General features: G+C 61.1%; 52 protein-coding genes and 2 pseudogenes (1 of these 54 only partly in view). 22 read left to right on the forward strand and 32 right to left on the reverse strand.

Annotated elements, in window-relative coordinates; genetic code table 11:
- Nucleotides 1-52: 52 nt before the first annotated feature.
- Nucleotides 53-928 carry a recombinase family protein gene (locus FJ443_RS29090; protein WP_348641941.1) on the reverse strand — a complete coding sequence of 292 codons (876 nt, stop codon included), beginning with the start codon at nt 926-928 and terminating at the stop codon, nt 53-55.
- 393 nt (nt 929-1,321) lie between these two features.
- Here FJ443_RS29090 and FJ443_RS29095 point away from each other — a divergent pair, with 393 nt between their 5' ends.
- The 4 genes from FJ443_RS29095 to FJ443_RS29110 are packed head-to-tail and all read left to right on the forward strand — an operon-like array spanning nt 1,322 to nt 4,782.
- Nucleotides 1,322-2,617, forward strand: a complete 1,296-nt coding sequence (locus FJ443_RS29095; protein ID WP_140666710.1) for an MFS transporter — start codon at nt 1,322-1,324, stop codon at nt 2,615-2,617.
- Nucleotides 2,618-2,651: 34 nt separating this feature from the next.
- Entirely contained in the window at nt 2,652-3,455 is an 804-nt protein-coding gene (locus tag FJ443_RS29100) for an alpha/beta hydrolase (RefSeq protein WP_140666712.1), read from the forward strand.
- Between the two features lie 21 nt (nt 3,456-3,476).
- Entirely contained in the window at nt 3,477-4,109 is a 633-nt protein-coding gene (locus FJ443_RS29105) for a glutathione S-transferase (RefSeq protein WP_140518049.1), read from the forward strand.
- A 46-nt stretch (nt 4,110-4,155) separates the two neighbouring features.
- Entirely contained in the window at nt 4,156-4,782 is a 627-nt protein-coding gene (locus FJ443_RS29110) for an EthD family reductase (RefSeq protein WP_140518048.1), read from the forward strand.
- A gap of 146 nt (nt 4,783-4,928) precedes the next feature.
- Here the strand turns inward: FJ443_RS29110 and FJ443_RS29115 are convergent, their stop codons facing one another.
- The 12 genes from FJ443_RS29115 to FJ443_RS29170 form a co-directional block, all read right to left on the reverse strand.
- A complete protein-coding gene (locus FJ443_RS29115; RefSeq protein WP_140666714.1) occupies nt 4,929-5,996 on the reverse strand; it encodes an ABC transporter ATP-binding protein in 1,068 nt (355 codons plus the stop codon).
- Nucleotides 5,993-6,805 (reverse strand): ABC transporter permease, encoded by an 813-nt coding sequence (locus tag FJ443_RS29120; RefSeq protein ID WP_140518046.1) that lies wholly within the window; start codon nt 6,803-6,805, stop codon nt 5,993-5,995. Before FJ443_RS29120 ends, FJ443_RS29115 begins: the two co-directional genes overlap by 4 nt.
- Nucleotides 6,798-7,607, reverse strand: a complete 810-nt coding sequence (locus tag FJ443_RS29125; protein WP_140518045.1) for an ABC transporter permease — start codon at nt 7,605-7,607, stop codon at nt 6,798-6,800. Before FJ443_RS29125 ends, FJ443_RS29120 begins: the two co-directional genes overlap by 8 nt.
- 48 nt (nt 7,608-7,655) lie before the next feature.
- Nucleotides 7,656-8,732: an ABC transporter substrate-binding protein gene (locus FJ443_RS29130; protein WP_140666716.1), complete on the reverse strand. Its 1,077-nt coding sequence runs from the start codon at nt 8,730-8,732 to the stop codon at nt 7,656-7,658.
- A 435-nt stretch (nt 8,733-9,167) separates the two neighbouring features.
- The gene (locus tag FJ443_RS29135) at nt 9,168-9,602 is read right to left on the reverse strand and encodes a nuclear transport factor 2 family protein (RefSeq protein ID WP_140666718.1); all 435 of its coding nucleotides are present in this window, start codon (nt 9,600-9,602) and stop codon (nt 9,168-9,170) included.
- Nucleotides 9,589-10,473, reverse strand: coding sequence for an SDR family NAD(P)-dependent oxidoreductase (locus FJ443_RS29140; protein ID WP_140666720.1), 885 nt, complete (start codon nt 10,471-10,473; stop codon nt 9,589-9,591). The genes FJ443_RS29135 and FJ443_RS29140 overlap by 14 nt, the downstream gene beginning before the upstream one ends.
- Nucleotides 10,474-10,536: 63 nt before the next feature.
- Nucleotides 10,537-11,628, reverse strand: a complete 1,092-nt coding sequence (locus tag FJ443_RS29145) for a mandelate racemase/muconate lactonizing enzyme family protein (protein WP_140666722.1) — start codon at nt 11,626-11,628, stop codon at nt 10,537-10,539.
- A 7-nt stretch (nt 11,629-11,635) separates the two neighbouring features.
- Nucleotides 11,636-13,072 (reverse strand): NAD-dependent succinate-semialdehyde dehydrogenase, encoded by a 1,437-nt coding sequence (locus tag FJ443_RS29150; protein WP_140666724.1) that lies wholly within the window; start codon nt 13,070-13,072, stop codon nt 11,636-11,638.
- A gap of 42 nt (nt 13,073-13,114) precedes the next feature.
- The gene (locus tag FJ443_RS29155; protein ID WP_140666727.1) at nt 13,115-13,660 is read right to left on the reverse strand and encodes an isochorismatase family protein; all 546 of its coding nucleotides are present in this window, start codon (nt 13,658-13,660) and stop codon (nt 13,115-13,117) included.
- Between the two features lie 12 nt (nt 13,661-13,672).
- Nucleotides 13,673-15,445 carry a GMC family oxidoreductase N-terminal domain-containing protein gene (locus FJ443_RS29160; RefSeq protein WP_140666729.1) on the reverse strand — a complete coding sequence of 591 codons (1,773 nt, stop codon included), beginning with the start codon at nt 15,443-15,445 and terminating at the stop codon, nt 13,673-13,675.
- Nucleotides 15,445-15,915 (reverse strand): nuclear transport factor 2 family protein, encoded by a 471-nt coding sequence (locus FJ443_RS29165; RefSeq protein WP_140666731.1) that lies wholly within the window; start codon nt 15,913-15,915, stop codon nt 15,445-15,447. The genes FJ443_RS29160 and FJ443_RS29165 overlap by 1 nt, the downstream gene beginning before the upstream one ends.
- A 10-nt stretch (nt 15,916-15,925) precedes the next feature.
- Complete coding sequence (locus tag FJ443_RS29170) at nt 15,926-17,032, reverse strand: fumarylacetoacetate hydrolase family protein (RefSeq protein ID WP_210239637.1); 1,107 nt, start codon at nt 17,030-17,032, stop codon at nt 15,926-15,928.
- A 119-nt stretch (nt 17,033-17,151) separates the two neighbouring features.
- Here FJ443_RS29170 and FJ443_RS29175 point away from each other — a divergent pair, with 119 nt between their 5' ends.
- The 9 genes from FJ443_RS29175 (at nt 17,152) to FJ443_RS29215 (ending at nt 27,856) form a co-directional block, all read left to right on the forward strand.
- Entirely contained in the window at nt 17,152-18,240 is a 1,089-nt protein-coding gene (locus FJ443_RS29175; protein ID WP_140666733.1) for a mandelate racemase/muconate lactonizing enzyme family protein, read from the forward strand.
- Entirely contained in the window at nt 18,225-19,082 is an 858-nt protein-coding gene (locus tag FJ443_RS29180; protein ID WP_140666735.1) for a helix-turn-helix domain-containing protein, read from the forward strand. The genes FJ443_RS29175 and FJ443_RS29180 overlap by 16 nt, the downstream gene beginning before the upstream one ends.
- A 229-nt stretch (nt 19,083-19,311) precedes the next feature.
- Nucleotides 19,312-20,565 carry a sialidase family protein gene (locus FJ443_RS29185; protein ID WP_140666737.1) on the forward strand — a complete coding sequence of 418 codons (1,254 nt, stop codon included), beginning with the start codon at nt 19,312-19,314 and terminating at the stop codon, nt 20,563-20,565.
- Nucleotides 20,566-20,922: 357 nt separating this feature from the next.
- A complete protein-coding gene (locus FJ443_RS29190) occupies nt 20,923-22,122 on the forward strand; it encodes a CoA transferase (protein ID WP_181175162.1) in 1,200 nt (399 codons plus the stop codon).
- 47 nt (nt 22,123-22,169) lie between these two features.
- Entirely contained in the window at nt 22,170-23,813 is a 1,644-nt protein-coding gene (locus FJ443_RS29195) for a thiamine pyrophosphate-binding protein (RefSeq protein ID WP_140666741.1), read from the forward strand.
- Nucleotides 23,814-23,974: 161 nt separating this feature from the next.
- Nucleotides 23,975-24,961, forward strand: coding sequence for a tripartite tricarboxylate transporter substrate binding protein (locus FJ443_RS29200; RefSeq protein ID WP_140666743.1), 987 nt, complete (start codon nt 23,975-23,977; stop codon nt 24,959-24,961).
- Nucleotides 24,962-25,009: 48 nt separating this feature from the next.
- A complete protein-coding gene (locus FJ443_RS29205; RefSeq protein WP_140666745.1) occupies nt 25,010-25,447 on the forward strand; it encodes a tripartite tricarboxylate transporter TctB family protein in 438 nt (145 codons plus the stop codon).
- Nucleotides 25,448-25,451: 4 nt separating this feature from the next.
- The gene (locus FJ443_RS29210; RefSeq protein ID WP_210239639.1) at nt 25,452-26,972 is read left to right on the forward strand and encodes a tripartite tricarboxylate transporter permease; all 1,521 of its coding nucleotides are present in this window, start codon (nt 25,452-25,454) and stop codon (nt 26,970-26,972) included.
- 65 nt (nt 26,973-27,037) lie between these two features.
- A complete protein-coding gene (locus FJ443_RS29215; protein ID WP_140666747.1) occupies nt 27,038-27,856 on the forward strand; it encodes a 3-keto-5-aminohexanoate cleavage protein in 819 nt (272 codons plus the stop codon).
- A gap of 139 nt (nt 27,857-27,995) precedes the next feature.
- On the opposite strand, the gene FJ443_RS31495 is transcribed toward FJ443_RS29215, so the two are convergent.
- The 5 genes and pseudogenes from FJ443_RS31495 to FJ443_RS29235 all read right to left on the reverse strand — a co-directional run bounded on the left by FJ443_RS31495 (nt 27,996) and on the right by FJ443_RS29235 (nt 32,709).
- A complete protein-coding gene (locus FJ443_RS31495) occupies nt 27,996-29,018 on the reverse strand; it encodes a branched-chain amino acid ABC transporter permease (RefSeq protein ID WP_348641942.1) in 1,023 nt (340 codons plus the stop codon).
- Nucleotides 29,019-29,873 (reverse strand): annotated as a pseudogene (locus FJ443_RS31500) (branched-chain amino acid ABC transporter permease); the annotation flags it as partial. It abuts the gene before it with no gap.
- Nucleotides 29,874-29,955: 82 nt separating this feature from the next.
- Complete coding sequence (locus FJ443_RS29225) at nt 29,956-31,164, reverse strand: ABC transporter substrate-binding protein (RefSeq protein WP_181172285.1); 1,209 nt, start codon at nt 31,162-31,164, stop codon at nt 29,956-29,958.
- A 62-nt stretch (nt 31,165-31,226) separates the two neighbouring features.
- Complete coding sequence (locus FJ443_RS29230) at nt 31,227-31,961, reverse strand: ABC transporter ATP-binding protein (RefSeq protein ID WP_140518026.1); 735 nt, start codon at nt 31,959-31,961, stop codon at nt 31,227-31,229.
- Complete coding sequence (locus FJ443_RS29235; protein WP_140518025.1) at nt 31,954-32,709, reverse strand: ABC transporter ATP-binding protein; 756 nt, start codon at nt 32,707-32,709, stop codon at nt 31,954-31,956. The genes FJ443_RS29230 and FJ443_RS29235 overlap by 8 nt, the downstream gene beginning before the upstream one ends.
- 424 nt (nt 32,710-33,133) lie before the next feature.
- On the opposite strand from FJ443_RS29235, the gene FJ443_RS31365 reads away from it, so the two are divergent.
- Nucleotides 33,134-33,427, forward strand: a complete 294-nt coding sequence (locus tag FJ443_RS31365) for a hypothetical protein (RefSeq protein WP_181172284.1) — start codon at nt 33,134-33,136, stop codon at nt 33,425-33,427.
- A 3-nt stretch (nt 33,428-33,430) separates the two neighbouring features.
- Here FJ443_RS31365 and FJ443_RS29245 read toward each other — a convergent pair.
- Both FJ443_RS29245 and FJ443_RS29250 read right to left on the reverse strand, forming a co-directional pair.
- A pseudogene (locus FJ443_RS29245) lies at nt 33,431-34,536 on the reverse strand (IS5 family transposase).
- A 434-nt stretch (nt 34,537-34,970) separates the two neighbouring features.
- On the reverse strand, nt 34,971-35,783 hold the full coding sequence (locus FJ443_RS29250) for a helix-turn-helix transcriptional regulator (RefSeq protein WP_140518024.1): 813 nt from the start codon (nt 35,781-35,783) through the stop codon (nt 34,971-34,973).
- Nucleotides 35,784-35,890: 107 nt separating this feature from the next.
- On the opposite strand from FJ443_RS29250, the gene FJ443_RS29255 reads away from it, so the two are divergent.
- The 7 genes from FJ443_RS29255 to FJ443_RS29285 all read left to right on the forward strand — a co-directional run bounded on the left by FJ443_RS29255 (nt 35,891) and on the right by FJ443_RS29285 (nt 44,798).
- Nucleotides 35,891-37,915, forward strand: coding sequence for a CocE/NonD family hydrolase (locus FJ443_RS29255; RefSeq protein ID WP_140666751.1), 2,025 nt, complete (start codon nt 35,891-35,893; stop codon nt 37,913-37,915).
- 188 nt (nt 37,916-38,103) lie between these two features.
- Nucleotides 38,104-39,678 carry an ABC transporter substrate-binding protein gene (locus FJ443_RS29260; protein ID WP_140666753.1) on the forward strand — a complete coding sequence of 525 codons (1,575 nt, stop codon included), beginning with the start codon at nt 38,104-38,106 and terminating at the stop codon, nt 39,676-39,678.
- A gap of 131 nt (nt 39,679-39,809) precedes the next feature.
- On the forward strand, nt 39,810-40,748 hold the full coding sequence (locus FJ443_RS29265) for an ABC transporter permease (protein ID WP_140666755.1): 939 nt from the start codon (nt 39,810-39,812) through the stop codon (nt 40,746-40,748).
- Nucleotide 40,749: 1 nt separating this feature from the next.
- Nucleotides 40,750-41,643 carry an ABC transporter permease gene (locus FJ443_RS29270; protein WP_224655834.1) on the forward strand — a complete coding sequence of 298 codons (894 nt, stop codon included), beginning with the start codon at nt 40,750-40,752 and terminating at the stop codon, nt 41,641-41,643.
- Nucleotides 41,640-42,659: an ABC transporter ATP-binding protein gene (locus tag FJ443_RS29275; protein ID WP_140522204.1), complete on the forward strand. Its 1,020-nt coding sequence runs from the start codon at nt 41,640-41,642 to the stop codon at nt 42,657-42,659. Before FJ443_RS29270 ends, FJ443_RS29275 begins: the two co-directional genes overlap by 4 nt.
- Nucleotides 42,656-43,672, forward strand: a complete 1,017-nt coding sequence (locus FJ443_RS29280) for an ABC transporter ATP-binding protein (RefSeq protein ID WP_140522206.1) — start codon at nt 42,656-42,658, stop codon at nt 43,670-43,672. Before FJ443_RS29275 ends, FJ443_RS29280 begins: the two co-directional genes overlap by 4 nt.
- Nucleotides 43,662-44,798 carry a succinylglutamate desuccinylase/aspartoacylase family protein gene (locus FJ443_RS29285; protein ID WP_181168601.1) on the forward strand — a complete coding sequence of 379 codons (1,137 nt, stop codon included), beginning with the start codon at nt 43,662-43,664 and terminating at the stop codon, nt 44,796-44,798. Before FJ443_RS29280 ends, FJ443_RS29285 begins: the two co-directional genes overlap by 11 nt.
- 96 nt (nt 44,799-44,894) lie before the next feature.
- Here the strand turns inward: FJ443_RS29285 and FJ443_RS29290 are convergent, their stop codons facing one another.
- The 10 genes from FJ443_RS29290 to FJ443_RS29335 form a co-directional block, all read right to left on the reverse strand.
- Nucleotides 44,895-45,644, reverse strand: coding sequence for an SDR family oxidoreductase (locus tag FJ443_RS29290; protein ID WP_140556170.1), 750 nt, complete (start codon nt 45,642-45,644; stop codon nt 44,895-44,897).
- Between the two features lie 16 nt (nt 45,645-45,660).
- Nucleotides 45,661-46,602: a 3-hydroxyacyl-CoA dehydrogenase gene (locus FJ443_RS29295; RefSeq protein WP_140522211.1), complete on the reverse strand. Its 942-nt coding sequence runs from the start codon at nt 46,600-46,602 to the stop codon at nt 45,661-45,663.
- A complete protein-coding gene (locus FJ443_RS29300; RefSeq protein WP_140666759.1) occupies nt 46,599-47,474 on the reverse strand; it encodes an N-acyl homoserine lactonase family protein in 876 nt (291 codons plus the stop codon). The genes FJ443_RS29295 and FJ443_RS29300 overlap by 4 nt, the downstream gene beginning before the upstream one ends.
- Nucleotides 47,446-48,063, reverse strand: coding sequence for a hypothetical protein (locus tag FJ443_RS29305; RefSeq protein WP_140556173.1), 618 nt, complete (start codon nt 48,061-48,063; stop codon nt 47,446-47,448). The genes FJ443_RS29300 and FJ443_RS29305 overlap by 29 nt, the downstream gene beginning before the upstream one ends.
- Nucleotides 48,056-49,099 carry a LacI family DNA-binding transcriptional regulator gene (locus FJ443_RS29310; RefSeq protein ID WP_140496117.1) on the reverse strand — a complete coding sequence of 348 codons (1,044 nt, stop codon included), beginning with the start codon at nt 49,097-49,099 and terminating at the stop codon, nt 48,056-48,058. The genes FJ443_RS29305 and FJ443_RS29310 overlap by 8 nt, the downstream gene beginning before the upstream one ends.
- Nucleotides 49,100-49,122: 23 nt before the next feature.
- Nucleotides 49,123-50,412 (reverse strand): histidinol dehydrogenase, encoded by a 1,290-nt coding sequence (gene hisD, locus FJ443_RS29315; protein ID WP_140563985.1) that lies wholly within the window; start codon nt 50,410-50,412, stop codon nt 49,123-49,125.
- A gap of 65 nt (nt 50,413-50,477) precedes the next feature.
- Nucleotides 50,478-51,698, reverse strand: coding sequence for a sugar ABC transporter substrate-binding protein (locus FJ443_RS29320; protein ID WP_224618028.1), 1,221 nt, complete (start codon nt 51,696-51,698; stop codon nt 50,478-50,480).
- Between the two features lie 103 nt (nt 51,699-51,801).
- Nucleotides 51,802-52,830: an ABC transporter permease gene (locus tag FJ443_RS29325; protein ID WP_181169642.1), complete on the reverse strand. Its 1,029-nt coding sequence runs from the start codon at nt 52,828-52,830 to the stop codon at nt 51,802-51,804.
- Nucleotides 52,827-53,819, reverse strand: a complete 993-nt coding sequence (locus tag FJ443_RS29330) for an ABC transporter permease (protein WP_140522215.1) — start codon at nt 53,817-53,819, stop codon at nt 52,827-52,829. The genes FJ443_RS29325 and FJ443_RS29330 overlap by 4 nt, the downstream gene beginning before the upstream one ends.
- A complete protein-coding gene (locus FJ443_RS29335; protein ID WP_140556178.1) occupies nt 53,816-55,351 on the reverse strand; it encodes a sugar ABC transporter ATP-binding protein in 1,536 nt (511 codons plus the stop codon). Before FJ443_RS29335 ends, FJ443_RS29330 begins: the two co-directional genes overlap by 4 nt.
- A gap of 641 nt (nt 55,352-55,992) precedes the next feature.
- Here FJ443_RS29335 and FJ443_RS29345 point away from each other — a divergent pair.
- A complete protein-coding gene (locus tag FJ443_RS29345) occupies nt 55,993-56,430 on the forward strand; it encodes a GFA family protein (RefSeq protein WP_140556180.1) in 438 nt (145 codons plus the stop codon).
- 28 nt (nt 56,431-56,458) lie between these two features.
- Here FJ443_RS29345 and FJ443_RS29350 read toward each other — a convergent pair whose 3' ends face one another.
- A complete protein-coding gene (locus tag FJ443_RS29350) occupies nt 56,459-56,713 on the reverse strand; it encodes a cytochrome C oxidase subunit IV family protein (protein ID WP_140522223.1) in 255 nt (84 codons plus the stop codon).
- 5 nt (nt 56,714-56,718) lie between these two features.
- Nucleotides 56,719-57,318, reverse strand: partial view of a cytochrome c oxidase subunit 3 gene (locus FJ443_RS29355; RefSeq protein WP_140666761.1) — the 3' portion only. 42 nt of this gene lie beyond the right edge of the window; only the last 600 of its 642 coding nucleotides appear in the window; the start codon falls outside the window, past its right edge — the gene reads right to left on this strand; the stop codon is at nt 56,719-56,721.

Consider the following 57,318-nt stretch of genomic DNA (forward strand, 5'->3'; position numbering starts at 1 on the left):
TCGCTACGGCGCGACTAACGGCGCGCTCGCGAGCGGCTTCGTAACCGCCGAGCTACACCACCTGTGGGGACACGACCTGGATGAGCGGGCCACGGTCATCTGGAGCTGTCGCGTGGTCAGCCAACGCATTTGAAAGACCATCGACGGTTTTGACATACCGCTGCAAGGTGGCCGGGTGGAGAGCCACAGTTGATGGTGGCTCATCGAGGCCGCAGACTTGCCCCTCGATCAGAGAACGCTGTGTTTTGAGTTCTGCGATCCGGTGCTTGGCATCCTCTTCAGCAATTACGCTTCTGATCACAAGATCGATCATGCGCTGAAGTTCGCCTTCTACCCGATCGCGCTTACCTTCCAGCGATGTGCGCATCGAATTCGCCTGTGCCGCCAAATCTCGGCGCTCTTGGTTGTATTTGCGGATGTATGCCTCGATCAGGTCCGGCGCTTTCAACTGCTCGCGCATGCCGTCGAGGACCGCCCTCTCGATCTCGGGCAGGTAAATAATGCGCCGGTTGGAACAGCTCCCGCTTTCACGAACTGCCGAGCACCTGATACGCGTTTTGCCCGTCTTATCACGATCGTGAACCGACATGCCCGATCCGCAGATGCCGCAGCGAAGCAGACCGGACAACAGGTGCGTCGGGCGACGCTTGATATGAGTGGATGCATTCACCCTCGCGGCTTTGAGTGCCTGTGCCTTCTGCCAAACTTCGTCATCGACAATCCGCAAATGCGGAACTTCTTTCGTCTGCCACTGGTCCTTCGGATTTGGCCTGGAGACGCGCTTGCCAGTATCGGGGTTTTTCACCATTCGGATCTTGTTCCAAATAATTCGACCAACGTAGAGTTCGTTAAAGAGCAGACCCACCCCGCGTTGGGCATTTCCATTGATGGTGGAGCCGTTCCAGCGTGTTCCTCGTGGCGGCGCTATCCCATCGCGTTGAGATCACCAGCTAGGTCTCGTGGGGTTCGACCGGCAGAGTAGGCATCAAAAATCCTTGCCGCAGTGCCGGTATTCAAAACGTTGCAACAGAACCAGATTTCGAACTGTTCGGCGATTGAGGGACGTGGATTAAAGCAAACCGCGCTTGCCGTTTGCGGCGACAGGGATCGCTTATGCTCGCGCCCTTTCATCCATTGAAATTACCGGCAAGATTTATTGTCCGCTCAAGACAGCCGTGCAAGCATTCGCCCCGGCACTTCAAACAAGCTGGCCGTGCTTCAGGGCAGAAGCCCAACGCTGCGATCGTGGCGGTGGCATGGCTTGACTCCGCGAAGATCACGTAGCCGGCGGGATGAACGGTTGCGACACCGAGAGGAAGGCATGGAACAGGAACAAGCCACGATGGCGCGTGTGACGTGGCGCCTGGTTCCGCTGCTGAGCGCAGCTTATCTCATCGCATATCTCGATCGCGTCAATGTCAGTTTCGCCGCGATAAGAATGAACGCTGACCTCGGCCTCTCGGCAGCGGCCTATGGTTTCGGCGCCGGGATATTCTTCATCACCTACACCCTGTTCGAGGTGCCTTCTAACATCATACTGGAAAAGGTGGGCGCGAGGCGCTGGATCGCGCGGATCATGCTGACCTGGGGCCTGGTCTCGGGCGCCATGGCATTCGTGACCGGCGAGACCAGTTTCTACATCCTGCGGGCTTTGCTCGGCATTGCCGAAGCCGGCTTTTTCCCGGGGGTCGTCTTCTATCTGTCTCTCTGGTTCCCTGCCGGATATCGTGGGCGCATCTCCAGCTATTTCATGGTAGCCATTCCGCTCTCGACAGTGATTGGAGCCCCTCTCTCTGGGATAATTCTTGGAATGGACGGCATGCTCGGATTTACCGGCTGGCAATGGCTGTTCATCATCGAAGCGGTGCCCGCGATCGTGCTGTCGGTGATTGTCTTCTGGTATCTGACCGACAGGCCCGCGGAAGCGGGATGGCTTGAACCGGACCAGCGCAACTGGCTGCAGGCCCGCATGGATGCCGAGAACAAGGAGGACGCGGGCGGCCACCACAGCATCGCCGCGGCTCTCAAAAGCCCCAGGGTCCTGGCCCTCGGTCTCGTGTGCTTCGGAGCAGTCATCACGAATTACGGCGTCAGCTTTTTTCTGCCGCAGATCATATCCGGCTTCGGCCTGTCCGCCTTTGCGACCGGCTTCGTCGCAGCCCTGCCCTATGTCGTGGGCGCCGTTGGCATGATCTGGTGGGGACGGCGTTCGGATACTCGCGGCGAGCGTAAGATACACACTGCGATCGCCATCGCGGTGGCCGTCATCAGCCTGATCGTTTCCACTATGCTGTCGGATCCCGTTCTAAAGATCACCGCCATATCGATCGCCGGCTTCGGCATGTTTGCCTATCTCGGCCCGTTCTGGGCCATACCGAACACCTTCCTGCGCGGACCGGCCCTCGCCGCGGGCATAGCGGCCATCAATTCCATCGCTAACGTAGCCGGGTTCACCGGGCCTTACATCGTAGGCTACGTCAAGACGCTGACCGGGAGTTTCGAAGGCGGGCTGCTGGCTTTGGCCGGGCTCGGCTGCGTCGCGATCGTCATCCTGCTCTGCCTTCCGATCGAGCGTACCGCGCCGCTCGCACGGACAAAGCCGCATCCCGCGGAATAGTGATTATGGGGCTTCACAGCCTGGGAGGACGGAAATGGACTATATCGAGGTCAATGGCACATCGCTGCGCTACGACCTGCATGGCGCGAGCGGCCCCATCCTGGTGATGATCCATGAGATGGGAGGCATGATCGAGAACTGGGATATGGTCGCGCCACGGTTTGCGCAGAGGTTCAGGGTTCTCCGCTACGATACGCGTGGCTGCGGCCTGTCGGCGAAGGTAGGCGGCGAACTGTCGGTCGAATTGCTGAGCGACGATCTCCTGGCGCTCCTCGATGCGCTCGGCTTGAGGGAGCCGGTGGCGCTCGCGGCATGCGCCCTGGGCGCGGCGACGGCCTTCGCGTTCGCCGCGCGTTTTCCGGAACGGACGTCGGCAGTCGTCGTGATGAGTCCGGCGATCGACATGAAGCCGGAAGATCGGCCCAGCCGGCGCGCCATGCTCCAGAACGTATTGCGTGACGGGATGCAATCCATCGTCGACGGTGCGATGGCAAGCGGATACCCGCCAGTGTTGCGCGAGCGCGATCCCGAACGATTCCGCGCCTTCCGGGCGCGCTGGCTCGGCAATGACCCTCACAGCTTCGTCGCTCACTACGAATTGTTGATCGACATGGACATCGCCCACTACGTCGAGGCCGTGCGATGCCCGGCACTTGGTATCGGCGGCACGCTAGATGTGTTCCGCTCCCCCCAATATGTGCGCAACGTCATGCGTTCCATCCCGGACGTCGAGTTCGTCACCATCGAGACGAGCCATCACCAGACGGTCGAGACACCTGAGGAAATCGCCGACGCGATCGACGGCTTCTTAAAGCGTCGCGTGTTGAGCCAAGCCTAGCCCGATCGAAGGATGCGACCGATGAAACTCTATTATTCCCACCGCTCTCCATATGTGCGTCTTGTCATGGTTGCGATCCATTGGGCGGGTCTGGCTCAGCGCATCAAATTGATGAACACGGTCGTCGACATCTACCGACCGTTGCCGGATCTGATGCGGGATAACCCGCTGACCAAGATTCCGACACTGGTTCTCGACGATGGCAGCGCGATCTATGATTCACGTGTCATCTGCGAATATCTCGACGGCTGCCATCAAGGGCCGCGTCTCTTTCCCGAGCAAGGAAAGGCGCGCGTGGAGGCGTTGCGCCGCTTGGCGCTGGGCCACGGCACGATCGACTTGCTTCTGGCCTGGTTCACGGAGCGGAACCGGCCGGGCGCCTTGAAGTCACCTGAATTCGTCGCCGCGCTGGAGACCAAACATCAAAACGTCCTGGACCGGATGAACGACGAAGTACCCGACCTGATCGCGACGCCGTTCTCGATCGGCCACGCAGCCATCGGCACGGCCCTGTCCTACTCGAATTTTCGTTTTGGCACGCTCGACTGGCGCACGGGGCGTCAGGCACTGGCCGATTGGCACGATGAGTTCCTGAAAGTACCGGCGGTGGCGGCGGACCCGTTCTTCGACGACCTGGCGGCGGCTGCCAGTTAACTGAAATCCACCGCAAGCCGTTGAGAAATCTTCCGAAAACCTCGAAATGATTATATCCACCAGCTTGATCCGCCGCCGGGAGGACATTTCGCCCGCCGCATTTAAAAGCCATTGGCTCGATCCTCATGGGCCATTGACGGCGAAATTGCCCGGCGCGCGCAAATACGACCAGAACCATGTAGTTGCCGACGCGCCCGGAACGAATGACGTGGCACGCCGGCTCCGCGTCGATGGATTTCCCGTGCTTGCCTTCGACAGCCCGGAAAGCCGTCGCTTGTCGCATGGCTCGCCCGAAATGGCGGCTTGCAACAAGGATTCCCTTTTTTTCATCGGCGCCGTCGCACGGGTGATCAGCGACGATGGTGGGGCGCAGGCGCCGGCCGGACCCGAAACCGCGATCAAGCAGCTTCTTCTGGTCCCGGGGGACAGGGGAGTCTTCGCCCTGCCGGACGTCATCGCCGAGCTCGATGGCGTCCTTGGCTCGATCTCGCATACTATCCTCGAGCAGGGAGCGGCCCCCAGTAGTGCCGTCCCATTCATCGGCTTCGGGGTGAGCGCCCTGGCGGAGCTATGGGTTCGCGACGATAGGTCAGTCGTCGCGAATGCGGCCCGGCTCGAACAGGAAGCTCCCGAAGTCGCGACCTTCGCCGTTCAGGTGCACAGGTTCTTCTGAATACAGTCCCAGTTTCGTGGGGCGGAAACATCAGGGCGGGTAGCGGCCGCGCTCGCCGCGAGCTCTCCATAGATAGTCTTACCTTGCCGAAAAATTGTGCGACGGGCATTGCTCGTCGCACAATATGTGCCGGAGATTCCGGTCGATCACTCCAGCACCATCACGTCGCTTGGCTTGACGCTGAGCGTGATAGGCCGGCCACGCTCCATCGCACGGAAATCCCTGGTCGTCAGTCGCCGCACATTGACCGTCTCGGCATCGCCCAGGCGAACCTGGATATCGACGACACCACCCGTAAGGGTAACATCTTCCACCGCACCGGTAACGGTATTCGGCCCCTGTTCGCCATCCGTTGCGAGGGCGAAGGATTCCGGGCGGATCATGATCTTGGCCGTGGGCGCGGACAAGGACGTCGCAACGCCCGCTATCTGGAAGCCGCTCCGGGTAGACAGCTTCGCCTCTGTTCCACTGGAGACGACAGAAACGTCGAGAATGTTGGATTCTCCGAGGAAATCGGCGGCGAAGACGGTCCGCGGCCTGAAATACAGATCATCAGGGGTCCCGATCTGCTCCACCTGGCCCCCGTTCATCAGACAGATGCGGTCGGACAGGACCAACGCCTCGCTCTGGTCATGCGTGACATAGAGCAGAGTGACGCCCAGTGTCCGGTGGATGCGCTTAACTTCGAGCTGCAACTGATCGCGAAGCTTCTTGTCGAGCGCGCCGAGCGGCTCGTCCATCAGGATCAGATCCGGATTGTAGACGAGGCACCTGGCAATGGCGATGCGCTGCTGCTGACCACCGGACAGTTCCTTCGGCTTGCGCGCGCCGTAGCCGCCCAACCGGATCACATCGAGAACTTCGTCCACCTTTTTCCTTATTTCCGTCTCGGAGCATTTCCTCACCCTGAGAGGAAAGGCGATATTCTCGAACACGGTCATATGCGGCATCAGCGCATAGTTCTGGAACACCATGCCAAGTTCGCGCTGGTTGGGCCGCAATCCGGTGACGTTGCGCCCTCCTATCCAGATCGTCCCCGCTGAAGCGGCGATCGATCCCGATATCAGGTTGAGGATTGTGGTCTTGCCGGAACCGCTCGGTCCGAGCAGCGTCAGGAATTCACCCTTGGCAATCTCCAGGGACGTGGGAGACAGCGCCCGCACGGCGCCATAGTCTTTCCCGACGGCGTCCAGCCGGACCATCGCTTCCGTCATCGGTCATTCCTTTGCAGCAAGGACATCGCGACGCACGCGCCGAACGACAGGACAGTCAGCAGACTCGAAATCGCCGCGAGAACCGGAGAAATCTCCCAATGGATGCTGCTGTACATCTTCACCGGCAGCGTTTCCGATTGAACGCTCGAGATGAAGTAGGAAATAACGACCTCATCGAACGACAGAAGGAAGGCGAACAGGCCTGCCACGACAAGCGAAGGCACGACCAGCGGCAGCACGACTTTCCAGATGATGCGCAGTCTGCCCGCTCCCATCGTTTGCGCGGCCAGTTCAAGGTTGCGGTCCACGTAGCGAAGGCCGGTGAAGGCGGTGACTATGACGAAGGGAACCGTAACCACGGTATGGGCCGCGACAAGTCCGAAAGTGGTGCCGACCAAGCCGAGCTGTGACAGGTAGAGATACATCGCGAGCGCAATGGCGATGTGGGGCATGAACATCGGGCTGAGCAGCAGGATCGTCAGCGGTCCCTTGCCTGTGAAATCGGCCCTGGTGATCCCGTACGCGGCGGAAAATCCCAATACTAGCGACGCGGCCATGGTCGCCAGGCCTACCTTCACGCTTTGCGCGGTGACAGCCATCCAGGTCGATTCCTGGAAATACTGCCGGTAGAGTTCGAGCGAATACGAACGGGGCGGGAATACGAGTTCGCTTCCTGTGCCGAACGACATCGGAATGACGATCAGGCTCGGCAGGACGAGAAACACGTAGCCGAAAATGGCCGCCGCGATTCCGATACGTGGAAGGAAGCGTTCCGCGAGTGATGCGGCGCCGGGAAGTCGTTCAGCCATGATTTCCCAGCCCCCCGCCCCTGATACGCGAAATGAGAGCGCTCAATGCCGCCGTCATGACGATCAGCATCACCGTAAGGGCGGCAGCCAAGCCCCAGTCCAGCGTCTGCCGGATATGCATCTCCACCAGATTGGCCAGCATCATGTCTTTCGGCCCGCCAAGCAGCGCCGGCGTCACAAACATCCCCAGCGACAGGACGACACAGATGAGACAGCCGGCGCCGACGCCCGGCAGGCTGAGCGGCAGCGTGATGCTGCGAAATATCTTCAGCCGGCCCGCTCCCATCACTTCGGCCGCTCTTCGTAAATCCGGATTCTGGGCCATCAGGCTGGTCAGTATGGCGAAGATCATGAAGGGCAGCAGGTAGTGAGCCATACCTATGATAACCCCCGGTCGGTTGAAGAGCAGCTTCAATCCGGTCTCGGGGCCGAACAGGGCGCGGGCAATGGTATTGATGACGCCGTCCTGCCCTAGCAGCACGGTGAAGGCGAAGCTCTTGACGAGAATGCTGGTCCAGAACGGCAGCAGGACCAACGTCATCAGCATTGTACGTCGCCGCGGCGGCTGCTTGTAGAGATGATAGGCCACCGGGTAGGCGATCAGAAGCGTCACGATCGTCGACAGGCCGCTGATCTCAAGGGTCGAACGCAGAACTCGCACGTAGAGCAGCGATGTGAACAGTTCCTGGTAGTTCGACCCGGTCAGGACCGGATCGAACAGACTGGCCAGAACGACCATCCCGAGCGGCAGCAGGAAGAAAACGACAAAGAATGCCGCGATGGGAAGGACAAATATGATCATTCGGCCGCACTCACGCGAACGCCGTCACCGACCGGGTGGATGTGAACGTCACGTCAAGCGCCACTCGAGAAAGCGACGGCTCGTCTCGACGTAATTCTGGGCCCACCAGTCGACATCCACGAACATGACTTCTGGATCGTCGAATTTCGGCTGATTGGCTTGAACCTCCGCCTTCATGAGCGGAACCGCGCCCGGATGTATAGGAGTGGAACCGGTCTGATTGCAGAATTCGGCTTGCAGGTCGGGCCGCAGGAAATGCCCCATAAGCTGCATGGCGATGTCGCGCTTCTTTGTCCCCTTGGGGATTACGTGCGTTCCCGGCGTCAGGAAGTTCGGCCCGTAGGCAAAATCGACCGAAGACCCCTGCTTCTGCGCGGCCTCGATGCGTGAACTGTAGGTGAATACGAAATCCACCTCATTGTTCTGCAGGAGTGACAAGGTCTGGGGCGTTTCCGCGATCCAGTGCGCAACGCTCTGCTTGATCTTGTCGAGCGACGCGAACGCGCGATCGACATCGATGGGATAGACATCCCGCGGAGCGATGCCATCTGCTATCAAGGCCATCTCCAAATTGTCTTCGGGCCGCGAGCGCAGTCCCCGCCTGCCGGGAAAACGTTCGATGTCCCAGAATTCCGCCCAACCGGTCGGATGCTTGCCGGCGGGGAATTTCTCGGGATTGAAGCCTATGCCGCCCCGGGAAAAATAATAGGTGTTGAAGAATTTGGACTGGCCCCGCTCAAGCGGCCCGTTCTTGTGGACAACCGCATAATCAATCTCCTCCAGCAGCCCATCATTGCCAGCTGCCGACGCTTGCGGCCCGATAAGATTGACAAGGTCCCATTCGATATTTCCGGTCTGCACCTGCGCCTTCAACTTGGCCAGGTCTGCGCCGGGATTGGAGATGATCTCGATGCCGGTTTCCTTGGTGAACGATTCGATGAATACCTTGTTGATTACGTCCTGCGTCGAACCGCCATATCCGATATAGACAAGAGATTCAGCGGCCCGAGAGCGGGTCGTCAGTAGACTTGGCGCGGCCAAACCGATGCCCACCGCTGCCGAGTTTCTCAAAAACTGTCGGCGCGTCACGGTTTTGTGGATCGAATTCTTGGATATCATCGACATTACACCCCCTCCCGATGGTGAAAGTGCGCCAAGGCGCTCTTCAGTCTGATGTGAAAATCATACCAAGCAGCGGCCTTTGCCTGCGCGCTTGAATCCGCCGAATTCCGGACAATGAAATTGGCCTGCATTCAACCAGATTTGGAAATAGCCCACCGGCCCCGGCGCGGCGTCCTTGCCCCGGTTCAGAAAAGATCACGTCGCTCACTTTGCACGGATATGAATTCGGCCATCGCCTGGGCCGGCCGGATGTCTAGGACCGAGTGAGGGAGTTTCGGATCTGGCGCGATTTGCACGGCGCCGATGCGCTCCAGCGCATCTTCGGGCACAAACGTGCTCGCCATTGCTCTATGGCTACGCGCCGACGGCAGGCGCAAGACAGGCACGGCTCAAATGGCCTCGCGACTTCTGCGCATCCGGGCGACTGACCAATTGAGGTCAGCGCTTGTTCAGCAGCCCCATGTCGCCTGCAATGTCGTGGACGAGGAATTTCCTGCTGAACAGCCATTGGCCGCCGACTTCCTTGAAGCTGTCTTTGTAGGTGCCGCCCATCACCGGGATCAGTCCAGCTTCCGATTCCCTGACGATGAGGTAATCGGAAACGGCGGATGCTTCCTTGCCCGCCACCTCGATCGCGGTGTTGCAGATGTAGTGCTTGCGCTGGGGACCGTTTCCCTTCGTTGGAACGACCGTCGCCAGGAAGGCTTCGATCTCGCCTCGCCCCGTCGCGGCGCCATAATCGGTTTCCCATAAGCCATCCTCGGCGAACAGGGAGGCGACTCCAGCGAAATTGCAGGCATCGAGGTTATGGCAGTATTTCGCCATCGCTTCGCGGATGGCATCCTTTGCCAGCAGGACGTCAAGTGTGTTCATTTGCAACTCCGGGATCGACCGTGCCACGAGAGGACGCGTCGCAGCTGTTGTCACTGAAATCTTCCGTCAGGGGGTTGGCCTTTGCCAGTTGCGATCGCAGGAGCGACAGCTTCTCGTCGATCCGCTCGATGGCATCCGCGCCGAGGATAAGGTGCAAGGGCGGATCCGCCTCGCTCGCCAGGTTCCATACGGCCGCTGCCACGGCGCGTACATCGCTGCCCCTGCGGGCGGCATTGCGCCCAAGTTCGTCCGTGCGGGCGCCGGCGGTCGCCTGATAGGCCTCCATCCGGACATCCGCCCGCCAAATCGAAGGACCGTTGAAACCGGTGCGCATTCCGCCCGGCGCGACCATCGACACCCTGATGCCCATGCCGGCGACCTCCTTGCGGAGTGCTTCTGTTAAGCCTTCCAGCGCAAACTTGGTGGCGCAATACGCTCCAGTTCCGGGATTTGAGACAAATCCGGCCACAGAGCCAATGTTGATGATGAACCCACTGCCGCGCTCGCGCATCGAAGGCAGCACTTCGCGTATCAGCGTGGCGACTCCGAAGAAATTGACGTCGAACAGGGCGCGCAGGCTCGTGTCTGACGTCTCCTCGATCGCGCCGTGAATTCCCTGCCCCGCATTGTTCACCAATATGTCGATGCGGCCCGCCCATTGTTCCACCTTGCGAACGGCTGCACGAATGCTTTCGGGCTTGCTGACATCAAGCGCCACAGGCAATGCCGTGTCTGGAAATTCAGCAAATACCGGGTCTGCCGGGGACATTTCGCGTCCCGTCAGCGCCACCCGGTCTCCACCAGCGAGCGCGGCACGGGCAATGGCTGAGCCAAGCCCCTTGCTGGCCCCCGTTACGAGCCAAATACGCATGTTTCCTCCGCATACTCGAACCTGACGGGAAAGAACAAGCTCACGCACATATCCGTCGCGACCTTACAAACGATATCGGTTGACAGCGGTGACATCGATGTCCAGACCGAGCCCGGGCGCTTCTCCCAGGTGCAGATATCCATCTCGCGGCCAGGGGACTTCCCGGAACATGGCGATGGACCATGGCATGTATTCCACCGTCCGGCCGTTTGGAATCGCGGCGACGAGATGAAGTTGCACCTCGGGCGCGAGGTGGCTCACGACCGGCTTGCCGTGAACCTGCGCGAGTTCCGCGATGGCGAGCCACGGCGTTATTCCCCCTGCGCGGAACGGATCGATCATCACGTAATCCGGCGGCGCGACATTCAAGAGTTGGTCGAAGCCATTGAGCCGATAGATGAATTCGCCGGTCGCGACCGGGACGGGCTGACCGCCGTTCACCGCCACCTGCCCGCGCAGGTCGCCATGGGCGATCGGATCCTCGAGCCAGCAAAGGTTGAATTCAGCCATCGCACGGCCCATTTCGATCGCCTGCTGGACAGTCCAGCGCTGGTTGACGTCGCACATCAGTTCGACATCCTCGCCGAGCGCCTCTCGAACCCGACGAATTCGATCCACCTCCCTGTCCCGATCGTAAGCGCCAGGCAGGGCAAGCTGCATCTTGACCTGCCGGTGGCCGTCGTCGGTCAGGCGACGGCATGCCCGCAGGACTATGTCGAGATCGAAATCCCGCATCATGGCTCCGCTGGCATAGGCCGGCACCGGTGTGCCCTTCGCCCCAAGCAATCGCCATAGCGGCTGTCCCGCCACCTTGCCCTTGATATCCCACAAAGCGATATCGAGAGCCGCCTGGGCAAGCGTGAAAATACCCGCTGGGCCAGAGCCGCCCGCGAGGGCGCTGATCTTTTCGAATAGTGGCGCAGGATCAAGCGGGTCATGCCCGAGGCACATTTCCGCCATGTCCTCCACGGCCACTTTCAATGCGCGAGAAAGGCCCGCGCCAAGGAAGGTGAAACCGATACCCTCCACGCCTTCGTCGGTACGCAGCAGAAGCAGCACCGTGGGCCTGCTCGCGTTCGGTCTGGATGGTCCGCCCGCGAGAGGCTCATCGACCGGTAGGCCGAGCAGCAGAACCTCGAAGCCTGTGATCACCATCGGGTGGTCAGTCCACCAAAGAGTGGGTAACGAATTTGGAAACCATATATGGCTCCATCGCTTCCGAGCCGCCCTCGGACCCGTAGCCGCTGTCCTTCACGCCGCCGAACGGCGTCTCCGGAAGACCTAGGCCATGATGGTTGATCGAAACCATCCCGCTCTCCACCGCATCGCTCACCATGGCTGCCGTGCGTGCGGAACGCGTGTAGGCATAGGCGGCCAGCCCATAGGGAAGCCTGTTCGCCTCTTCGACCATGCTGTCGAAATCGGCGAAGCGCTGCAGCGTCATGATCGGACCAAAGGGCTCCTCGTTCATGATCCTTGCCGGCTGCGGAACGTCCTCCAGGATTGTCGGCTCGAAGAAATTTCCCTGGTTGCCGATTCGGCGGCCGCCTGTGGCGACGGAAGCATTACGGTCCGTGGCATCCTGCACGAAAGCCTCCATCGCCTGCACGCGCCGGGGATTGGCCAGAGGCCCCATGTCCGTGCCGGGGTCGGAGCCATTGCCGGTCTTCAACCGGGCCGCTCGCTCGACGAGCTTGGACTTGAACTCACCGTAGACCTTGTCCTGGATCAGGATGCGCGCGGGGGAGGTGCAGACCTGGCCGGCATTCCGGAACTTGAACGCCGTGAGCAGGTCGGCGGCACGCTCGAGATTGGCGTCCTCGAACACGAGCGTGGGCGAATGTCCGCCCAGTTCCATCGTGGCGCGTTTCATGTGCGCACCGGCCATGGCGGCGAGTTGCTTGCCGACGACGGTCGATCCCGTGAAGGAAATCTTACGGATGGCTGGATGAGGGATGAGAAACGACGATATTTCGCTCGGCACGCCATAGACCAGATTGAGGACGCCGGCGGGAATCCCCGCGTCATGCAGGGCGCCGACGATCCGGGCAAGCGCCTCGGGGGCTTCTTCCGGTCCCTTCAGGATCACGGAACAGCCGCTGGCAAGCGCTGCGCCGATCTTGCGGGCAGCCTGTGCGAGAGGAAAGTTCCACGGGCTGAACGATGCCACCGGACCGACCGGCTCGCGCGTGACGGACAGCCTTACATCCGGAGCCCGAGACGGAATGATCCTGCCATAGACCCTGCGCCCCTCCTCTGCGAACCATTCGAAGATGTCGGCGGAAGATTCCACCTCCTGCCTTGCCTGTGCGAGGGGCTTGCCCTGCTCTCGGGTCAGAAGAGGCGCTATGACGGCGCTTCGCTCACGGATCAGCGCCGATGCCTTTCGAAGAAGGCCGCTGCGTTCGACGGCCGATTTCGCCCGCCACAGCCGGAAGCCTCTGTCGGCGGCGCTGCAAGCTTCTTCGAGATCCTTGGAGGTCGCCACGGCCACCGCTCCCGCCGTGGCCCCGGTTGCCGGATCCCAGAAATCGGTAGTCTCGCGCGTCGCGCCGTCGCGCCACATGCCGTCGATATAAAGTTGAACCGTTTCACCCATAATCTGTCAGTCCTTGGTTTGCGGCGCAGCGCTTCCCCAGCACTACTGGATCAGTTTGCTGAGGAGCTTGAATTGGGGCGCGGCGGCCGTCTTCATCATCTCGAACACGACCATTTCGGCCGTGACAATCGCTATACCCGCAGCATTCATTCTGTCGCGGGCGATCTCCTTGCTGGAATCGGCGCGTGAGCCGATGGCGTCCACCGCAACGAACACCTCGAAGCCTCGACGTTTGAGTTCCAGCGCGGTCTGGAGAACGCAGATGTGAGCTTCCAGGCCGCACAGGATCGCCTGCTTCCGCCCCAAACCCTCGATATGCGCCATGAGGCCCAGGTCGCGGGCACAGGAGAATTCCACCTTGGCAAAGATGGCATCGTCACCGACAAGCTCCGCGAGAGCCGGAACCGTCTTTCCAAGCCCTCTGGGATACTGCTCCGAAACGACCGCGGGAACCTCCATTTCGCTTGCAGCCTTCAAGAGCACGGCGCAGTTGCGTTCCACCGCGACATTGTTTGCAACCGCCGGAAGCAGCCGCTCCTGGACGTCAATGACCAGCAGGAATGCGGTCGTGGCTTCCACAAGCATCATCGTTTCCTCATATCAGGCGGCCGAAGCTTCGCCATGAACCGTATTGGCGGCGCGTTCCTTCTTGATCAGATCCGCCATGCGTTCGGCGACCATGATCGTCGGTATATTCGTGTTGGCGCGGGGAATGGACGGCATCACAGATGCATCACATACGCGCAGCCTTCCAACGCCGTAGACACGGCCACCGTTGTCCGTCACTGCCAGCGGATCGTCCTGCCTGCCCATCCGGCAGGTACCCACCGGATGCCAGACCCCCGTCACGCATTCGGTCAAATAGTTGTCGAGGACCGTGTCGTCGGAAAGGATTTCCGCAAGCGTTGCCCCCTCGGTCACGAATTTCCTGACAAGCCACGGCCGCATGGCCGGAAGGGCGTCAAGCATCGAGGCAAAGATCTGCATCACCGCCTGGTTGCGCATACCGGGCACGGAGAAGTGCCGGACCCGATCGGAATAATTGGCGGGGAAAGCTATGCTGGAAATGCCCGAGACGGTTTCGGATTGTGCCAGCGCCGCCACGAAGCGGAATGCCTTTCTCAACCTTTGCATGTCGCGATCATCAGAAAGCATCCTGAAATCAACGATCGGCTCAGCGTCGACGCTGCCGCTGGCCAATCGCACGCTTCCCTGGGAATAGGATTTGTTGACCCACACATAGAGCGTGCCGATCCGATATCCCATCGCGTGCCAGCCGGAGCGGGCAATTATGGCGAGGCTCATATCGCCGTCGGGACAATCCTCCAGCCCAGACGAGTATCTGAGATGGGCTTGGGTATGATGGCGAAAGGGATTGTGCATGCGGGCGGAGCGGTCGAGCAGGCACGACACCGAGATGACCGGGTGCTCAATCAGGTTGCGCCCGACGCCACGACGATCGGCGATGCCCTTCAAGCCCAGCGCAGCAACTTCGCTCGCCGGCCCGATGCCGCTACGCAAAAGCATTGCGGGGCTGTGTATGGTTCCGCAACTCAACACGGTTTCGCGCGCGGCAACGGTGTGATGCCGGCCTTGGCCGTCCCGCAGGACGGCGCCCGTGGCTTCCTTGCCGTCGAACACGATCCGTTCGACCATCGTCTCCGTCAGCACCGACAAATTGGATCGCGCACGCACGCTTGGCGTCAGATACGCATAGGCGCAGGAAACGCGCTGCCCGTTTTCATCGACTGAAGTCGCCACCGGCATGTAGCCATCGCGCCAGGCGCCGTTCTGGTCGTCGACCAGCCCGTAGCCTTGCCGGCCGAGTTCGCCCGTCACCGCCCGGACGAAGCCTGTCCAGTCATCCGTGGGAAAGCGGCTGATCGCCACCGGGCCATCGGCACCGTGCAGGTCGTCGTGGAAATTCAGGTCGCGTTCGAGCTTGCGGAAATAGGGCAGAACGGACTCCCAATCCCATCCGCCCGCCCCGAGGCGCTCCCATTCATCATAGTCGGATGGCGCGCCCCTGTTGGCGCAGAGACCGTTGATCGTCGAGCCGCCACCCAAAAGCCGCGACTGCTCGTAGCGGGCGATGCGCCCGGCTTCGGGATCGTTTCGCCGGCCGCCGCCCAGGCGCGCCTTCAATCCGGGCCATGTGTAGTCCGGATTGAAATATGCTTTGCCCGGATAGTTGGAAAGCACGTCGTCGGACGCGGTCTCACGGGTCACGTTCTTGCCGGCCTCCACCAGCACGACCGAGACGTTCGGATCCTCGGAGAGCCGGGAAGCCAAGGTACAACCGGCAGAACCGCCACCGATGATCAGGTAGTCGCAAGTTTCGCCGGGCGCGGCGGGATGGCTGCGAGGGGACATCAGCGTTTCTCCTGCCCGGCACCCAAGGCGAGTGGAGACGACGCGCCCTCGCGCACGAAAATCCAGGTTATAATGCGCTCCTTGAAACGCCAGCGCCCGTCGTCCCCGCACTCGTAAATGTCGTCGTAGTCGGCCACGACCATCGGGTCGGCGGGATGTGGCGGCAGGCCGTCTTTGGCAAAGAGCGTCAGGACGCATGATCCACTCACGCGGCCATCATCGAGAGGCGTCAAGCGCAGATTGCTAAAGATGTGTCTCGCCGTGCGCGGCCCATTGTCCTTGCGGAGACTGTAGCTGTTGCGGATTGCCTCTCTGCCGACGCTGCGGCCTCCCGTCGAACGGCCATAGACGCCATCGACGGTAAACAGGTCCGCGACCCGTTCGGACTGATCGTGGTCGATCAGGTAGGCGAACTCCGCGTTCAGGGCCTCGATTTCGAGCCGCAGCAAGAGCAGGTTGCGAAAGTCCATGGCAGTCATTCTAGCCGATCGCTATTACGGTGTTAGAGAGAGTCCCGATTTTTTCGATGGAGACGGAAACCGGCCCCCCCAGTGTGCGCAGATCGACATTCTGCACAGCCCTACCGGTTCCGTTCGCGCGCTGTAGCGCGGTTCCCATTGAGACGATGTCACCCGGCACCATCGTCATGTAGCCGGAGATGAACTCCAGGACTTCGGGGATTTTGTGGGTAAGATTGCGGGTGCTGTCTTCCGTGACGAGCTCGCCCTTATGGTCGCATCTAACCGAAAGCGCATGCGGATCAGGCACCTGGGTTCGCAAGACGATCCAAGGCCCCATGGGGGAGAACGTGTCGCTACATTTGTAGCGTCCCGAATAGGATACGAAGGTGTCGACATATTCGATCACCGTATCGTCGTCCTTGCGCGGATGGATCGCACGATAGTGAAACGTATCCTCGGCCCGCATGGTGGGAGATGTGATGTCGTTGTGGATTGTATAGCCGAAGACATAATCCATTGCCTCGGCGGCGCGAATGTCCTTTGCCGTCTTGCCAATAACCAGCGCCAGTTCCGGCTCGGGGTGGACACGTCCGTAATGCTCCTTGACCAGAATCGATTCGCCGTGCCCTACCAAAGCGTTCGCGCCTTTCACGAAGATCGCCGGATGGTTCGGACCCGAGAGGATCCGCTCCGAATTGGCGCTGTTGTTGAGCGCGAGGCAACAGATTTTTGACGGCCTGCGGACTGGCGGGTGCCACTGAATGGCCTCCGGAGCTATCGCCGGTATCGCATTGGGATTGGCCGAGAAGGCGTCGTGGACCTTTGCCAGGTCTTGCAGAGCAGCCGGGCCTGCCTCGATCAACGACACCATGTCGCCGCTCCAGGCCGGCGAAGCGCCCGTGAAAGCCTTCAGGGCGTCCGCGAGACTTGCAATCCGACCGTCAGGGCCCTCGGTAACCAGGATATCGGCTCCCGCTGCTTTCACACTTGCGATTTTCAAATCCCGCACCTTTCTCGTTATTGACGGCGCGCCACGAATATTGGCCGCGTTGAATCTGGCTGATGCCCGCCGATGATTTGCCGGGCAAACGCCCGCTTGGAGGTTATTGATGCCCGAATTCAGCAAAGAGACCCTCCAGACGCAAACGACTTGCGCTCCAATTTCGACCACTGAAACTCAAATCGGCAATCCGATCCGCCGCGCACGCCCGTGATAGAAGGAAGCGGAACCATGAGGAGGACGACTTGAAGATCGAAACCGTCGACAGTTTCATGCTTTCCCTGCCGTACCGGACGAGCGGAGGTTTTCACTATATTGCCGGCCGGCCGTCGAATGCGCTTGCGATGCTGCTGGTCCGAATCAGGACCACGGATGGGTTGACGGGATGGGGCGAAGCCTTTGGCCACGCCGGCGCGGTCGCGACAAAATCCATGATCGACAGTTTGGTGGCGCCGCTGCTGGTGGGCGAAGACGCGCGCGACATCGGCACACTGATGGAGAGCGTCCGCCGCAAGATCCATTTGTTTGGGCTCAGCGGACCGGCGGTCTACGCCATTTCAGGCGTCGACATCGCCCTGTGGGACCTCCGCGGTAAACGAGAGGGCAAATCAGTGTCCGACCTTCTCGGGAAGAGGCGGCATGAATTGCCGGTCTATGCAAGTTTCCTGCGGTGTTCGTCGGACGAGGCCTTGGAGAAAACCTGTTCCAGCGCGCTGGGCGAAGGCTATGGAACCGTCAAGCTGCATGAGATCACCCTTGAACGGATACGGCTGGCTCGGCGCAGCCTCGGCGAACCGACCGCGTTGGCGGTCGATACGAACTGCCCGTGGAGCGTCGAACAGTCGAAGGAAGTGCTTGCGGCGGTCCGCGACCTGAACCTGCGATGGATAGAGGAACCCGTATGGCCGCCGGACGACTATGCCGGGCTTGCGCGCTTGCGCGGGGCCGGGACGCCGATTTCCGCCGGAGAGAACACGGCATCCATCGACGATTTTGAACGGCTCCTCGCCGCCAAAGCGGTGGATATCCTGCAACCCAGCGTCTGCAAGGTTGGCGGCATCACCGAAATGCTCAAAATACTGACGATGGCGGATAAGTATGGCGTCGAAGCGATCCCCCATTGCGGATACATGGGTTCCGGTTATCTCGCCAACCTGCACATCGTCGCATCGCTACAGCCGGAAATTCCGGTGGAACGCCTCTATGTCGAGCTGGAGGAATCTCCCTTCCCCATGATGCCCGTGGTCACTCACGGACATACGGTTGTTCCCGCCGGCCCAGGACTGGGTTGTGACCCGGATATGAGGATTGTTGAAAAATGGCAGGCCACATAAGCTGTTTTCCCATGCCAGTGGTAACCCCACAGCCACAGGAAACCGACGAAGAGTCTCCCAGCTCTTCGAAGCGGCGCAGCTACGCGGATGTGAGCCTGGTGCAGCGAACGCTTGCGGTGCTGGAATGCGCCAACCGGCTTGAATTGATCACGGTGCAACGGATCAGCGACGAATGCGCGATCCCGCCCAGCAGCGTCGTACGCATCCTCGAAACGCTTTGCGCGGAAGGTTATTTTGAACATGTTTCGCGGCGGGGCGGATATTCGCTCACCTCCAAGGTCAAGGCGCTCAGCGCGGGCTATCACAGCAAATCACTGATCGTCGAGGTCGTGAAGCCTGCCGTGGACGCCCTGACGAAGGAATATCTCTGGCCCTTTGCCGCGGCGACGCTCGAGCACAATGCGATGGTTGTCCAATACTCCTCGATTCCGCTTAGTCCGCTGGCACATGTGCGAAGCACATTGCACAAGCGCGCCTCCCTGATCAGTCGGGCTCACGGGCTCGCCTACATGGCATTCTGCAGCAGCCGCGAAAGAACCCTGCTCCTGAGGCTCGCACTGGAGCGCGACTTCGAAGAAGACAAGATCGTCAGCACCAACTATCAGTGGCGCAAAGCGCTGCGAATGACGCGCAAGACAGGATATGCAAGTCGACTTTCGAGGGCCGATCCTTTCACGAATTCATTGGCGGTGCCAATCGTGGTCGAGCCCGGGCACGTCGTTGCCACTATCGGTGTAACCTACTTTCGAAGGGTCGTTAAACGTTCGCAGATCACGGTCATGGCCGATGCGCTTCGTGCGGAAGCTTCATCCGCCGCCGACGCGATAAGGCGCAGAATGTAGCCTTTCCGAAAGACCGATCGAACGCATCCCGTGTCTTACCTGCACGCTGGGGCTGAACCGCCGAATGCTCAACGCGGCTGGTGCTCCGGTGGATGACCGGAGCCTCGGATGCTCCAGTTTCATTCGCTGAAAGTGACGATAGTGCTTATTGCCTCCATCGATAATTTCCGTCTGGCTCGAACGCCTTGTTCGATTCAAGAGCCGAGCCACGCGTCTTCCGGGAATACCGATGATCAAGAAATTGCTTCCTCCACGCTTCGCCACGGATACCGAGCACGCCGTCGTTTACCGGCGTGAAAACGAGTTCGCGAGCCACCCCTTTTCCCGCGGCTTCTGGGAAACCGCGGCGGGCCATCTCATCTGCAATTTTTCGGTTGCCGCCGCCGATTATTCCGGAGACCCCCGCGGCCTCGCCCATCACAATCTGATCAAGAATCCGGGCGGCAGGCGTGGCGTCACGATTCGATCGGAGGATCGGGGCCGGACATGGCATATTTGGAACGAGGACAGGAACCGCCCCGGGATGGACGTTAGATGCCCGCAGCCGGGGATAGACGGGAAGCCCGGCGGCTTGGCGGAAATTGGGCCGATCGACTTCACCGACACAGATGTCCTCGTCTCGAATTTTTATTACCAGTACACACAGGAAGATCCACAAATCAGGGATTTCGTGCCGACCCTGACCACCGCTTTCGGCCCCCCGGACAACCAAGTCTTTTTCCGCATTTCAAAAGACGCTGGCCAGACATGGTCGCGCTCGGCGATGCTGCCGCTCGACGGCCTCTATTCGCTAAGTGCCGTGGAATCCTCATTGGTCCGACCCGATGGACGATGTCTGCTCTTCCTGACGGGCGGCGAGACCCGCGAAGGACAGCACAACCGGTTCCCTGCCGGGCCCGAACACGGCGCGCCCAACCGGCCACTTGTCTACCGCAGTACTGAAGATGGCGCCGAGTTCCGCTTTCTCTCCTTCATAACCCCGCGAGACGATCCCGATTTCAGCGGAATGCAGCGAATGTATCCGCGCGGCATCATGTTGCCGAGCGGCAGAATCTTCTGCACGTTGCGTGTCGATCGGAACTGGTCAGGCGACATGTGGACCGAAGCTTTCAAGAGCGACGATGGCGGGCAGACCTGGCAGTTCCTTTCGCGAGTCAACGATTTCGGGGCGCCAGGCTCCCCTGTGCTGCTGAACGACGGGCGCCTGGTGGTCGTCTACACCTATCGGCTGCCGCCCTATGGCATGCGCGCCATTGTCAGCGAGGACGAGGGAGAGACATGGGGTCCGGAAATCATCATCCGTGGCGATGGCGGCAGTTGGGATATCGGCTATCCGCGCGCTTGGGAGGTTGAGCCGGGCAGGGTTGGAACGGTTTACCACTACAACGATGTTAACGATCCCATCCAGGTAAAGCCGGTCGACACTCTTTGGGGTGCCGGCGGCGTGCGCTACATAGCCCGCAGCATCTTCTCGGTGGATTGATCGTGAAAGGTCGGCCCGCCGCACTTTCGGCAGCCATTGACGATCGACAACCATGACGAGGCCACTGCGGCGTGGCCGCCAAAATCGTCGCCACCGATCGCCGATATAATTTCACTTGATGAAATTATAGACAGTCCGCATTGCTATCCGGCCCTGCGAGGAAGTATTCGACCCTGCAAGCAGCGGCCGGGTACGCGGACAGGCGGGCTACTGGAACCTAGCCTCAAGCGGCTGATCTGTCTCGAGTTCGTTCGGCTGAGACTCGTCATTCCTTAATATTCTAATGCCTTGGGAGGGGTAATGAGTTCGAGCAACAATGCGTCCAACCCGGAAGAAGCAGGCACCGGCAAACCGGCGTTGGCCGGCATCAGGATCGTGGATCTGACGCAATTTGAGGCGGGAACGTCTTGCACCGAAACCCTGGCCTGGCTTGGCGCGGACGTCATCAAGGTGGAGCCGCCGAAGCGCGGAGAACAGGGTCGCGGCGCGACCACCGACAAGCTCGGCTCCGACTCCCCCTATTTCCTTCTGCTCAATGCAAACAAGCGTAGCGTGACATGCAATTTGAAGACGGAAGAAGGCCGTAAGCTGATCGAGAAGCTGATCGCGCAGGCCGACATCTTCATCGAGAATTTCGCGCCCGGCGCGATCGAGCGGCTTGGCTTCGACTATGAACACGTGCGCTCGATAAACCCGCGTATCATCTATGCGCAGATCAAGGGGTTTGCACCGACGGGTCGGTTCAGGAACTTCCTCGCATTCGATCCGATAGCCCAGGCCGCGGGTGGGGCATTGTCGATCACGGGTGAAGACGGCGGCCGCCCTTTGAAGCCAGGGCCGAACATCGGTGATACCGGAGCGGGGCTTCACTGCGCGATCGGCATTCTGGCCGCGCTGCATCAACGTCACACAACCAATAAGGGCCAGCGCATCGAAGTCACGATGCAGGACGCCGTCATCAATTTCGGCCGCATCGCCTATGCGGCGCAATATATGTTCGGCGCCCCCGCGCCACGGTGCGGCAACCAGAGCATCATCGCCGGTACGTCGCCGAGCGAGGTTTATCCCTGCAAGGGCGGCGGGCCCAACGATTACTGCTATGTCTACACGACTCGCGCCAGCAATGCCCATTGGCATCGCCTGCTGGAAGTCGTGGACCGCAATGATCTCCTGGACGATCCGCGTTTCATCGACGCCAAATCCCGTGCGGCCAATTTCCGCAGCGTGGACGAAGTCATAACGGCCTGGACCGTCGAGCATGACAAACACACCGTCATGCAGCTTATCGGCGACGCCGGAATCCCGGTCAGTGCCACCTTCGACACAGTCGAGCTTTCGCAGGATCCAGACCTGCGCGAGCGAGGCACGTTCGTTACGGTCGATCATCCAGTGCGTGGCGAATTTGTTCTCCCCGGAGCCATGATCAAGCTATCGGCCAGCCACGTGCCGGTGAAACCCGCACCTTTGCTCGGCGCCGACAATATCGAGATCTATCGGGATCTGCTTGGCGTTCCCGAAGATGAAATCGCGCGCCTGCAGGAAGCTGGCGCGATCTAGACAGCTTGATCTAACCACTTCCTGCCCCTGAACAGAAGAAGACGAAAATGGTCCGTGGATATACGTTGTTTGGCGAAGCTCTCGCGAGAGAGGGTGTAGAAACTGGCTTCTACATCATGGGAGGACCGATAAACGATGCGGTCAAGGCTGCCATCAGCGGCGGTGTGCGCATGGTGGATACCCGGCACGAGCAGGCGGCTGCAATGGCCGCGCAGGCCTACGCGCGAGTAAAATGCAAGCCTGGCTTATGCATGGGCGCATCCGGGCCGGGGACGATCAATCTTACCCTGGGCCTCGCCAATGCACTGGTCGACTGCGCGCCCGTCGTCGCCTTCGGAGGAGCAAGCCCAGTTGGGCAGTATCTGCAGGGCTCGTTTCAGGAGGTAGATCAGTTGGCAATCATGCGGCCGGTCACGAAATGGGCCGAACGTGTCTATGACGCTCGACGTATTCCGGAGTACGTCAACATTGCCCTCCGGCGCGCCATGGCCGGCAAGCCAGGCCCGGTTTATATCGATCTACCCGGAGACGTGCTTTATGCCGAAGTGGACGAGGCCGAAGTTGTATGGCCCAAGACGCCGGCAAGTGCGGCACGCAGCAGACCGGCTGCCGACGCGGCTACGTTGTCCAAGGTCGCCGACGCGCTTGCAAAGGCAAAACGCCCTGTCATCGTGACAGGCAGCGGCATCCTGTGGTCGCAGGCTTCCGAGCAGCTTGGCGCCTTCGTCGATGCGACCGGCATTCCATTCTACACCACGCCTCAGGGCCGCGGCGTGATCCCTGAAGACCATCCTTACTTCTACGCTCACGCGCGCTCCACAGCCTTCAAAGAAGCCGACCTCGTGTTGATTGTCGGTACTCGCCTCAACTACGTCATTTCTCACGCCCGCCCGCCACGTTTCTCGGAAACCGCGACGATCGTTCAGATCGACACGGACGCCGATGCCGTCGGAGCAAGCGACCGGGTCGATATCGGCATCGTGGCGGATGCCGCCGCGGTGCTGGAACAACTCCGCGACGCCGTGAAGTCGTCGCTCACGCCGGACGGGTTCGCAGAATGGCGGGAGCAACTTGCCACGGTGGAGCGCAAGCGGGCGCCGAAGCACGAGGACGCCATCGCTACCGACCAGACGCCTGTTCATCCCCTCCGGCTTTGCAAGGAGGTTCGCGATTTCATCGACCGGGACGCCATACTGGTTGTGGACGGCCAGGAGATTCTCAATTTCGGCCGTCAGACAATTCCAACCTACCGGCCAGGCCACAGGCTGAACTCGGGGCCGTTCGGCACCATGGGCGTGGGCATGCCCTTCGGCGTGGGCGCCAAGGCCGCGCGACCCGACGCTCAAGTCGTGGTGCTGCACGGCGACGGCTCGTTTGGCCTCAATGCGATGGAACTCGATACAGCGGCCCGGCATGGCCTGCCGCTCCTCGTCGTCATCAGCCTGAACGGAGGGTGGACAGCCGATCCTACAAAGGTCAAGCCTGGCCGGGATCTCGGTTACACGCGTTTCGACAAGATGGCCGAATCCCTTGGTTGCTATGGCGAATATGTGGAGCGTCCAGAAGACATCAGGCCGGCTCTCGAACGTGGCGCCGCGGCAGTCTCGAAGGGGCAAACCGCCGTCATCAACGTCGTGACTGACTGGCGTGCGCAGTCCACCACCGCGAGTTTCACCGCTTATCGAACCTGAGGGGGTTCAGGTGGACCAGGCGCGCCCGCGCTGCTCGTCGGACCACAGCGAAATGGCGCGCCGTCGCCATCACCGACACATCGACCACGGAAATAAAGTGCAGAAACGTGGGAGGGGCTGTCCAGCTCGGAAGCAGAAAACGTTCAAAAGTGGAGGAGACTATGGGCACGAACGACAAGACTGAAATCGACGCGATCAACCGCAGCCGGCCAACCCGGCGTAGCGTGATACTTGGATCGGCGGCGGCGCTGGCGCTCTTTTCCTCGGCAGGCGCGCTTGCCGAGCAATGGCCGTCCCGGCCGATCGAACTGATCGTTCCGTTTGCGCCGGGAGGCGGCACCGATCTTCTGGCGCGGGCGCTGGCGGATGAACTTTCAAAGCAGTTTGACGTGCCCGTGCAAGTCGTCAATCGCGCGGGCGGTGGCGGCGTTGTCGGCTTCGAGGACATCAAGGCGGCAAAACCCGATGGCTATACGCTCGGCATTCTCACGGCGCAGTTGATCACGGCGAACCTGCGTGGCGTGATGAAAACGTCCTACAAGGACTTCGCGCCCGTGGCGATGCTGACGATTGACTATGCCGGCCTGAGCGTCCAGGCCAATTCCAAGTGGAAGACGCTGCCCGAGTTTCTGGACGCCGCAAAGGCCGATCCAGGTTCGATAACGGTTGGCAACGGCAGCCAGGGCGGCAGCTTCCATATGCTTGCCCGCAATCTGGAGGAAGCCGCGGGCGTGAAGTTCAAGCACGTGCCGTTCGATGGAGGACCGGCGGCCATCGTTCAGTTGCTTGGCGGACATATCGACAGCACCGTCAACGGTGTCACCGAGACGTTGCCCTACATCCAATCGGGACAGCTACGCATGCTCGCCGTGGCGGGAACGAAGCGATACCCTGAGCTGCCCGAAGTGGCGACGTCGGCCGAACTCGGTTATCCGCTCGATATCGCCACCTGGCGAGGTGTGGGAATGCCGAAGGACACGCCTGCCGAAATTGTTTCCAAGGTCTCCGACGCGGTTGCAAGCGCCGTGAAAAGCGAAAACTTCCTTGATTCAATGAAAAAGATCGGTGCCAACGTCGAATATATGAACTCCCCCGATCTGACAACGTATCTCGCGAAGCAGGAAGAAGTTTATAAGAAGATATTCTGACATCCAAAGATCGCATTACATCGTCGACGATTCCAGAGAGTTTCGAAAATGAAACTAAATAAACCGGAATGCGCCGTAGCTGCCTCCATTGTTATTTTTGGTATCGCCATGGCTTGTTTCGGGAGTTTCTATGGCGTTGGCTCTCTTGAAAATATGGGGGCCGGGTATTTCCCGGTCCTCCTTGGCATTACCACTGCGGCTGCCGGCATCGCGGTCTTGCTTGAGGTCCGGCACTCGGACACTCCAGCGCCCGAAATTCCCTGGCGGGCCTTCATCTGTGTTTTCTCGGCGCTCCTGATCTGGGCTCTCCTGGTCGAGCACATCGGGCTGTTTCCAAGTTCAATGCTGCTCGTGATTCTCGGGTCGCTAGGGCGCAACAAGGTCAGGATGCGAGCCATGATCCTCACCGCGCTCATCGCCTCGGCTGCCTCCGTGGTGATTTTCATCGAGGGGTTCGAGCTTCCCCTGCGCGCTATTGCCTGGTGACGCGATGACGAATTCCCTTGTAAATCTCATGCATGGCTTCGGGCACGCCCTGACGCCTGAGGCTCTTCTATTCTGCCTGATCGGTGTAACGATCGGCACGCTTGTGGGCGTTCTGCCCGGCATCGGCGCGCTAGCCGCAATTTCGCTGAGTCTGCCGTTGACGTATTATGTCGATCCGCTGCTTGCGCTGATCATGTTGTCCGGCATTTTCTATGGAACCCAGTATGGCGGGTCGATCACGGCGATCCTGCTCAACCTCCCCGGTGAGCCGTCAACCGCGATCACTTGCCTTGATGCGCATCCGATGGCCAAGAAAGGTCGAGCGGGAGCCGCCCTGTTCATTACGGCTGGCGCTTCTTTCGTGGGTGGGACGCTTGCGCTCGTCCTGCTGGTTTGCTTCACGCCGTTTCTGGCGAGCATCGCGCTGCGCTTTTCCTCGGCCGACTACTTTGCGCTCATTCTCTTCTGCCTGATTGGGGCCTCGATGCTCGGGCTTGGGTCGCCGGTGAAAGGCTTCTCCATGGTAGCTGTGGGACTGCTGCTCGGCATGGTCGGGACGGATGTCACCACAGGGCAGGCACGCTTCACGCTGGGCGTCCCATCCTTGATCGACGGTGTCGATCTCGTAGCAATGATGATGGGGCTGTTCGGGGTGTCGGAGATCATTTCTACCTACCTGCACGAGGACGGCGCTTCAAAGCCCGAGCGGGTAACGCTCCGCTCACTCATCCCGACACGCCAGGAGGTACGGGAGGCGACGATGCCGACCCTGCGGGGTTCGGTTCTGGGTTCCGTGATCGGACTGCTGCCTGGCATGGGCGCCACTTTGGGAACCTTCATCGCCTACTCGATCGAGAAGCGCATTTCCCGGGATCCGTCTAAATTCGGCACCGGCGCGATCGAAGGGATCGCTTCGCCCGAGGCCTGCAACAATGCGACGGTCCAGGCCTCGTTCATCCCCATGCTCGGCATCGGAATCCCCAGCGGCGCGGTCATGGCGGTGCTGATGGGCGCGATGATGATTCATGGAATCCAGCCCGGACCGCTGATGATGGTGCAGCATGCGGATATTTTCTGGGGGGTGGTCGCGAGCATGTGGGTTGGAAACGTGATGCTGCTGGTTCTGAACATTCCGCTCATCGGCATATGGGTCAGACTGCTTTCGGTGCCTTCGCACATCCTGAGCCCCATCGTTCTGCTGGTGATGTGTATCGGTGTCTACAGCGTCAACAACAACGTCTTCGACATCTACACGATGATGATATTCGGAATCCTCGGCTACATATGCTCTTCCTTCGGGTATTCGCCGGCGCTTCTCATACTGGGGGTCATATTGTCCCCCATCCTGGAGGAGCATTTCCGACGCGCCCTGCTGATTTCGGATGGAGATTATTTCGTCTTCCTGCAGGAGCCGATCAGCGGCACGTTCATCGTTCTGGGCCTTATGATCGTTGCCCTGTCGCTGCGCGGCGGCGCATCGGCGCTGATCCTGAAGAGGCGCAATGCCCGGATCATCGATGAGTAGTCGCACCTTTTGCGACGCCTACTGGATCGAAAGGCAGGAGACGAGCGATTGTCGGGAGTCAGATATTGGTAAAGCCGTTGTTCGTAATGGTGGCGCCGAACGGTGCGCGCCGGACCAAGGCCGACCACCCGGCGCTCCCGATTTCAGCCAATGAACTGGCAAGCACTGCCGTCGAATGCCGTGCGGCAGGCGCCGCAGCCATGCACCTTCATATACGAGACCCGTTCGGCAGGCATAGTCTCGACGTCTCCGGATACGCCGAGGCCGTGCGCGTGGTTTCGACGGCGGTCCCCCGCCTTACGGTGCAGGTCACGACAGAAGCGGCGTCCATTTGCACGGTGTGCGATCAAGAGCGGGTCCTTTCGGAGCTCAAACCGCATTATGCATCGGTTTCGATAGCGGAGATCTTGCGTGACGGTGAAGAAAGGGCGATCGAAATCGTCCAGCGCGCCATCGCTTCCGAAATCTCCATCCAGTACATTCTCTATTCGGCCGAAGACATTCGCATCCTCTCCGGCCTGCGCGGGCGGCTCTTCGATGACGATCGGCAGCCCAGTACCCTGCTTGTCGCCGGTCGGTACGGTGTCATCGACGACGCCACCGTGGATATGGTCGACGACCTCTACCGCGTTTTGAGCGCGGAAGGTCTCGCAGGCCAGGGCAAATGGATGGCTTGTGCTTTCGGTCGCGGGGAAATGGCTTGCCTGGAAGCCGTGATCGAACTGGGAGGGCATGTCCGTGTGGGATTCGAGAATGCGATAGTCGACGCCCATGGCAAGCTGGCTGTCAGCAATGCGGAGCGTGTCGCGAAAGTAGCGGAAATGGCCGCAACCGCCGGCCGGCCTTTGGCCGATGAACACCTGGCGCCGTCGGTTCTCGGATAAAGACCGCATATAGCGTTGCACCGGCCGTATGACCGTCTTGCATATTCGACGGCGTCATCAGGCGCACCCTAGAGTTGTCGTAACAACGTGTCGACCGTCCGAGACCGATAACCCGGCGAAAAAGGGAATAAGCCTTGCCTCATGATTGACGATCGCGCCACAGCGGCCGGGACCGGCGAAACGCAGTCGTCAATGAACCGATAATACCGATGATGCCTTCGCGGAAGCTCATGACACAGACCACGAAGATCATCCCTTGGATGATCGTCACCCAGGCGCCGAACGGGGCGAGGTAGTATTCCATGGTCGTCACGACCGTCGCACCGATGATCGGACCGAACATTGTTCCGATGCCGCCGACCAGCGTCATCATGACAACTTCGGCCGAGGTGGTGCCCACAACATCGACCAGGGACACCACCTGAAAGACCACCGATTTGAGACTGCCAGCCAAGCCCGAAAGGGCGGCCGACAGGGTAAAGAGAAGGATCTTGTAATGATTGACGCGATAGCCGAGCGACACCGCGCGATCCTCGTTCTCTCGTATTGCCTTGACTACTTGACCGAACGGCGAATGCACGATCCGGTAGGTGGCGAAAATGGCTGTCGTGACAACGGCCAGGACGATAAAGTAGAGAAGAAGGTCGCTCTCAAGCGGGACCAAACCGAATAGCTTGTTGCGCGGCAGGCCCTGCAAGCCGTCTTCGCCACCTGTAGCTTTAAGCTGGTTGCAGATGAAATACACAAGCTCGGACAATGCCAGCGTGATCATTGCAAAATAGACGCCGAGACGCCGGACTGCCAAGGCTCCGAACGCAAGCCCAAGCAGCGCCGCGGATGCAGTCGCCGCCAGAACTGCCAGTTCGGGCGTAAGCCCCCATTCTTTCAGAAGGTAACCGGCAACATAGGCCGCAGCCCCGAAATAGGCCGCATGACCAAATGAAAGAAGTCCTCCATAACCGAGCAGCAGGTTATAGGCGCACGCAAATAGCGCGAAGCAAAGAATCTTCATCGCGAATATGGGATAGACAAAGAATGGAGCAATCACGGCGATGATGGCAAGACCATACCAGAACAATCTCTTGGTCGAGGCTGAAAGTTCGCGCCACCAGCGCTCGCCATCTGGGCGCTCCAGATGCGCATCGATCTTCATGCCCCCCATCTTGCCGAACAGTCCTTCCGGACGCGTCACCAGCACCACGATCATCACGACGAAAATGACGACATATGCCGCCTGCGGGTAGAGGTACTTGGTAAGTCCCTCGATGAGACCAAGCGACAGGCCGGTTATCGCCGCGCCGCCGATCGAGCCCATGCCGCCGATGACTACGACGGCAAACACGACCAAGATGATCTCAACGCCCATATTCGGGCTAACCGAGAAAATGGGCGCTGCCAAAACGCCTGCAAGTGCCGCAAGCGCCACTCCTCCGCCATATGTCAGTGTGATCAGCAGCGGCACATTCACACCGAACGTGCCAACAAGAACCGGATTTTCTGTCGCCGCTCGCAAATAGGAACCGAGCATGGTTTTCTCGATCGCAAGCCACACCAGAAAGCAGACCGCCAGAGAAAACGCGATGACCCAGCCGCGATAGATGGGCAGAATCATGAAACCGAAATCCCAGATACCGGAAAATTCCGCGGGAATTTCGTACCGAAGGCCGGCGCTGCCAAAATAAACGCGTGCCAGGCCCTGAATGATGAACGCCAGCCCGAAGGTCAGCAAAAGCCCGTAGAGATGGGCCTTATCGTAGAGGTGTCGGATAAGTATCCTTTCAAGCGCGATGCCGAAGGCACCGGCCAGCAGCGGCGCAAGAAGCAGCGACCACCAGTAGCCGAGCCCAAGATAGTTCAGCAGCATCCAGGAAATATACGCGCCCAACATGTACTGCGCCCCGTGGGCGAAGTTAACGATGTTGAGCATACCGAAGATGATCGCGAGCCCAAGGCTCAGCATAGCATAGAATGCTCCGTTGATCAGACCGACGGTCAATTGAGCGAGGAGAGCATCCATTTGCTTTGTCCTTACGGGCAAGGGGCCATCGAGGCATGGAACACCCCGATGGCCGTCGCCTGGATCGGTTTCAATAAAAGGGCTACTTGATCACACAGCCAGCGTCGGTGGCGCTACGAAAAGCCTTGTCGGCGGGAATGCGCGACACCACCTTGAGGAAATCCCAATCATATTTCGACTCGTCCTCGGTCTTCACTTGGACGAGATAGCGATCAAAGGCCGCCCTGCCGTTTTCAAGGATGTGACCGTTTTCAGAGATCAGACCGTCAATCGGAGCTTCCTTCATCTGCTTCAGGACCGCCTGGGTTTCGTCGGTGCCCGCAGCCTTCACCGCCTCTAGATAATGAGTGACCGCCGCGTAAAGCGCCGCGTGGCTTTCGTTCGGCATCTTCTTCATGCGGTCGAAATATCGATGAGCCCAAGCACGGCTGGACTCGTCCTGGTCCCAGTACCAAGTCTGGATAAACTGCAATCCGGCCAGATTTTTCAGCCCAATAGCCTTGATATCGGTCAGGAACAGGATTGGCGCCGCGATTTTCTGCTTGGCGGCGATGCCGAACTCCGTCGCCTGTTTCATCGACGTGACGAGGTCTGTCCCCGACTGAGCCAACACGATCACATCGGCGCCAGAGGCCCGCGCCGAAAGCAGATAAGATGACATATCCATGGTGTTAAGTGGCACCAATACGCCGCCGACGACTTCGCCACCCGCCGCCTTGATCGCCGCGCGCGACACGTCTTCAAGCTGATGCCCGAAATTGTAGTCCACCGTAATGAAGAAGAAGGTGGTTCCCGGCTTGCCGGATGCAAGGGCGGTCATCAGCGACGCGCTGTTCGACCAGTTTTCGGCGCCCCATTGCTGGCCGTTCGGAGAACAGGCCTTGCCGATGATATCGGACGAGCTTGCCGTTGTATAAAGCGCTATCTTGTCGAGTTCACGCGCGATATCCTGCACGCCGAGAGCGATTGCGGAGGAGGCGAAATCGACAATGACATTGACGTGCTGTTTCTCATACCATTCGCGCGCGATGGCAACGCCGACATCGACCTTGTTTTGATGATCGGCCACGAGAACCTCGATCGGGCGGCCGAGAACGCTTCCTCCAAAATCCTCTACCGCCATGCGCGTGGCGGTTACTGAACCGGGCCCACCGGAGTCAGCGAAGTTGCTGGACTGATCTCCCAGAACTCCAATCCGAATGGGGCCATCGGCCGCCATCGCTGGCGAAGCGGCTAAAGCGCTTCCCACGATAAACGATGCGGCGATCAACGATCGTAACATGAATTTCATTGTATTCCCTCCCTTTTTGCTGTCAGTTTCCGCTGGCCTGAGGCCAGCCATACGGCCTCCATCTAAACTCCAAGATAGGAATGGAGCTTGCCCAGATTGCCTTCTATTTCATCATTGACGAGCATCTCGACGATCGACCCCTCGTGCACGATGTAGTGCCGGTCGGCGACCGTCTGCGCGAACCTAAAATTCTGCTCGACTAAAAGGATGGTGAAGCCGTCCTGCTTCAACCACTCGATGGTCTTGCCGATCTGTTGCACGATGACCGGAGCTAGCCCTTCCGTCGGCTCATCCAGAAGAAGCAGCTTTGCGCCAGTGCGCAGAATGCGCCCAAGTGCAAGCATCTGCTGTTCGCCCCCAGACAGCTTCGTCCCGCGGCTTTTTTTTCTTTCCTCAAGATTGGGAAACAACTCGTAGATCTGCTCGACGGTCAGGCCGCCACGTTTCACTTGCGGTGGCAGAAGGAGGTTTTCCTCGGTAGAAAGGCTTGAGAATATTCCCCGTTCCTCGGGCACATATCCGATGCCCAAACAGGCAATCTTGCGCGAGGGAAGCCCAATCATCTCCACCCCGCCAAACATGACCGACCCTTTAGAATGGGCAAGAATACCCATCAGCGCGCGCATGATGGTGGATTTGCCGGCGCCGTTGCGTCCAAGTAGGGTAACGACTTCACCTGCATGAACATCGAAGTTCACACCATGCAGGACTGAGCCATCGCCATAGCCCCCCTCAAGGCCCCTTACCTGCAAAAGAGCAGGTGGCAGGGAAGCTGAGTCTGCTGCCATATCAGACATGACCGGCCCCGATATATGCCTCGATAACACGCGGATCGGCCGACACCGTGGCATAGTCGCCATGCGACAGGATTGCGCCGCGCGCCAGAACCGTGATGGTGTCCGACAGCGCAGCAACTACCGAGAGATTATGCTCGACCATCAGAATTGTCCGATTTGCCGAAGATGTCCTGATCAGGTCCTCGATTAGTTTGATGTCCCCTTGGCTGACCCCGGCCATCGGTTCGTCAAGCAGCATCAATTCGGGATCGAGCGCCAGCGTGGTCGCAATCTCCAGCGCGCGCTTTCGCCCATAGGGCAGTTCGGCCGCCGCCCTGTCTGCGACGTCGGCCAGATTGACCGCCTCCAGCAGTTCCACGGCTCTTGCGTCAAGCGCATGGAGCGCCTTCTGCGGCCGCCAGAAATCGAAGTTATCGCCACGTTTGCGTTGCAGCGCGACTCGGACATTCTCGAGGACCGTCATATGGCCGAAAACGGCCGAGATTTGAAATGAACGAACCAGGCCCAAACGCGCGACATCTGCGGGGCGCATCCGGGTGATATCGCGCCCGCGGTAGGAAATCGTGCCACGCGAAGGTTGCAGGAATTTTGTAAGAAGATTGAAAAGGGTTGTCTTGCCCGCGCCATTCGGCCCGATCAATGCGTGAACAGAGCCGCGGCGGATATCGAGATCCACCTGATCGACAGCGCGGAAACCAGCAAAGTCTTTTCCAAGTCCCCGAGCCGAAAGTATTATGTCATTATGCATTCAGCGCTCATCACCGGAGATTTATGGGACGCTTTTCAAGCGCATTGCAGCACCGTCGGATTTGCGTCTTTCCGGGACAAGCACAGCGCTCCTAGAACGCCGCGTAACGCTAGCAGCAGCGATCGGCCGATCAATCGATGTTTCCAACAATTTCGCCAAATGAAATTCGCCCTGCGCATCCGTGATTCCCTAGTTGCCACGATGGGGGCCGCACCGACCTGATCGAGCTGATCCAATAATGAGACGGTCTGCTCCCTCATCAGGAAGAAGGAAACGGTGCAGCGGTTGCCTCGGTCCCGTAAAGGCGTCCCCGGACGAGACCAAGTGCTGGTCGCTAGTTTTTCTGGCTGGTGGAACCGCAAAACTACAGTTGGGTGCGCCGACGCCAAAACTTAGGCTAGCAGGCTGTTGAAGAAGTCCATTTGTGAGCGACGAAGTCTGCTTCGTCGCCGCGACGAAAGCAGATTTGTCCGTTGATAGAGCCGTCTGGTTGGATTTCAGCCCATCCATTGCCCTGGGCTTCGTCCATTTCGTCATTGCCTTGCCAGGAGAAGGCGACATTGTTGCCGTCACCCGAGCCGAATATCTGGCCGCTGACGCATCCGAAGGCGAATTCGCCAGAGCCATCGTCCGCGAACTCAATGTAGGCGGGGCTCCATCATGTCGCGATAGTCCCCGACATAGTCGGGCATCGCAACGATTCGCCAGCGACCGATGACGCTCATGCCGGCGCTGCCAAAAGCTTGGGCAAGCGGATCAGATTGTAGGCCGCCAGGTTCAAGGTGAAGGCCGCGCCCACACGGGCGCATCCTCGCAGCTTGACCTTGGCCATGCCGGCCGAGACCTTGATCCAGCCGAACACCTCCTCGATCCGCTTGCGGCAGCGCTGACTGACCGCATAACCGGCGTGGCAGCGCGTGCGGCCATCGATCGCTGTTACGCGAGGCTTGCCGGTTTTGCTCAGATGATCGTCGACGGCGATGTGCGGTATGACCTTGCGCTCGCGCAGTTCCTTGACGAACTGGCGCACATCATAGGCCTTGCCGGCCCCCAGTGTGATGCGCCGCCGCGACGATCTGCGGTCCAACATGGCGAGCGCGGCCTCCCGCTCGGCCGTACCTGTCGCATGGGTAATGCCGCCGTCGACAGCCAGCCCATGACGGTTCTCCATCAGCGCATGCCCCATGTAGCAGAGCTTCGCCGGCTGCCCGTCGCCCTTCTTGTAAAGCCGCGCCTGCGGGTCGCTCGTGCTCTGGTGGTGTCGTTGGAGCGCTTCTCCTTATGAAAGCCGCGCTCGGCGTTGCGACCCGCTCCATCCGGGTCGTTGTCGCCCCCGTCCTTGCGGCGGAAGCTCTTGATCGAAGCCCAGGCTTCAATCAGCGTCCCATCCACCGAGAAGTGATCCGACGACAACAGCCGCTTCACCCTCGGCTGTGCAAGCACCGCGCGTAGAAACTTTGCCGCGATCTCACCTTCCAACAGCCGATCCCGGTTCTTGATGAAGCTCGAATGATCCCAGGCCGGTTCGTCAACACCAAGCCCCACGAACCAGCGGAATAGAAGATCAAACTCCATCCGCTCCATCAATTGACGCTCCGAGCGGATGCCGTAGAACGCCTGCAACAGCATCGCACGCAACAACCGTTCCGGCGCGATCGACGGGCGGCCCAGCCCAGGCCGATAGAACCCAGCAAAATCTCGATCCATCGCAACGAGAGCCGCGTTCACGATCTCCTCTATCACTCGCAGTGGATGGTCGCGGCGAACTCGCGCTTCAAGGTCGACATACGAAAACAGCGAACCTGTCCGTTGGCCTGAGTCGCGCATCCAAAAATCCCCAAATCAGTGAATCACGACCAAACAGCCGCGCCAGCACTTCTTCAACAGCCTGCTAGGTGTTACCCTGGTGTTACTCCGACATTCGCATGCGAGGCAAATTAATCGCCATCCGGTGATTAAGCCCACAAGAGTTTAGTGGCGCACCCGACATGATTCGAACATGTGGCCTCTGCTTTCGGAGGGCAATGACTAACCTCTGCCTCCAAATTGGAAAGTTTCGGACTAAGCCGCGTGCCTCCGATAGCGGAAGAGTGCTTCTTTCGATAGTGGGTCTCGCGATGTAGCGCTCTCCCGCTACCACCTTTCACCTGTGTACGGCCCGGAGACATAGGTAACAGAATGTACCTAAGACATGGGTGACAACCTCGTGCTGAACGGGTTGGACAGGCTCGCGCCGATGCGGGTCGCGTTGGGAGGAACGTCTACACCTCTTCCGTTTCGAGCACGAATGTCCCGGTGGGGATGCGGTTGGTGATCATGGCGCGGATGCCGGCATCGATGGCGGGGTCAGTTTCGTCGAATAGGCCGCAGGCCTGCAGCGCCTTGCGCTGGTCGACGGAGCGGCCGAGATATTCCAGAAGCACGACCGAGGCCGCTGGTCTCCGCCCTCGTAAAAGGGGCATGCCCGTCTGGATGCCGACCAGATAGGCGACGCTCGTCTGGTAGCTCGGATAGAGGATCACCTGGGTGATGCTGGTCTTGAGCAGGGTTTCGGATTCGAGCGCGAATATGCGATCGCCGAGCAGCAGCAGGGCGGCCGAATATTTCGAGGTCTTCACGCCATATTTGCCGAAATGGACGAGCCTTTCCATGCATTTCCAGAAATAGCGGCCTTCCTTTTCATAGATCACGACCAGGCATTTGATGATCTTGCCGGCATAGCCGAACGAGTAGAAATAGCGGAAATAGTAGCCGACATAGCGCCCGAGATCGCCGGAACGCTGATAGAGCTGCTCCATATGCACCAGCATGTCCGACGGCGCGTGGACGCCGAGCGGGCGGCGGCGCAGGCCGACGATCTCGGCAAAGCGCTGCTGGTCCATCAAAAGCTCGCCTTCGCTCACGCCGAAGAAATCGCAGATCTTGCGCATGTTGCGGCGGGACGGCCAGGTCTGGCCGCTCAGATATTTGTTGAACTGCTGGCGGTTGATCTGCAGGCGCCGGCACACGGCGGCGATAGACGGATAATAGCTGCACAGGAAGGCGAGGTTCTGGGGAAGCGGTTCGGTCTGCATGACCTAATGCATACTGACGCCAGAACAGTGTCAAGTCGCGAAGGGTCGCGAAATTGTGCGGCACCGCCGATTTGCCCAAAGTGGCGCTCTCCAACAGAGGCCTCGTCATGCGCACAGTGTCCAACTTCCCCCATCCGATCCGCTCGGTCGACCATTTCGAGATTCCGATGCCGGACGGTTGCCGGCTTGCGGCGCGCATGTGCCTCCCCGAGGGTGCCGAACAAAAGCCGGTGCCGGCTATCCTGGAATACATCCCCTATCGCAAGAACGATCTGACCGCCGCGCGTGATGTCGTCATGCACCCCTACGTGGCCGGCCACGGCTACGCAGTGGTGCGCGTCGACCTGCGCGGAACCGGCGATTCCGAAGGGCTGATGCTCGACGAGTACCTTCAGCAGGAGCTGGACGACGGCTGCTCGGTCATCGAATGGCTGGCCTCCCAGCCCTGGTGCGACGGCAACGTCGGCATGATCGGCATCTCCTGGGGCGGCTTCAACGGATTGCAGATCGCGGCCATGCGGCCGCCTGCGCTGAAGGCGGTGATCAGTTGCGCCTCGACCGACGACCGCTACGCCGACGATGTCCACCACATGGGTGGCACGCTGCTCATCGACAATCTCTCCTGGGCGGCGATCATGTTCGGGCGCAACACGCTGCCGCCCGACCCACGCAACAAGCCGCACAATTGGCGCGCTTTGTGGCACAGTCGATTGAAGGAAAGCGGGCTATGGCTGAAGAACTGGCTGGAGCACCAGCACCGCGACAAGTTCTGGAAACACGGTTCGGTCTGCGAGGATTTCGGCGCGATCACCTGCCCGGTCTACGCCGTCAGCGGCTGGGCCGATGGTTATTGCCGCTCGGTCTTCCGCCTGATGGAAAAGCTGCAGGGCCCGCGCAAGGGGCTGGTCGGGCCATGGGCGCACACTTATCCCCATATCGGCAAGCCTGGTCCTGCCATCGGCTTTCTGCAGGAATGCGTCCGCTGGTGGGATCAATGGCTGAAGGGCCGTGACACCGGCATCATGGACGAGCCGATGCTGCGCCTGTTCATGCAGGATAGCGCCCCGCCGCAAACTTCCTACGAGACGCGCGCCGGACGCTGGGTCACGGAGCCGGCATGGCCATCGCCGAATATCGAGCGGCAGTCCTTCTTCCTTTCCGGCAATGGGCGCCTGTCCCTACGCCGGGCAGACGATGCGGCCGGAACGCAGACGGTCCGCTCGCCCTTGTCGGTTGGCCTGCGCGGCGGCAAATGGTGCTCCTATGCCGTGCCCGGCGACCAGCCGGCTGACCAGCGCGGCGACGATGCCGGCAGTCTGGTCTATGAGACGCAAGAGCTGGCGCACGATGTTGAGATCGCCGGCGATGCAATGCTCGATCTTGTCTTCGAAAGCGACAGGCCCGTCGCCATGGTGGCCGTCCGTCTTTCGGATGTCGCCCCCGATGGCGCGACGACGCGCGTCAGCTACGGCCTTTTGAACCTGACGCATCGCGATAGCCATGAGAGGCCCGAACCGCTCGAACCGGCAAGGCGCTACCGCACCTCTGTCCCCTTCAAGCACGTAGCACAGCGCTTCAGCGCGGGGCATCGCATACGCCTTGCCATCTCGACAAATTACTTCCCGATCGCTTGGCCTTCGCCCGAGCCGGTCACGCTCACCGTCCATCCGGCGGATTGCCGCCTTGAACTTCCGGTCCGCGTCGGGGGCGCCGGAGATCCGGCACCGGCGCCTTTTGCCGAACCCGAAGGGGCGCCGCCCTTACGGGTGGAGACGATCTCAAAGCCGCAAAAGGATTGGACGATCACGGAGAATCTGGCAGTCGCTTCGACCGTCGTTGAGATCGGCGAAGGCGCCGGCACCTATCGCATCGTCGACAACGACCTAACCATTACCTCGCTCGGCCGCGAACGCTATTCCTTCCGCGGCGACGATTTCGGGTCGGCCAGGGCCGAGGCGAAATGGGAGTTCGAATTTTCGCGCGCTGATTGGCGCATGCGTTCTGTGACCGAAACGACCATGACCGCGACGCCATCGCACTTCCACGTCGAGGCGCATCTCGAGGCATGGGAAGGCGACGAGCTTGTCCACGAACAGAAATGGACCGAGGCGATAGAGCGTCGCCTGCTGTGACATTCGCGAACTGACGCTAATCTCGCTCACATCTGCGTCGGCAGCGAAATTGACCGGCTTGCCGGCTGAATTGAAGAATGCGCCGTCCGAACTCGCGGCCCCATCAGGCGGCGCGGTACCAAAAAGAGGGATCCCGGCAATCGCCGGGAAACCCGCTCAGTTGAAAGGGGAACGAAACCGTGAATGGAATGAAATTGAATCGCAGGCATTTCCTGCAGGCAGGCGCCGGCCTCGGCGCGGGGATCATCGCCTCCGGCCTGCCCTTGTCGCAGGCCGTATGGGCGGCCGAAGGCAAGGTGCTCAAGGCCCGCGCCTATTCCGATATCGACAAGCTCGATCCTGGCTTCTACCAGAACGCGTACAATGTCGACGTCATGAACTGCATCTACACCAAGCTTACGCGCTATAAACCGGGTTCGGAGTGGGGCTGGGAACTCGAGGCCGCCGAATCCGTCGAGCAGATCGATCCGACGCACATCCGCTTCCGCCTGAAGAAGGGCATCAATTTCACTGGCGGATTTGGCGAAATGACCGCCGAGGACGTGAAGTTCTCGTTCGAGCGCGTCATCCAGCACAATTCTCCGGTCAAGGGCGACTGGGGTCCGCTCGACCGCATCGAGATCGAGGACGACCATACGGGCGTGATCGTGCTCAAGACGCCTTTCGTGCCGCTCTGGAACATCACTCTTCCCTATGGTTGCGGCCACATCGTCTCGAAAAAAGCGGTGACGAAGGCAGTTGCCGATGGCGGCGATTTCGGCATGAAGCCGCCCTGCTATTCAGGTCCCTACGTGTTGTCGGACTGGAAGCCGAACCAGCTCGTCCTGTTGACCCGAAATCCCGAATGGAAAGGCCCCAGGCCGGGCTTCGACGAAATTCATATCCTGCCGATGAGCGATATCAAGACCGCCGAGCGCGCCTATCAGGCCGGCGACATCGATTTCACCGATTTCAGCCTCGATTCGCTGGCCACGTTGAAGGACAGCCCGCCCGAAAACACCAAGATCGAAGAAAAGCCTTCGCTCTACTATGTCTATATCGGCATGAACTCGGACCATCCGAAGCTGAAGGACGTCAATGTCCGCAAGGCGATTCAATGGGCCATCAATGTGCCGCAGATCATGGACGCGGCCTATTCAGGCCAGGCCCAGGTCGCCACCGGCCTTATCGCTCCGGGCTTGGTGGGACACCGGGAAAAAGCGCTGGTACCGCCGGAGGGCGATCTCGAAAAGGCGAAGCAGTATCTTGAGAAGGCCGGCATCACCGAACTCAGCCTCACCATCGACGCGCTCAACGTGACCACCTTCTCCACGATCGCGGAAATGGTCCAGGCGCAGCTGTCGCAGATCGGCATCACGGTCGAGGTCAATGTTCAGGATTCCGGTTCGTTCTGGACCATCGGCATGGAATCGGAAGGCGAACGTTGGAAGGACATGCAGCTGATCGTGCAGCGTTTCTCGATGGTGCCGGATCCCTATTACGCCACCACCTTTTTCGTGCGCGACCAGGTCGGTGTGTGGAACTGGGAGCGCTTCCGCAGCGAGCGCTTCGACGAGCTCAACGCCAAGGCGGTAACCGTCGAAGACCCGCAGGAACGGGCCAAGATGTATTATGAGATGCAGGACATCATGGAAGATTCCGGCTCCTACCGGTTCCTCACCCATGAAGGCTCGCCGATCATGTACCGAACGACGCAACTCGAGGCCGAGACGCGCCCAGACGGGCGGCCACTCTATCTCGGCTTTGAGCCGAAATCGGCCTAGGGCATTCTAGGAAAAGTGCGTAGCGGTTTTCCGTCCGGAATTGCGAAAAAACAAAGGGTTAGAGCGGGTCGGCGATTCTATCAAACGCTGAACCGCTCTGACGCGGTCGCTGGGACAGGCTGAGTCAAAACATGTGGTTATATCTTGGCAAGCGTATCGTGCTGGCGGCGGCAATTGTCGTCGTTGCCGTCACGCTGCTGTTCCTGATGATCCAGGCCGTTCCCGGCGATCCCGCCGCGGTCCTGCTCGGACCGCGTGCGACGCCGGAACTGAAGGCGCAATTGCGCGAGGAAATGGGCCTCGACAAGCCGCTGCCCGTGCAGATCGTCTCATTCTTCGGGGGGCTGCTGCACGGTAATCTCGGCACCGATGTCTTTACCCAGCGCCCTGTCGCGGCCATCGTTTTCGAGCAATTGCCTTACACGATCGAACTCATCCTGGTTTCGATCGCCTGGGCCGTTATCGTCGGCGTGCCGCTCGGCTGCTATTCGGCGCTGCGCCGCAACTCCGTGATCGACAAGGTCGTGGGTGTATTCGCGGTCGGAACCATCGCCATCCCGTCCTTCGTCATGGCGATCTATGCGCTGTTGATCTTCTCGGTCGGCCTGCGCTGGCTGCCGGCCATCGGCGCCGGCTCAGGCTTCCGCGACGGGTTCGTCCATCTCATCCTTCCAGCCTTCGTCGTCGGTATCGGCTGGGTGGGCTACATCTCGCGCATCGTGCGCGCCTCCATGCTGGAGATTCTTGGCGAGAACCACATTCGCATGGCGCGCTCCTTCGGCCTTTCAGAGCGGCGCATCGTGGCGCGCTACGCGCTGCCGCTCGCGATCGTGCCGACAGTGACGATCATCGGCGTCGGCATGGCGCACCTGCTCTCGGCGGCGGTTTTCGTCGAGGTGGTCTTCGCCCGGCCCGGCATCGGCGCGCTGATCGTCAAGGCGGTGGACTCGCGCAACTATCCGATCGTCATGGGCACGGTCCTCGTCACCACCGTTCTGTTCGTCATCTCCACGACGCTCGCCGACCTCGTCAACGCGGCGCTCGATCCAAGAATCCGCGAGAATTTGTAGCGTGTCCGAAGTTCAACTCATTCGCGAGGCGGTCGATGAACGCCGCGGGCCGGGCGCGGCCACCATGTTCCTGCGGCAATTGCGCAAGTCTCCGCTCGGCATGATGGGCGCCGTGCTGGTGGTGCTGATGGTGGCGACTGCGGTCTTCGCCACCTGGATCGTGCCTCACGATCCGATCAAGATCATGGTTGGGCCCCGGCTGGCGCCGCCCTCTTTGCATTTTCTTCTCGGCACCGATCAGTTGGGACGCGATGTCTTCTCGCGGGTCGTCATGGGCGGAAGGATCGCGCTGCTCGTCGCCTTCGTCTCGTTGGGCGCCTCGCTCAGCGCAGGGCTTGTGCTCGGCCTCATCGCCGCCTTCGGTCCGCGCTGGCTGGACAATCTGCTGCTGCTGGTCTTCGACACGATCCGCTCCTTTCCGGTTATCATCTTCGCCTTGGCAGTGGTGACGCTGCTCGGGCCGAGCCTTGCCAGCGTCATCTTCGTCGTCGCGATCACGTCCGTGCCGATCTATGCGCGCGTGGTGCGCACGCAGGCCCACGCACTGCGCGAGAGCGAGTTCATCACTGCGGAGCGCGCCATGGGCGCCGGCATCGTGCGAATCCTTGCCGTGCACGTGCTGCCCAATGTGATCGGGCCGCTGCTGATCCTGGTCAGCATGGATGTTCCGCTGGTCATCACGCTGGAGGCCGGCATGAGCTTCCTAGGCATGGGTGTCCGTCCGCCGACGCCGGACTGGGGAACCATCCTCAGTGACGGCTATGGCTATATCCACAAGACGGTGTGGCTGGTGATCGCCGGCGGCATCCCGATCGTCATAACCACGCTGGGCTTCACTTTCCTCGGCGAGGCGCTGCGCGACATTTTCGACCCCAAGCTTCGGAAAGACCTATGAATCCCGGCGCTCAGGCAGGACATTCTCCAAACCGCGACCCGCTTCTGGCGATCCGTGGTCTGTCTCTCGATTTCGGCACGCCGCGCGGTCGCGCCCATGCACTGCGCGATATCCATATCGACGTGCCGGCGGGCGAAGTGGTCGGCATCGTCGGCGAAAGCGGTTCGGGCAAATCGACGCTCGCCTATGCCGTGATGGGGCTGCTGGCGGAAAATGCCGAGATGGTGAACGGCGCCATCCTGTTCGAGGGGCGCGACCTGCTCGGCATGGCTCCGGCGGAGCGGCGCGGCTTACTCGGCAACCGCATGTCGATGATCTTCCAGGATCCGATGACGGCGTTGAACCCTGTGCGCAGCATCGAAAGCCAGATGATCGATATCCAGCATCACGAGGGCGGCTCGCACCGGACCAAGCGCCAGCGCGCCCTGGGTATGCTTCATCGGGTCGGCATTCCGGACCCGGAGAGCCGCATCGGCGGCTATCCGCACGAGTTTTCCGGCGGAATGCGCCAGCGTATCTGCATCGCCATGGCGCTGCTGGTGAAGCCGGCGCTGCTCATCGCGGACGAACCGACCACAGCGCTCGACGCGACGCTGGAGGTGCAGATCATCCATCTGTTGAAAGAGCTGCAAAAGGAGATCGGCTGCTCGATCCTGTTCGTCTCTCACCACCTCGGCGCTGTCGCCGAGCTCTGCGACCGGGTGGCGGTCATGTATGCGGGCGAGGTGGTCGAATACGGCACCGTGCGCGACATCTTCCGCCGACCGGGGCATCCCTATACGCGCGCGCTGCTCGAATGTGATCCCGGACGCATCCGGCAACGCACCCGCCAGTTGCCGACGATCCCAGGCGAGGTGCCGAGCCTCCTCGGTACCCAGGCGGGTTGCATCTTCCGTCGGCGCTGCCCGCAAGCCTTTACCCGGTGCGTGGATGACAGTCCTGTCCCGTGCGCTATCGGCGCAACGCACACCGCACGTTGCCATCGTCTCGACGACACGCTGGTGGCGCCGGTATGAGCCCCCTGCTTTCTGTCGAGGATCTTCGCGTACGCTTCCGCACCATGGGCGCGCTGAAGGCGCTCGCCAGCGGCGTTAAGAACCCGTTCGTGGACGCCGTCTGCGGCGTTTCCTTCGAGATCCGCAAGGGCGAAACGCTCGGCCTCGTCGGTGAAAGCGGTTCGGGAAAATCCACCATCGCCCGCGCCATCATGGGCCTGCGGCCGCCAACGGGCGGCACGATACGCTTCGATGGTCAGGTGCTGAACGGCCTCGCCCCGACGGAGCGCAAGCCGCATCTTCGGCGCATGGCGATGATGTTCCAGGATCCGGTCGGATCGCTGTCGCCGCGACTCACTGTACGCTCACTGCTGATGGAGCCTTTCCGCATTCACGGCGTTACCGGCCGCGACCCCGCCGCCGAAGCGGAACGCCTGCTCAACATGGTCGGCCTGCCCGCCGATTTCGGGCGGCGATATCCACACCAGCTTTCCGGAGGCCAAGCGCGCCGCGTCGGCGTGGCGCGGGCCCTTGCATTGCAACCCGATCTTATCATCGCCGACGAGCCGACCGCGGGACTGGACGTGTCCGTTCAGGGTGAAGTCCTCAATCTGCTTGGACGTTTGCAGGGCGAACTCGGCATCGCCATTCTCATCATCACGCATAATCTCAATGTCGTGCGCCACATGACCGATCGCATGGCGATCATGTATCTCGGCCGCTTCATCGAGGTCGGCTCGACCGAGCGGATATTCGCGCAGCCGCGCCACCCCTATACGGAGGCGCTGCTGTCGGCCAATCCGGAACCCGACCCGGACGCCGTGCTCGACAGGGTCGAGCTCAGCGGCGAGGTGCCGAGCCTGATGACGCGCCCAACGGGCTGCGAGTTTCACACCCGCTGCCGCTATGCGCAGGGCATCTGCAAAAGCGTCTTCCCGTCCCGGGCAGCCGACCGGGAAGATCCCCGCCATGTCTTCAATTGCCACTTCCCGCTATCGGAACGTGCGCTCGCCGGGGCCACCAATGTCTCGTGAAATCCTCGATGTTCCTCTTGCCAACGGCACGCCGGGCAGCCAACACAGCGTGCGCATTATCCGGTATGGTGCCGCCGACGCGCGCCCGAAAGCCTACATACATGCCGCGCTGCATGCCGACGAAGCGCCCGGCCTGCTGGTGTTACACCATCTGGTCGAGCAGCTTGACGCCGCCGACGCGCGCGGCGAAATCCGGGGCCAGATCGTCGTCGTTCCCTACGCCAACCCGCTCGGCCTGGCGCAGTTCGTCAATGGCGATCATCTGGGGCGTTACGATCTGGCCAGCGGCCGGAATTTCAACCGCAAATGGCCTGATGTCGCCGGCGAATTGACCATCCGACTTGCCGATCGGCTCGGAAGCAGCGCCGACGACAACACGGTGCTCATCCGCAGCACGATTCGCGAAATTCTCGACGAACGCGGCGCAGGGCAGCCTGTCGATTCCCTTTACACCGCCTTGGCACGCGAGGCTTTCGATTCCGATCTTGTGCTGGATCTGCACTGCGACGACGAAGGGCTGATGCATCTGTTCGTGCGGCCCGAGATCTCGGCCGAATTGTCCGACCTTGCGCGGGAACTCGGTTGCCGGGCGGTGTTCTCACAGGGTTCGTCGGGCGGCTCAACCTTCGCCGAAGCAAGCGTCGAGCCCTGGATCAGGCTTGCGGCTGCCCTTCCCGATAAGGTGATCCCGATCGGCTGCCTCGCCGCGACGGTGGAACTGCGCGGCTTCATCGACATCAGTGATGAGATGGCGTCGGCTGACGCTTCCGCCTTGCTCAACGTGCTTCGCCGCCGCGGCTACGTCGCGGGGCAAGCGGGCCTGCCGCCCGCCGCGCTTTGCGAGATCACCGGCTTCGATGCGTGCGATGTGGTTCGCACGCCCGCTTTCGGTGTCATCGTCTACCGCGCCGAACTGGGTGAACGCGTCACTTGTGGACAGCCGATCGCGGACATCATCGTGCCTTCTTCGCTGGGCCGCGAGGCGCGCGTGACGGTACGGGCGCGCACCGACGGGCTCGTGGTGACGCGAAGGCTGAAGAAACTTGTCGCCGCCAATCAGGTCATTGCCAAGGTGGTGGGCCAAAAGCCCCTCGCCCACCGGACAGGCTATCTGCTGGAGGATTAGATCGATCAGCGGGCGCGGGCACTTCTTGACCGCAGATCGATGATTGGCGGCCACGCGTAGAAACGAGGTCCGTTCGACCTGATCCTGTCCCGGGCTCTAGGCCAGGGGCCGACCGCCGTCGACCGGAATGATAACGCCGGTCACGAAACGGAGATGGGTCGCAGCCGCCAAAACCGCCTCGGCGACATCGTCGGGCGTGCCCAGCCGCCCCAGCGGCGTCCGGCTTGCCTGTTCGTCCCGCCAGGATTCGTCACGGCCCTTGATGAAGTCGGTGTCGACGACGCCGGGCGAGACCGACACGACCCTGATTCTCGGGGCCAGGGCACGCGCCAGCGACTTGGTCAGATTATCGACAGCGGCTTTCGACGCACAATAGGCGACGTTGCTTCCCATGGCGGTGACCCCTGCGATCGACGAGATGTTGACAACAACCCCGCTGCCGGTGCGATCGAGCAGCGGCCGCATGGCCCGCGTCGCAGCAATCACACCGCGCACGTTGACGCTGAAGATGCGGTCGATCAATTCATCGTCCAGGCTGTCGAGATCCGGATGTGGCACGAAGCGGGTTGTCCCGGCGCAATTGACCAGGACATCCAGCCGGCCAAAGCTTTTCTCGATCTGACCAGCGAGGCGCGCGAGGCAATCGCTGTCCGTCACGGTCGCCTCGGCGACGAAGTGATCGCCGTACGCCAATGACGAAACCAGATCGTCGGCCGTCTGCCGCGAACGGTTGTAGCCGATGACAACCGAAGCCCCTTCCGCAGCAAGCCTGGATACGATCCGCGCGCCGATGCCGCCGGTTGCTCCAGTGACCAGGGCAACCTTGCCTGTGAGTGTGGCTGTCATGGCCGTCTCCTGAGTGTCAAACCCCGGTGCTTCGCTTATGGGCGGCCAGCGCCATTAGATTGCGGTCGCGCCAGGCGCTGCGTTCGGCGAGTTGGGATGCTGACAACTTTTCGCGGCGCGCTTCCTCGGCCTTGGCAACCAGCCCTTCCGACCAGGGGGCCGGATCGCGCCTGGCGAGGGCGATCGAATGGTAGAGCGGTCCCAGACGTCTCGCGTAGTCCGCGATCCCGCCGGGCGCATTCAGATCGATCGTCTCGAAAGGCCCCATGAAGGACCACCGGTAGCCGAGCCCATGCGACACCGTAAGGTCGATATCGGCGGCACTTGCCACGCCCTCCTCGAGCAGGGCCCAGGCTTCGTTCAGCAATGCCCCCTGAAGCCGGTTGAGGACGAACCCTTCGACTTCCTTGCGCACGATCACGGCAGCCTGCCCTACGGCCTCCATCTGCACCCGCAGCCACGCAACGGCCTCCGCGTCGGTCCAGGGCGCCGGGACCAGTTCCACCAACGGGATCAAATGCGGTGGATTGACGGGATGAGCGACGAGAAAACGCCGGCGGTTGGCACAGGACCCGGTGAAGGCCGAGGCCGGAATGCCGGAGCTGGAGCTGCCTACGACCGCGTCGGGCCGCATCGCCCGGTCAATCTCCAGACAGACCGCCTCCTTGATGTCGCGCACTTCCAGCACCGACTCCTGGATGTAGTCGGCATCCGCTACCGCACCCTCCAGCGTATCGACAACGTTCAGCCGCCGCATGACTGCATCGACGGCATCTACCAGCCCGGCCTCTTGCATATCGGCAAGGCTGGCCCGGATCTTGTCGAGCACCGCGGCGCGGATGTCGGCGCTGCCGTCATAGATGGTCACATCATGGCCGGCCCGGGCGAAGACGATCGCCCAGCCACGGCCGACCAGTCCGGCACCGACAATGGCGACTTTGCGGATTGCATCCATCATTGCACCCGTGACGTCTCGCCGTCCGCGAGGCAAATTTCGGTGATCCGCAGGCCATCCTGAGTGATGCGGGATGGGAACCGGTCCTTCAACCGCTCTTCGTGGATGGGAATGATCCGCCGTGCCTCGTGGCCCACCTGCTTCATCATCTCCTCGGTGGCGAGAACGAGATTGGTCTGGCTGCCGACCGCAAGCCCCACCGGAACGTAGAGCGTCTCGATATCGACGGCAGCTCCCGAGCCCTCGATGTTATCGAAGACGTAGACCAGATCGCCAGCCAGCACCCAGGTGTCGTCCTTGCCGTTGCGCACGGTGACCCACATCGATCCGTAGGTATGGCTGTCAAAGGCGGCATGGAGATCGATGTCGGGCAGGACGTCCTGTTTCGCTCCGTCGATCGTCACCAACCGCTTCTGACGGGCCAGGTCGACGCCGCGCACGATGTCGCCCGGGTCGACGGCTACGTTCATCCAGCGCATGCGATCCGGCAGCGACATCGCCCAGACCCACTTCGCGATCTCCCTCTCCTGGATGTAGAAGGTCGCATTCGGGAAGTCCTCGACATTGCCGAAATGGTCGAAATGCGCGTGCGTGACGAAAACCGTGTCGACGCTCTTTGGCGAGAGGCCGATTTCGCCAAGAACGGCCTCGGGCGAGTGCCAGTTCTCGACGCCAAATTTGTCGGCGAGATGCTTGCCGTAGTCCTTGTTGTTGTAGCCGACATCGACCATCGCAACGCGACCGTTGCCCTTGATCAGCGCGTAGCAGTAGGGAAGCTTGACGTAACCCTGGTTGTGGGCGCCGTAGAGCACGCCGCTCTTGTGGTAGTTGCTGACGTAGCTGTACTCAAGCACCCAGATCGAATATTGGCTCATTGCTTCCTCCCTGTTGTCGCCAACGCTGCGCACAGCTGCAGCAGGCGTGATTGAAATCGACCGGCGTCATACCGGCCCGCGGTTCCGACGCCGCCTGCAGCCCGGCGTAGGCGCGTTTGATCCTCTCCCCGGCCCGGTCGAGCTCCTGCTGCCAGTCGCGCCGCAGTCGGGCCGAACCGAAATCGTCCAGGACCTCGCCCAGCATTGCATGGGCGGCCCCCAGACGCGCGCAATGGCTTTCGAGCCCATGCGGCGCGTGCAAGGCGCCCAGCCGCTGCTCCACCTCCGTCCACCGTTCGCGGGCCACCGGAATGTCAGGCAGATCGAGCACGTCGCGGCGTCCGCCGGCCTGAGCCAGGACCAGCAGGCCAGCGAGTTGGCCGATCAGCCGGCGCAGGCCTTCGTAGACGGGGCGGGTTGCCACGACGTAGCGGACGATGGCTTCGTCGGCCAACGCGGCATCGTTGACGGTGGCGACGGGTTCCTCGCTTCCGGTGACGGAGACATGGGGCGCCGCGACGACCTCGCAGTCATAGCGGTGGACGCTTACCGCCCGCTCGAAGAAGCGCTTTCCCGGGATATCAGCCATGGTGCCTTTTTCGCGTCGTCGCGCGCTCGATCACCGCGCCGGGCGGGATTAGTTGAACGATCGGCTCCCGGCCGGAATTCGTGCTCAATTCCTTCGCCAGGCTGACCGTGGCCTCGAGCATCTGGTCAATGGGCTGCCGGACGGTCGTCAGCCCGTGCGAAGGCCAGTGGGCCATCTCGATATCGTCGAAGCCGACGATCGAAATGTCGTCCGGCACGCCGAGCGCCAGCTCTCGCCGCACGCCGTCGAGAAAGCCAATGGCGAGAATGTCGTTGGCGCAGAAGACACCGTCGGGAACCTCTTTCAGGTCACGCAGCTTGCGCGCCGCTTCGTAGCCGGCGTGATAGCTGAACTGGCCTGCCTCGATAACTATCGGCGCGGCGAGGCCACGCTCGACGGCGCGTTCGCTGAAGCCCCTGTGGCGTGCGACATTGGTGGAGGCATCGGGCAAGGCGGCGATGTAGGCCAGGCGCCGGTGGCCGGTATCGACGAGATAGTCGGCGATGCTGCGGCCGCCGAGTATATTGTCGCAGGAAATGCCGAACGCGTGGTCGTCGGCCGAGAGTCGGTTGAAAAAGATCACCGGAGTGCCGGCCCTACGGCATTCCTGCGCGGCCGCCGAAGACAGGGTGGCCGCCAGGATGATGGCAAGATCTGGCTGGTAGTTGAGCAGCAGGCGTAGCGCCTGGTCGACGTCTCCCGACTGGTCGGCGGCGACGAGCATCACGTTCATGTCGATGGCACGAAGGGCGGTGGTCAGCCGCGTCAGCACTTCCGGATAGAACGGGTTCTTGATGTCCGCGACGACAATACCCACGATACGCGTCTTCTTGGTGATGAGGCTGCGCGCGAAAGGGTTCGGCGAATAGCCGATCTCCCTCGCACGGTTCAGCACCAGGTCCCGCGTATTCTTGGCGATCACGGCATCGGCGTGAAAGGCCCTGGATACGGTCGAAACAGACATGCCGAGATCGCGCGCCAGATCCTTCACGGTCAGGCGGGGCTTGCTGTTCTTGTTGCGGGCGATGATCGACATGAAAACTCCGTTGGCGCGCTGGCTTAGGCCTGGTTGCGACCTCCATAGCGGCGGACCCGGATGTTGGCCTGCTCGGCATGCCCATAGAATCCCTCGAGGACACACAGGCGCGAACAGTACTCGCCTATCATGGCGCTCGCTTCGTCGGTCAGAACGCGCTGATAGGTGCAGGTCTTGATGAACTTGCCAACCCACAAACCGCCTGTGTAACGGGCCGCCTTCTTGGTCGGCAGCGTATGGTTGGTGCCGATGACCTTGTCGCCATAGGCAACATTCGTACGCGCTCCCAGAAACAGAGCGCCGTAATTGTGCATGTTGTCGAGGAAGTAGTCCGGATCGCGCGTCATGACCTGGACGTGCTCGGATGCGATCCGGTCGGCCTCAGCGACCATCTCCTCATAGGAAGCGCAGACGATCACTTCGCCATAGTCCGCCCATGCCTTGGCGGCGATCTCGGCGGTCGGCAGGACCTTCAGCTGCCGCTCGATCTCGGTCAGGGTGTCGCGCGCGAGCTTCTCCGAATTTGTCAGAAGCACGGCGGGACTGGTCGGACCGTGCTCGGCCTGGCCGAGCAGATCGGTCGCGCAGATCTCGCCGTCGACACTGTCGTCGGCGATGACCAGCGTCTCGGTCGGGCCGGCGAACAGGTCGATGCCGATACGGCCGTACAATTGCCGCTTGGCCTCAGCGACGAAGGCATTGCCAGGACCGACGAGCATGTCGACGCGCCCGATGGTTTCGGTTCCGAGCGCCATGGCGCCAACGGCCTGCACACCGCCCAGAACGTAGATCTCGTCCGCGCCGGCCATGTGCATTGCGGCCACGATAGCCGGATGCGGACCGCCCTGGAATGGCGGCGCGCAGGCGATGATCTTCTTCACCCCGGCGACCTTGGCCGTCACCACGCTCATATGCGCGGAGGCGACCATCGGATATTTCCCGCCCGGCACGTAGCAGCCGACTGTTTCCACGGGAATGTTCTTGTGGCCGAGGACAACGCCGGGAAGCGTTTCCACTTCGAGGTCCTGGAGGCAGGCGCGCTGCTTCTCGGCGAAATTACGAACCTGGGCCTGTGCGAAGCGAATATCCTCGATGTCGCTTGCCGACACCTTGGACATCGCCTGCTCGATCTCGCTGTCGCTGAGCCGGAAGCTTGGCGGCGACCATTTGTCGAAACGCTCCGACAACTCCCGGACAGCGGTATCGCCTCGCTTTTCTATGTCGGCAAGGATCGTCTCGACGGTCGTCCGGACGGCCGCATCGCTCTGGGCGACAGCTTCGGGATCCCTGCCCCGTTTCAGAAAAGTCGGCATATTCTCATCCTTATGTTGAATCAGGTGGGCGGCAGGATGCCGTCCACCTGTTGCATTGCTGATCGTCAGGGTTTTACCGTCGGCTCGATCTTGGTGAGCTTGTATTCGTCGGCCGGAGCCTTGCACGACGAGCAGTTGATGCCGGGCGCATCGGGCGCCTGCTTCACGTCCGCGGGCAATGCCTGAATGGTCGCTCCTGGTGTTGGCTTGCCCTCGAGCGCCGACTGCAGCGACAGTTCCGGCAGCAAATCGGGATTGAAGACCTCGGTGACGAAGGAACTCGGGACCTTGTCGGACGGGAAAACATTGCACCCGTCGGCGAAGGTATCGCCTTTGCAGGGTTTTACTTGATCCGCTGGCACCCAAGGCAGCGGGTACTCGATGTTCATCGGCTTCAGGTCGCGCTTCTTGGTCAGGATCTCCATCATCAGCTTGAAGGCATAGCCTGACGTAGCAGGCGGCGAACCGGCGGACACACCCTTGAGACCCATGCCTTGCATCTTCGGGTCTGCCAGTCCGAGACGAAAACCGTCCGAGTTCTCGCCGGTCATCGGAACCAGTTTGTTGCCCTTGTCGAGCAGCGCTTGAACGGCGCCATATTCGCCTGCCTGAGCCCAGATGCCGTCAACATCGGGATGCGCAGCGAGAGCCTTGGCCGTCTCCTGCTGTGTGGTGCGGTCATCCCAGTAGGAGTAGTATTCCGCGACGACCTTGATGCCGGGATACTGGTTGAAAATGTGCATCGCGCCGTCGGTGTGGCGCTTATCCACCGAGTTGCCCGGGACGCCACGGCTCAGGAAGATCTTGCCCTTGCCTCCCAGGATATTGACCAAGGCCTGGGCGGTGTTCTCGCCGAAGCCTGCGGTGATATAGCTGACATTGTAGGCGCAAGGCTCGGTCACCGTGGCGTCGTACATGAAGAAGAGCACGCCCTTCTGGCAGCCGCGATGGACCGTGCGGTTCAGCGCCGTCGACGAGATCGGGAAGCTGATGATGCCGTCGGCGCCAGCCTGTATCATGCTTTCATAGGCCGAGATCTGAGCCTGGGGGTCGGTTCCCGAGATGACTTCCTTCAGCTCCACCGTCTTGTCGTAGGGCGGCGTCTGCGCCAACGCCTTGACGATGTTCGCGGCCTCCGACTGCCACGAATTGCCGCTGTAGCTCAGCGACAGATATATCTTGAACTTCTTGTCCTGCGCTTGGGCATGGTCGACAACCATCCCAACGCCCATGGCGGTGGCAAGCGTCAGCGACGCGGCCAGTCCCAGTCTTTTTAACAGCCTCATTTCGATCAACCTCCCGTTGGAATTTGGCCCTTGCAGGTGCCGGACCAGAGCTTGTGAGAACGTTCTCACAATTGGACAAAACGCATTTCACGCACAGGCATGGTCACTTCCTCCGCGTCAGCATTCGATTTCCGAGATCGGCCAGGAATTCACCGCGCAGCACCAGCAGGGCGGCGACAATGATTGCGCCCTCTATGACGGTGCGCCATCCTTCGTTGAGGCCGATAGCGGAGATAACGGTGCCAAGCGTCGTCAGAAGAATTGCGCCGCCAACCGTCCCGATGAAAGTTCCGCTGCCGCCGAGGATCGAGGAGCCGCCGACCACGACGGCAGCGATGGAAGGCAGCATGTAGCTGTCGCCCATCCTCAGCGTCGCCCCGTTCGAATAGCCCACCAGCATCATGCCGACGAAGCCTGCGCAAGCGGCACTGATCGCATAGGGGACGAGCTCGAGCCGATTGACAGCGACGCCGGCGATGAGAGCGGCGTTCCTGTTGGTGCCAAGGGCGTAGAGCCGGCGGCCGAGCGCAGTGAAATTCTGCAAGAACCAGCCGAACAGGATGAAAGCGACGGTGAAGTAGATGACCAGCGGCACGCCGAGGAACCATTCCTTCATCAGCCACAGCAAGGCGGACGGAGAACCGCCGCGCGGCGTCCCGCTGGTGTAGCCCAGCGCCACCGATGCCACGACGATCGAGGTCGCCATGGTCATGATGAAGGGAGGAACCTTCAGCCAGACAATTCCCAGTCCGCTGATCGTGCCGACCAGCGCGCAAATGACCAGAATGGCCGGCAGCATGTACCAGATGCCGGCATCGCCGCTACCAATCCACGTCGTCGTCAACACGCCGCCGAGCGTGATGAGGGCGGGGACCGATAGGTCGAGCCCACCGATCAGGATGACGAGCCCTTGCCCAAACGACAACACGATCAGGAAGGACGCGAGGATGAGAACCGTCAGCACCTGATCCCAGGAACCCAGCGCCGGACTGATGAAGCGCGAGCACACCACAAGCACGATACTCAGCCCAAATACGACAAGCGTATTGACCACCTCCCGGTCGAGCCTTTGCCTGCCGCGCCGGTCGGAGTTGGCCTCGAAACGCGTCGCAACGTCCTTATGCGCGTTCACCGGATCTCTTCCTTCTTGAGCAGGCGCGCCACGGCGCTGCCGAACACGATCGCAAGCACCAGCACGAAACCTTGGAATATGCCGGTGTAGAAGGACGAGACCCCACCCGAGAAAAGCACCTTCTGCAAAAGCATCAGCGTACCGGCGCCCAGGATCGAGCCAACGAGGCTGCCCCGGCCGCCACTCAACGGCGTGCCGCCGAGCGCCACTGCGGCAAAGGTGAGCATCAGGAATGGCGTGCCGGCTGTCGGATTTCCTGTCGCCGTCTGGGCGCTCAGCATGAAGCCGGCGACGCCGTAAAGGATGCCGGCGCCGACAAAGGCCGTGATGCGTACCCCTGCCACGGGCACGCCGGAGAAGCGAGCCGACTGCTCGTCGGCGCCGATCGCATAGAGGCCGATCCCGGTATTGGTCCGCCGGAAGGCAAGCCAAAGCGCGATGGCGGCAACCAGAAACAGCCCGGCGATCGGGATGATACCGAACAGGGTGTCGGTCAGCGTATAGGTGACGAAGTCGGCAACCATACCGCCAGGCGCGTCCAGGATAACCAGCGCAAGTCCCTGGCAGACGATCATCGTGCCGAGCGTCGCCGCGATGGTCTGCAGTCCAAGCCTGGCCACGAGAATGCCGTTGATTGCGCCGACGGCACCGCCGATCGCACAGCACATCAGGAGGCTGGCCAGCGCACCGCCCGGACCACCGAACGGATAGACCGCCATCAGCACATTGGTCAGCGAGACGACGCCTGCGACGGACAAGTCGAAGCCGCGGCTGATGACGACCAGCGTCTCGCCCGCTGCCGCGAGCGCCAATGGCGTCGAGTTGTTGACGAGATCGGTGAAGGTGTAGACCGAAAGCGCATCCGGTTGCCAGAACGCGTAGAGCGCATAAAGCAGGACATAGATCATCGCCACGATGCCGGTGCCGCTGATGACAGCCCTCCATAACGCGGAGCGGCGGGGCGCGGGATTTGCCTGGACCGCGGTCATGCGGCCACTCCATTCACCGCGCCCGCAGCGTGGCCGATCAGCGCGCCGACGATAGTCGGCTCATCGATGGCATCGCCCTGATATTCGGCGAAGACGCGGCCGCCATAGAGCACCATGCAGCGATGCGCGAGATGGACGAGTTCCGGCAGTTCGGACGAGTAAAAGAGCACCGAGCCGCCATCGGCAGCGAACTTCCGGATCGCCTCGTAGATCGACTGCTTGGTTCCGACATCGACTCCACGCGTCGGATCGAAAAGCAGTAGAGTGCGCGCACCCGTCATCATGACGCGCGCCAGAAGCGCCTTCTGCTGGTTGCCACCGGAAAGCTCATCGATCTTGAACTGCAGATAGCGCTCCTGCAGTTCGACCGCCTCAGCGGTTTTTTTCGCAATGCGACGCTCGCTGGCCGGCCAGACGACGCCACCCTGCGCGATACGCGAAATGATAGGCAACACCATGTTGCTGGCGGTGCTGAGGCCGGCGAAAATCCCTTCCGACTTGCGGTCCTCCGGCAGGTAGGCAAGGCCGTTGCCGAAATGGAGCGCGGCGCCCGGGCTGGCGATCTGGGCGGGCACGCCGTCGATCTCGATGCCGCCGCTTTTCGCCTTGGAGAGGCCGATCATCGTCCTGAACAGGTCGCGTTGGCCCTGCCCCTCGAGCGCGGCGATGCCGACGATCTCACCTCGCCTGACATCAAACGACACGTCGCGCAAAATGCCGCCGGAGAGGCCCCGAACGCTGAGCGCGACGGGCGCGGTGTCGGCGACCAAAGGCTGCGAGGCGGTCGTCTCACGCGCGCTTCGGCCGACCATCATCTCGAAAATGTTCTCGTCCGAAGCGCCGGACAACTCGACGGTGCCGATGCTGCGGCCATTGCGCAGGATGGTGGCGCGCGAACACAGGGTGCGCACCTCGCCGAGGCGGTGGGAAATGTAGAGGATGGCGGTCTGCAGGTTCTTCTGCCGGCGCACGAGCTCAAACAGCCATTCGACGTCCGCCAGCGCGGCCGTCGGCTCATCGAGGATCAAGAGCTTCGAGGCATGGGTGAAGGCGCGCACGATCTCAAGCCGCTGACGATCCGAAAGCGAAAGCACGCCGACGGGCGTGTCAGGATCAAAGTGGGAGAGAGCGTAGTCGTTAAGAACCTTGCCAGCTGATGCCGTGGCGGTGCGGCGCGAAACGAGACCTAGCTTGCCCTTCGGCATTTTCGGCAGCACGAGATTCTCGGCGATGCTGAGATTCGGCAGCAGGCTGAGTTCCTGAAAGGCCGTCGCCACGCCCTGCGCCCGCGCATCGATGATGCCATGCGGCGCATAAGGCTTGCCGAAGATCGACATGGATCCGCCGTCAGGCGTCACGACGCCGCTGAGGATTTTCACGAGCGTCGATTTGCCGGCGCCGTTCTCGCCCAACAGCGCATGGACTTCCCCTGGCCGCAGATCAATGGAGACGGAATCGAGTGCGACTGTGGGTCCGTAGGATTTTGCAATATTCGCGATGCGAACAGCCAGCCGGATCTCGTCGGTACCCATACCTCCTCCCAAAAGGTAAGTCCGCCGCAGCGGTGAGAACGTTCTCTGAGAACGTTCTCACTAATCCACAAGCGCCGCCGGCTTGTCAATTGTGAATCGTTCATTCCTTGTCGAACGCACCAGGCTCCCGGCCTCCGGGCGGCACTTGGCCGTCTTTTGAGTGCTCAGAAGTGGCTGAGCCGGCGCCTTTTCTGGGCGGCTGGTCGGGGGGCGCCCGCCGGGATGGATTCTGCCCCTCGGACTGATGCGTTTTCTCATTCACCTCGCCTGAAGGGCGCGTCAGGCCTTGCCCGGACGCCGGCGGCTTGTTGCCTGCGGCGTCCTGGGAGAATGAATCGGCGGGATCGCCGTCGCTCCTGGCCGGATATTTGGTGGCACCAGTCTCGCGGCGATTTTCGCTTCCAGTCATGGCCGGTCCTCCTTTGGCACAGTCATAACCTGGTTTCGACCGGCAGGTTCCAGCGGCTAGGCCGGAAGCGCAGATTTGAATCCGCCGCCGCTCCTATGGCCGGAAACCAATTTGGCGGCGCTGCGTTGACCCCGCAGGATCAGATCCCCCAACAGCTTCGGAGAAAATTCATGCTCGACCGCAGCGGAAGCGCCGTCCTGACGACCGACAGTCTCTGACAACGGGCAGCAACATGGCTCGCATCGAGCGCGGACATTGTTTCTGCGGTGCCGTCACGGCGGTGATGGAAGGAGAGCCCTTCTGGATCTGCTTCGACCATGACGACGATTGCCGGCGGGCGATCGGCGGACCGATGACCATCTGGATCGGCTATCGTCCGCACCAGGTCAAGCTGACCGCCGGGAAGCCTAAGACCTTTTCGAAGACGAAGGGAGTCGTCCGCTCCTTCTGCGCCGATTGCGGTACCTCGATCTTCTATGCCGACGAAGGCCTGCGTGACGAACTCTATGTCTCGATCGGCTTCATGGACGCGCCGGAGCGGTTTCCGCCTCAGGCACAGGCCTATTGGGATATGCGCCTGCCATTCATCGACATGGCCGACGGCTTGCCCCGCGTCGACGGCTACACGAGGCGCCGCGATCCAGCCTTGGGCAATCCGCGTGACCGTTGATGACGCGCGCCACACTAGGCCCCGCAGGCTATTGCCCGATCAGGGTCAGGCCAAAGAGAATGGCCAGCCACAGGCCCACCGCCGCGACCGCGAGCCTGGGGAGGATGCCCTCGCCCGCCAGATGCATGAACAGCAGCGCGATCACCACTGTCTTGGCAGCCGCCGCGGCAAGGTTGATCGCGGAATTGAACCCACCGAGGTCGACAAACGAAGAGCCGACGGTAAGCGCCAGCAAGGCGAGCAGCGCGAGATAGGCGAATGTGAGCTTGGCGAGGTCGCTCATCGTCGTCAGGCCCGGTTGATCAGATAGAGGACCGGGAACAGGAACACCCAGACGATGTCGACGAAATGCCAGTAGAGTCCGATCGCCTGCACGCGGCGCGCCCGGCTCGCCTGCGCGGTCCTCGGCCAGAGCAACAGCATGCCGGCAATCACCGCGATGCCGCCTATCAGATGCAGCGCGTGCAGCGATGTCATGGCGAAATAGAGCGCGAAGAAGAATTCGGCATGGGCCGGATCTGGGCCTGCGAAGCGGAACGGCGCGCCGAGCACCGGCGCCAGGCCCTCGCTGAATTCCTTGCTGTATTCGACGGCCTTGATCACCAGAAAGATGCAGCCAAGCAGGCTCGTGGACATCAAGGCCCAGAGGGCGGGCCGCCAACGACGGGCAGCCGTGAACATATGGGCAAGCGCCATCGCGAAGCTGCTGGTGATCAGAACCGCCGTATTCAGCGTGCCGAGCGGCAATGACAGATGTTGCGACGCCGCGGCGAATGCCGCGCCATAGCTCAATCGGGCGTAGAGGAACACCAGCACGATCGCGCCGAACAGCATCGCCTCGGAGCCGATGAAAATCCACATGCCGAACGCATCGGCCGCCTTCTCGCG

Origin of the sequence: Mesorhizobium sp. B2-6-1 (assembly GCF_006440475.1) — a bacterium.
Classification (GTDB): domain Bacteria; phylum Pseudomonadota; class Alphaproteobacteria; order Rhizobiales; family Rhizobiaceae; genus Mesorhizobium.

Excerpts from the sequence above, each read along its gene's own strand:
- FJ443_RS29095 (WP_140666710.1), top strand. The coding sequence starts at position 1,322 with ATGGAACAGGAACAAGCCACGATGGCGCGTGTGACGTGGCGCCTGGTT.
- FJ443_RS29100 (WP_140666712.1), top strand. The coding sequence starts at position 2,652 with ATGGACTATATCGAGGTCAATGGCACATCGCTGCGCTACGACCTGCAT.
- FJ443_RS29105 (WP_140518049.1), top strand. The coding sequence starts at position 3,477 with ATGAAACTCTATTATTCCCACCGCTCTCCATATGTGCGTCTTGTCATG.
- FJ443_RS29110 (WP_140518048.1), top strand. The coding sequence starts at position 4,156 with ATGATTATATCCACCAGCTTGATCCGCCGCCGGGAGGACATTTCGCCC.
- FJ443_RS29115 (WP_140666714.1), bottom strand. The coding sequence starts at position 5,996 with ATGACGGAAGCGATGGTCCGGCTGGACGCCGTCGGGAAAGACTATGGC.
- FJ443_RS29120 (WP_140518046.1), bottom strand. The coding sequence starts at position 6,805 with ATGGCTGAACGACTTCCCGGCGCCGCATCACTCGCGGAACGCTTCCTT.
- FJ443_RS29125 (WP_140518045.1), bottom strand. The coding sequence starts at position 7,607 with ATGATCATATTTGTCCTTCCCATCGCGGCATTCTTTGTCGTTTTCTTC.
- FJ443_RS29130 (WP_140666716.1), bottom strand. The coding sequence starts at position 8,732 with ATGTCGATGATATCCAAGAATTCGATCCACAAAACCGTGACGCGCCGA.
- FJ443_RS29135 (WP_140666718.1), bottom strand. The coding sequence starts at position 9,602 with ATGAACACACTTGACGTCCTGCTGGCAAAGGATGCCATCCGCGAAGCG.
- FJ443_RS29140 (WP_140666720.1), bottom strand. The coding sequence starts at position 10,473 with ATGCGTATTTGGCTCGTAACGGGGGCCAGCAAGGGGCTTGGCTCAGCC.
- FJ443_RS29145 (WP_140666722.1), bottom strand. The coding sequence starts at position 11,628 with ATGGTGATCACAGGCTTCGAGGTTCTGCTGCTCGGCCTACCGGTCGAT.
- FJ443_RS29150 (WP_140666724.1), bottom strand. The coding sequence starts at position 13,072 with ATGGGTGAAACGGTTCAACTTTATATCGACGGCATGTGGCGCGACGGC.
- FJ443_RS29155 (WP_140666727.1), bottom strand. The coding sequence starts at position 13,660 with ATGATGCTTGTGGAAGCCACGACCGCATTCCTGCTGGTCATTGACGTC.
- FJ443_RS29160 (WP_140666729.1), bottom strand. The coding sequence starts at position 15,445 with ATGTCCCCTCGCAGCCATCCCGCCGCGCCCGGCGAAACTTGCGACTAC.
- FJ443_RS29165 (WP_140666731.1), bottom strand. The coding sequence starts at position 15,915 with ATGGACTTTCGCAACCTGCTCTTGCTGCGGCTCGAAATCGAGGCCCTG.
- FJ443_RS29180 (WP_140666735.1), top strand. The coding sequence starts at position 18,225 with ATGGCAGGCCACATAAGCTGTTTTCCCATGCCAGTGGTAACCCCACAG.
- FJ443_RS29185 (WP_140666737.1), top strand. The coding sequence starts at position 19,312 with ATGATCAAGAAATTGCTTCCTCCACGCTTCGCCACGGATACCGAGCAC.
- FJ443_RS29195 (WP_140666741.1), top strand. The coding sequence starts at position 22,170 with ATGGTCCGTGGATATACGTTGTTTGGCGAAGCTCTCGCGAGAGAGGGT.
- FJ443_RS29200 (WP_140666743.1), top strand. The coding sequence starts at position 23,975 with ATGGGCACGAACGACAAGACTGAAATCGACGCGATCAACCGCAGCCGG.
- FJ443_RS29205 (WP_140666745.1), top strand. The coding sequence starts at position 25,010 with ATGAAACTAAATAAACCGGAATGCGCCGTAGCTGCCTCCATTGTTATT.
- FJ443_RS29210 (WP_210239639.1), top strand. The coding sequence starts at position 25,452 with ATGACGAATTCCCTTGTAAATCTCATGCATGGCTTCGGGCACGCCCTG.
- FJ443_RS31495 (WP_348641942.1), bottom strand. The coding sequence starts at position 29,018 with ATGGGGGGCATGAAGATCGATGCGCATCTGGAGCGCCCAGATGGCGAG.
- FJ443_RS29225 (WP_181172285.1), bottom strand. The coding sequence starts at position 31,164 with ATGAAATTCATGTTACGATCGTTGATCGCCGCATCGTTTATCGTGGGA.
- FJ443_RS29230 (WP_140518026.1), bottom strand. The coding sequence starts at position 31,961 with ATGTCTGATATGGCAGCAGACTCAGCTTCCCTGCCACCTGCTCTTTTG.
- FJ443_RS29235 (WP_140518025.1), bottom strand. The coding sequence starts at position 32,709 with ATGCATAATGACATAATACTTTCGGCTCGGGGACTTGGAAAAGACTTT.
- FJ443_RS29250 (WP_140518024.1), bottom strand. The coding sequence starts at position 35,783 with ATGCAGACCGAACCGCTTCCCCAGAACCTCGCCTTCCTGTGCAGCTAT.
- FJ443_RS29255 (WP_140666751.1), top strand. The coding sequence starts at position 35,891 with ATGCGCACAGTGTCCAACTTCCCCCATCCGATCCGCTCGGTCGACCAT.
- FJ443_RS29260 (WP_140666753.1), top strand. The coding sequence starts at position 38,104 with ATGAAATTGAATCGCAGGCATTTCCTGCAGGCAGGCGCCGGCCTCGGC.
- FJ443_RS29265 (WP_140666755.1), top strand. The coding sequence starts at position 39,810 with ATGTGGTTATATCTTGGCAAGCGTATCGTGCTGGCGGCGGCAATTGTC.
- FJ443_RS29275 (WP_140522204.1), top strand. The coding sequence starts at position 41,640 with ATGAATCCCGGCGCTCAGGCAGGACATTCTCCAAACCGCGACCCGCTT.
- FJ443_RS29280 (WP_140522206.1), top strand. The coding sequence starts at position 42,656 with ATGAGCCCCCTGCTTTCTGTCGAGGATCTTCGCGTACGCTTCCGCACC.
- FJ443_RS29285 (WP_181168601.1), top strand. The coding sequence starts at position 43,662 with ATGTCTCGTGAAATCCTCGATGTTCCTCTTGCCAACGGCACGCCGGGC.
- FJ443_RS29290 (WP_140556170.1), bottom strand. The coding sequence starts at position 45,644 with ATGACAGCCACACTCACAGGCAAGGTTGCCCTGGTCACTGGAGCAACC.
- FJ443_RS29295 (WP_140522211.1), bottom strand. The coding sequence starts at position 46,602 with ATGATGGATGCAATCCGCAAAGTCGCCATTGTCGGTGCCGGACTGGTC.
- FJ443_RS29300 (WP_140666759.1), bottom strand. The coding sequence starts at position 47,474 with ATGAGCCAATATTCGATCTGGGTGCTTGAGTACAGCTACGTCAGCAAC.
- FJ443_RS29305 (WP_140556173.1), bottom strand. The coding sequence starts at position 48,063 with ATGGCTGATATCCCGGGAAAGCGCTTCTTCGAGCGGGCGGTAAGCGTC.
- FJ443_RS29310 (WP_140496117.1), bottom strand. The coding sequence starts at position 49,099 with ATGTCGATCATCGCCCGCAACAAGAACAGCAAGCCCCGCCTGACCGTG.
- hisD (WP_140563985.1), bottom strand. The coding sequence starts at position 50,412 with ATGCCGACTTTTCTGAAACGGGGCAGGGATCCCGAAGCTGTCGCCCAG.
- FJ443_RS29320 (WP_224618028.1), bottom strand. The coding sequence starts at position 51,698 with ATGAGGCTGTTAAAAAGACTGGGACTGGCCGCGTCGCTGACGCTTGCC.
- FJ443_RS29330 (WP_140522215.1), bottom strand. The coding sequence starts at position 53,819 with ATGACCGCGGTCCAGGCAAATCCCGCGCCCCGCCGCTCCGCGTTATGG.
- FJ443_RS29335 (WP_140556178.1), bottom strand. The coding sequence starts at position 55,351 with ATGGGTACCGACGAGATCCGGCTGGCTGTTCGCATCGCGAATATTGCA.
- FJ443_RS29345 (WP_140556180.1), top strand. The coding sequence starts at position 55,993 with ATGGCTCGCATCGAGCGCGGACATTGTTTCTGCGGTGCCGTCACGGCG.
- FJ443_RS29350 (WP_140522223.1), bottom strand. The coding sequence starts at position 56,713 with ATGAGCGACCTCGCCAAGCTCACATTCGCCTATCTCGCGCTGCTCGCC.